Origin of the sequence: Pontimicrobium aquaticum, from assembly GCF_005047595.1 — a bacterium.
Lineage (GTDB): Bacteria > Bacteroidota > Bacteroidia > Flavobacteriales > Flavobacteriaceae > Pontimicrobium > Pontimicrobium aquaticum.
The window spans coordinates 1-57671 of record NZ_SUPL01000009.1 but is presented as its reverse complement, the minus strand read 5'-3'; the positions used below and the strand labels follow the sequence as shown (position 1 = coordinate 57671).

Genomic DNA, 57671 nt, shown 5'->3' with positions numbered 1-57671 from the left:
CGAGCAGTCCTTAGTAGTAAACGTTTGTAAGTTAGAACCAAAAGATTCTAGAGCAGTATTCAAAAACATTAATGTAGATATGCGTCAGTTTAAAAAACTACGTATGTTTATGCATGCCGAACAAGGCGCAGCCTTAGGATTGCAAGATGGCGATGCTGTTGGTTTTATTAGAATGGGTAACGATTTTACTCAAAACTATTATCAAATTGAAATTCCTTTGGCAGTTTCAACAACAGGCTCAACAATTGATACGGAAGTTTGGAAACCTGAAAACGAAATTAACCTTCCAATTGAAGTGTTGGCAAAAATAAAAGCTTTAGGAATTTCGGCAGGAACTTTAGGAGATGAAGACCCAACGTTTTATGATGTTATAGATGGTGTATTACAAGAGACTTCTATTCCAGAATTTTCATCTTATACCATAGGCCAACAACGTGTCGCTATAAAAGGGAATCCAAATTTTGGAGATATACGAACCTTAATGGTAGGGATTAAAAATTCACACGAAACAACCGTTGATGTTTGTACAGAAGTGTGGTTTAACGAATTGCGTTTATCTGATATGGATAACGAAGGTGGTTGGGCAGCCATTGCAAGTATGGACTCCAATATTGCTGACTTCATGGATATTAGTGCTACAGGAAGACGAAGTACTACAGGTTTTGGTACCATCGAGCAAGGGCCAAATCAACGAAGTAGAGAAGATGTGAAGCAATACGATGTGGTGACTAATGTTAATTTAGGACAGTTATTACCAAAAAAATGGGGTGTTCAAATTCCATTTAATTATGGACAAAGTGAAGAATTAGTGACGCCTGAATACGACCAACAATACAAAGATATTAAGTTACAGGATAGACTAGATGCAGCAACGACAAATGCTGAAAAGGAAACTATAAAAAAACAATCTGAAGATTACACAAAGCGACAAAGCATCAATTTTATAGGTGTTAGAAAACAACGAACAGGCGAAGCTAAGCCCAAGTTTTATGATGTCGAAAATCTAACACTTAATTACTCTTACAATCAAGTAGAACATAGAGATTTTGAAATTGAAAACTCCTTAAATCAAAATGTAAGAGTTGGTGCAAACTATAATTTTAGCTTTGATCCAATTAAGATTGAACCTTTTAAAAAGAATGATTCACTATTTAAAGGAAAATACTGGAAAATTTTAAAGGACTTTAATTTTAACTTATTGCCATCTAGCATTTCTGTGAATACAGATTTTATGCGTCAATTTAACAAGCAAAAATTTAGAGACCTTGATTTAGGAGGTACAAATATTGGTATTGAAGAATTATATAGAAGAAACTATACGTTCGATTTCCAATACAATATTAATTATAACCTTACAGATGCGTTAAGCTTAAATTTTTCAGCATCTAACAATAACATAGTTAGAAATTATTTTGTTGACGATAATCTAAATGGTGCCCAAGATCCATCAAAAGATGTTTGGGATGGTTTCTTTGATGTTGGTGATCCAAACAGGCAATTCCAACAATTAGGAATTAACTATGAATTGCCATTAAATAAAATTCCAGCATTAGAGTTTTTAAGAGCAACTTACGCTTACACCGGAGATTTTCTTTGGCAGAAAGGATCTGATTTATATGGAAACTTAACGATTAATGGTTCTACTTACGATTTAGGAAACACAATATCTAATGCCAGTTCACATACTTTAAATGCTAACTTAGATATGAATCGTTTGTATCGTTATTTAGGCTTGGTTAGAAAAAATAGTTCTGCGAAATCTAATACACAAAGAGGTGTGCCACCAGGAGGACAACCTAGAGGAAACCAACAGCCAACAACAACAACAAAAAAGAATGGTTTATACAATGCTGCCATAGACGTATTGACAACTGTTAAGAGAATTCAGTTTGATTATACACAACGTAACGGAACATATTTACCAGGGTATATGGAAACACCAGGGTTTATAGGAACACTAAAACCTACCTTTGGATTTACCTTTGGTAGCCAACGCGATATTAGATATTTAGCAGCGAAGAATGGGTGGTTAACGGTATTTCCAGAGTTTAATCAACAATACACTGAAGAAGAATCTAAAATATTAAACTTCTCTGCAGCCTTAGAGCCAATGCAAGATTTAAAAATCGATTTAACAGGAGGTAGGACCTACAACGAAAACCTCACAGAAAGTTTTAACACTATAGATAGTAATAACGACGGATTGAGTGATGGCTATAATCCACTTATTAGAAATGCCTTTGGAAACTTCAACATTTCAACATCTATGATTAAAACTGCTTTTGCTAGTAGTGACGAAAATGGGTCAGAAACGTTTGATAACTTTAGAGCAAACAGGTTGGAAATAGCTAGACGACTTGCTTCTAAAGCAGGAATAGATGTGAATAATCCTGCTAATTTAGATGCAGAAGGGTATCCACTAGGGTTCGGAAAAACCAATCAAGCAGTATTATTACCAGCATTTTTATCGGCATATACAGGGAAGGACGCAGGGAAAGTTTCGCTTGGAGCATTTAGAGATATTCCAATTCCTAACTGGACATTAAAATATACAGGGTTAATGAAGTTACCTTGGTTTAAAAAACACTTTAAGCGTTTTTCTGTAACTCATGGTTACAATTCAATTTACACTATTAATCAATTTAGATCTAACTTAGATTATAATGCATTTGATCCAAATGCAGATTACGCATCGCAAAACCCTAATGTTTTAGACCAATCAGGAAATTATAAAAATGAAACCCTATTTAGTGCTGTGGCTTTAACCGAAATGTTTAGTCCTCTAGTAAAAGTAGATTTCGAAATGAAAAACTCAATGAAAATTCTTGCTGAAATTAAGAAGGATCGACGCTTGTTTTTAAGTTTCGATAATAATTTATTGACAGAAATTAAAGGGAGTGAGTATGTTTTTGGGTTAGGTTACCGAATTAAAGATGTAAAAATAAACTCTAAAATGGCTGGTCCAAGAAACGTTATTAAGAGCGACCTTAACATGAAAGCAGATATCTCTATTAGAGAAAATAAAACCATTATTCGTTACCTCGATTTGGAAAATAACCAAGTAACTGCAGGACAAACCATTTGGGGACTTAAATATACTGCCGATTATGCATTTAGTAAGAACCTAACAGGAATTTTCTACTTTGATTATACATTCTCAGAATACGCTATTTCAACAGCGTTTCCACAAACATCTATTCGCTCTGGTTTAACTTTACGATATAACTTTGGAAATTAAATAAAAAACTAACATATTTACCAAAAATTATATTAATATGAATATTCCATCCGAATTAAAGTACACTAAAGACCACGAATGGGTTAGCATCGACGGAGATGTTATTACCATAGGAATTACTGATTTTGCTCAAAGCGAATTAGGAGATATTGTTTATGTTGAAGTAGAAACAGTTGACGAAACTCTTGAAGCCGAAGAAGTTTTTGGAACAGTTGAGGCCGTAAAAACAGTATCAGATTTGTTCTTACCTGTATCAGGAGAAATTATTGAATTTAACGAAACTCTTGAAGACGAACCAGAAAAGGTAAACACTGATCCTTATGGTGATGGTTGGATGATTAAAGTAAAATGCTCTGACACATCTGAGTTTGAGTCATTACTTTCAGCTGACGATTACAAAGCCTTAATAAGTGCTTAATAAGCAAACAACGTATCTTTTTTTAGCATTAGCTTTTACACTAGCACTTACAGTAATAAGTTTAGTTAGCAATGATGGATTGCCTTATTTTGGAACCAATTATGAAGATAAAATTTATCATTTACTAGCTTATGCAGTATTGTGTTTTTTGTGGTATAAAGCCTTTGTTAGCTTAAATAGTGCATACCCTATTACATTCGCTTTAATGTTATGTGTTATTTATGGTATAATTATTGAAGTACTACAAGGACAGCTCACAGTAACTAGAGATGCATCCATTATGGATATTGTAGCAAATAGTTTAGGAGCTGCTATTGTTTCTCTTATTTTAACACTAAGAAAGAAAACAATCGTTAAAAATTTATAAACCCTTGCTTTTTTAGCAAATTATTGGTTATTTTACCAATCTCGAAAAAAAAATAATTATGGAACCTAAAAAGAACCTGAATGCTGACGTAAGAAGAAACAGCCCAATTTATTTTGCTGTTGGTCTTGCTTTAATGCTCTTAATTACAAATTACTCTATTAACTATAAGACTTACGATAAAGAAGCTATTGATATAGGTCAGTTAAATATGGATGAATTAGATGATGAAGAAATTCCAATTACAGAGCAAATTCAAACACCACCACCACCACCACCACCTCCAGCAGCACCTGAAGTGATTGAGGTAGTAGAGGATGAAGAAGAAGTGGAAGAAACAGTTATTGAATCTACAGAAGTTGAAGAGGATACTGAAATTGTTGAGGTAGAAGAAGTAGAAGTAGAAGAAGTAGAAGAAGACATTGAGGTGCCTTTCGCGGTAATTGAAAATGTTCCAATTTTCCCAGGTTGTGAAAAAGGAAATAACGATACTAAAAGAGCATGTATGTCTGAAAAAATATCAAAATTTGTACAAAAGAAATTTAATACAGACTTAGCAGGAGATTTAGGTTTATCAGGAAGACAAACTATTCGCGTAATGTTTAAAATAGATAAAACTGGAAGTGTTGTAGGCGTAATGGCTAGAGCACCACACCCAAGATTAGAAAAAGAAGCGGCTCGTGTAATAAACTCACTTCCTAAAATGAAACCAGGAAAACAAAGAGGTCAAGCAGTAACTGTGCCTTATTCTTTACCAATTATTTTCCAAGTACAAGATTAAGAAACAAATACCATATATTTAAAATCCCGCTACAATTTGTAGCGGGATTTTTTTTTGGTACGCTTGTTGTGGTTTTACCATAATATTAACATTTTAAAACAATAATTATGGAAACAAAAAAACATCCACGTGCAGACGTACGTAGAAACAGCTCAATCTATTTTGCTGTTGGTTTGGTATTAATGCTCTTAGCAGCTAATTACTCAATTAATTATCGGACTTATGATAGAGTAGCTATTGTTGAACCACCAATAGAGTATGACAATCCTAATGATTTAAAGATTCCTATTACCAATCATCCAGCACCTCCTCCACCAGAAGTTAAACCACCTATAGTACCAGATGAAATAGTGGAAGTTGATGATGATACAGATATCAAGGAAACTATAATTGATACTTCTGAAGATGACACAGACGAGCCTATAGTAGATGTTGCAGATGTTGTTGTAGAAGAAGATCCTATAGAGCCTGTAGATGTGCCTTTTGTATCAGTAGAACATGTTCCAGAATTTCCAGGATGCAACAAAGGAGATAATGAGGCTAAAAGAAATTGTATGTCGAAAAAAATCACTAAACACGTTCAAAAAAAGTTTGATTCAGATTTAGCTAGCGAACTTGGGTTGTCTGGGAAACAAACGATACGTGTGGTTTTTAAGATTGACAAAACTGGCAACATTGTTGGTGTGCAATCAAGAGCACCTCACCCAAGGTTGGAAAAAGAGGCAGCTAGAGTAATTAATTTGCTGCCTAAAATGAAACCAGGAAAACAACGTGGAGAAGCCGTTACTGTATCGTACTCATTGCCAATTGTATTTCAGGTTGAAAACTAGAAATAGCAATTAAAAGTCAAATCCCGTTACTGGTGGTAACGGGATTTTTTTATGCTTTAAGTGACGCACTCATAAATATTAACATTTTAAAACAATAATTATGGACGTTAAAATCACCCAAGCACATTACAAAATTACAAAAAACAACGACGGTTGCTTTTAGTTTGTACCTAATTTAACACTAATAGCAGCCCTAAAATGTAATACTTTAAAAATATGCTTACCGTTATATCATTGCTTTTTTCACGATTAATCTTAAAAAATAGTATCTTTCACAAACCAAAAATTCATGTTGCATCAAATGAAGAAATTATTCCTACTATTCTTAATTTTCTTTTCCTTAAATGTGTTGGCTCAAGATGTAGATTATGAAAAACCTCCGGTATTTCCTAATTGTGAAACGCAAGAGATAGGTTTATTGGATAGTTGCTTTAAAAATGAATTAGTAACTTTTATTCATTCAAATTTTCAAGTGCCACAAGTTGTAACTGATGAAAATTATAAAGGAAATATCTTCTTGTTGTTTGAAATAACCAAAGAAGGAAATTTTAAGGTGCTATACATTGATGCTACCTACAGCGAACTCAAAAATGAAATAAAAAGGGTTTTTGCAAAATTGCCCAAAATACAGCCACCCACCTATAATAGCAGACCAATTTATAAGCAATATTCATATACCATTGCAGTTCCTTTAATGTCGCCACAGGCTATAAATGCTAATAATGAAGAGGAGGCTATAAGTACAGTTACTAAAATAGAACAAAAAGCAAAAACAGAATACGATAACCTAAATGCTACTATAAAGCCTTATGAAGATACGGAATATGGTAGTACACTTAATATTCCATTTTTGCATAGTTCGTATGCTAAATTTGATAGAAGCTTAAATTTAGTAGGTACCAATAGTCATACGGCAGCTAAACCATTTACCTATAGCGAAGTTGCTGATTATTATGATTTTAAAGCGGCAAAGCAAGCATTAGTAAAAGAATCAGATAACTGGTGGCAAAAAAAATTTTTCAATGAACATTTGGTTCAATTACAAGGGAAAGGGTATTGGTTTACCATTGACCCAATTTTCGACCTTCAAGTTGGAAAGGATTCTGATGCTGATTTCAATTCCACGTTTAACAACACTAGAGGGTTTTATGTTCAAGGGGGTTTAGGTAAAAAATTAAGTTTTTTCTCATCGGTTTATGAAAGTCAAGGACGTTTTGCTGATTATATAAATAGATATGCCGAGAGTTTAAGAGGGTTTGGTCCAGACCCAGCGGTTATTCCTGGGCGTGGTATTGCCAAACGTTTTAAGAAGGATGCTTACGATTATCCTGTGGCTGAAGCGTATTTATCGTATTCACCTACTGATTTTTTAAACGTTCAGTTTGGTCATGGTAAAAATTTTATTGGAGATGGTTATCGTTCGTTATTGCAAAGTGATGTAGCAAGTCCTTCACCTTTTTTAAAGCTAAGCACCAAATTCTGGAAAATTAAATACACCAATACCTGGATGTGGTTAAAAGACATTAGAACAGGTGTTGTAAGCGACAAAGCCTTCTTAACCAAATACATGGCAAATCATTATTTGAGTTGGAATGTCTCTAAACGTTTTAATCTCGGATTGTTTGAGTCGGTTTTGTGGACCAATTCTAACGATAGAGGTTTTGACATTAATTATTTAAACCCGATTATTTTTTATCGTGCTATTGAGTTTGAAACTGGACAAGGTGCAGGAAATGCTGTGTTAGGAGCCACTGCAAAGTATAAAGTAAATGATAATGTAAATATTTACAGTCAGTTTATATTAGATGAATTTTCGCTAGGCGATATTAAAGGCGGAAACAAAAGCTGGAAAAACAAGTATGGCTACCAAATAGGTGCTAAATACTACAACGCTTTTAAAGTAGATAATTTGTATTTACAATTGGAGTACAATCGCGTAAGGCCTTACACATACTCTCACAATACTATTGTGCTTAATTATGGACATAACAACCAATCTATGGCACATCTTTGGGGAGCTAATTTTAGTGAAGCTATTGTTATAGGACGCTATAACTATAAACGTTGGTTTGCCGATGCAAAATTAGTATTTGGCGCTAGAGGCTTAGATTATAATAACGGGACAGACGATTTTAGCTATGGAGGTGATATTTACAGGGATTATAATGATCGACCTTTCGACTCAGGTGTAGAAGTAGGACAAGGTATAAAAACCAAAAGCTTTCATGCCGAATTACAATCAGGATATTTAGTAAATCCAGCAACCAATTTAAAGTTGTTTGCTTATGTAAGTTATCGGGATTTTAACCCTAATGCAACCACAGCAACCACTTTTAAAAATGACACGCTCTGGTTTAGTATTGGCTTACGAACCGATTTGTTTAATTGGTATTTTGATTTTTAATCCTTCCTGCAAAGGCAGGAATCTTTTTAAGTGTGACTATTAGAGAATTAAATAATGAACTCAAAAAAAGCGGTGTTTCTGAGAACAAGTATTTTTTACATGGACTTTTCGGTTCGACTGACGACGATAATAAAGTAGCTTTGACAATTAAAAAAGGGCAAAATACGGATGAATATGAAGTCTACTATAAAGAGCTAGGTGAGAAGCACTCCTCACGAACATTTAACACTGAAGCAGAGGCATGTGAATATATATTAAACAAATTCAAGAAAAACACACGATTTTTTAATCCATAGTTGACAAACTAATATAAATAGCTCTTCTAATTTTTTCAGAAGTAATAAAATTCCAGCTATAGTTTAAGTCGTCGTACTCTTTGGTAATAGCGGTATTAGCAACGACGTCATTTTCAGTTTTACCTTTATCAATCTCAGCTTGAACATTAGCTCTTAATTTTGTGAGCATCTCTAAAAACGAGGCATATTCTGCTTTGTTAGACAGCTCACCATGTCCAGGAATAATCTTTGTGTTTTCATCAATGACCATTAAAGCCATTTTCACCGCGTCAATATAGCCATCAATACTTCCACCAGAATTCACATCAATATAAGGATAACGTTTATGAAAATAGTTATCGCCAGTGTGCAGTACGTTACTTTTGGTAAAATATAACATGGCATCACCATCGGTATGCGCATTATCAACATGAAACACTAGTACTTGCTCGCCATTTATATACACACTTAACTTATCATTAAAGGTAATTACAGGTAATCCATCGGTTTTATTTCCTTCTAATAAACGTTTGTAAACATTATCATGAGCAATGATTTTAGCACCAGCTTTTTTCATATTGGCATTGCCTCCAGTATGGTCGCCATGGAAATGTGTATTTACCACAAACTGAATAGGTTTATCGCTTAAGGCTTTAATAGCATCTAAAATTTTAGGTGTTAATTGTGCAAATTGGTCATCAATTACAAACATACCATCATCACCAACAGAGACGCCAATATTACCACCTTGACCAACTAACATATATACATTGTCAGACAACTTAGTTGTTTTAATGGTAACATTGTTTTGAGCAGACATAGTTGCTAGTGTACTTACAAGAAATAAGGATAAGAATAATTTTAGTGTTTTCATGATGCTATAGTTTTTTAAAGTCCGTTAAAGATACTAAACTTCTAGTATGGTTATTAAATATAGAATTACTTATGTTTTACATTGCTCAAAACCAATTTTAAAAGTATCTTTGCCAGCGCAAAACTTTAGCACAAACTGACCAATGTCAAAGGTTTCAAATTCTTCTATAGCTAAGCTCTCGGTGATTTCTAATTTTAAAGAGATTACAAAAATGCGCTTATCATTAAGTGTTGTGTTTTCTTCAATAGCTGGCTATTTGTTAGGTGCTGATGAGGTTAATTTTTATACATTGTTATTATTGGCTTTTGGTGGTTATTTTATGGTGGGAGCCTCTAATGCCTATAACCAAATTATTGAGCGCGATTTGGACGCTTTAATGGAACGCACCAAAAACAGACCAATTCCTTCTGGAAGTATGTCTGTGCAATCGGCATTTATTTTAGCAACTGTTTTTACGGTTTTAGGAATTACGGTACTTTATATTATAAACCCTCAAACAGCCATGTTTGGTGCCATATCTATCTTTTTATATACAAGTGCTTATACACCCTTAAAAACAAAAACGCCATTATCAGTTTTTGTGGGTGCCATTCCTGGTGCCATTCCTTTTATGTTAGGTTGGGTGGCAGCGACTGATGATTTTGGTATAGAACCAGGAACCTTGTTTATGCTTCAGTTTTTTTGGCAATTCCCTCATTTTTGGGCAATAGGGTGGTTTTTACATGATGATTACCAAAAAGCAGGGTTTAATATGTTGCCAACTGGTAAAAGAGATAAAGGTACTGCAGTACAAACAATTTTATATACGGTTTGGACGATTCTTGTTTCTATTATTCCAGTTTTCGGATTTACAGGAGAGCTAAAACTAACCATTGTTGGAGCAGTAGTTGTTTTTGCTATAGGATTGGTAATGTTGTATTATGCAATACAGCTTTTTAAGAAGAAAACAACAATAGCTGCAAGACAGTTAATGCTGGCAAGTGTACTATATATTACTTTAGTACAAATAATTTACGTTTTAGATAAGTTTATTAGATAGTTTATGGATTTAACACAAGGAACCTTAGAAGAAAAAAATAAAAGAGCGAAAAAAATGATGCTATGGTTTGGTATTATTTCTTTAGTAATGTCGTTTGGAGGTTTAACGAGTGCTTTTATAGTAAGTAGTTCAAGAGAAGATTGGTTAAAAGATTTTGTTCTACCACAAGCCTTTATAATTAGTTTAATACTTATTATAGTTAGTAGTGTTACCTTTTTTTTGGCGAAACGTTCTTTAAAATCTGATAATAGAAGAGCTACAACGGCATTTTTACTAGTTACTCTTATACTTGGTGTTGGCTTCGTTGTAAGTCAGTTTATGGGCTTTAATCAAATTATTGAAGCAGGTTACAATTTTACAGGTCCAACCAGTAATATAACCATGTCATATATTTATGTGATAGCATTTGCACATATTATGCACGTAATTGCTGGGTTGATTTGCTTATTAGTAGTAATTTATAATCATTTTAAACAACGTTATAATTCACAGAATATGCTAGGTTTAGAATTGGCGGCTACTTTCTGGCATTTTGTAGATATACTGTGGGTCTATTTGTTTTTCTTTTTATATTTCTATAGATAGAAAATTTGATTATTTTTGTGCAATTCTAAAAATAAAAAACTTTTATGGATAATACAGTTGTAAGTACTGGAACCGAAGGGAAAACTTGGGGTGGCGGAAACAAACCGTTAAAAGCAAGTTACGGTAAAATGATGATGTGGTTTTTCATCGTTTCCGATGCATTAACATTTTCAGGGTTTTTAGCAGCTTATGGGTTTTCTAGGTTTAAGTTTATAGACTCTTGGCCAATTGCTGATGAGGTTTTTACCCACGTACCTTTTTTCCATGGGAATTACCCAATGATTTACGTGGCATTCATGACCTTTGTGCTTATTATGTCGTCGGTAACTATGGTGCTTGCTGTAGATGCTGGTCATAAAATGGACAAAGCTAAGGTAACAATTTACATGTTCCTTACCATTATTGGTGGTTTAATATTCGTTGGTTCTCAAGCTTGGGAATGGGCAACGTTTATTAAAGGAGATTATGGTGCTGTGCAAACTAAAGGAGGAAATATTCTGCAATTTGTAGATAACGAAGGTCACAGAGTGGCACTTCGTGACTTTGCAGTTATAGACGAACATAAAGAGCGTGTGCAAGACCAAAGAAAAAGTGGTATTTGGTTTACAAGCGAAGGTACTTTGCCAACTTATACAGTGAGTGAAGTTTTACATGGACTTGAAGCTAACGAAAACATATTAGTTCGTACACAAATAATAAATGAGGAAGGACATAAAACAGTATTATCAAGAGAAGAATCTATAAACCAAATAAAAAACAATGGTAAAGTAGTTGTTGAAGGAGCTAATCTTCATGCAAACGAATACGGTTCACCATTATTTGCTGATTTCTTTTTCTTCATTACAGGATTTCATGGTTTTCACGTATTCTCTGGAGTTGTTATTAATATCATTATTTTCTTTAATGTAATATTAGGAACTTATGAAAGAAGAAAGAACTACGAAATGGTTGAAAAAGTTGGGCTTTATTGGCACTTTGTAGATTTAGTTTGGGTATTTGTATTTACATTCTTCTACCTTGTTTAATTTAGATAACACGATTTAAAAATGGCAGATCACGCACATAAATTAGAAATATTAAGAGGATTAATAAAATTTAAATCTAATACCCAAAAAATTTGGGGAGTATTAATTTTGCTTTCTATTGTTACAGCTGTTGAGGTAGTATTAGGTATATATAAACCTGCTGCTTTAAAAGCGCCATTCTTAGGAATGAAGCTTTTAAACTGGATATTTATTATCCTTACAATTGTAAAAGCTTATTACATTACTTGGGATTTCATGCACATGAGAGACGAAACAAAAAGTTTGCGTCGTGTAGTTGTATGGACAGCGGTATTCCTTATTTGTTATTTAATTTTTATTTTATTACAAGAAGGAGGATATGTTTTTGATGTCTATCATGATGGATTTGTAAAAACAGATTTTTAATAAAAATAGTCAACATAGTAATATGTTAAAACATATAGATAAAGGCGGTTATTAAAACCGTCTTTTTTATTTTTGTACCATGCAAAAAAAGAGCCTAAAAAAAACAATCATACTGTCAGTTTTATTTTTTCTACCAGTAATGTTTTTGTTGTTTCTGTATCCATCAAAACATAATTATAATCCGTTAGATACTGTTAAGACAAATGTTGTTGATGTTGCTAATTTTAAAGACGAAGATGGTAATATAGTTAGCTTTAAAGACAATATAACAGTAGTGGGTTTTTTAGGAAGCGAAGCCTTAAAACAAACAACCACTGCTTTAAACTTAAAAGAATTAATTTACGATAAGTTTAAAGGGTTCAAGCGTTTTCAAATATTAATATTAGTTCCTAATGGCGCGCAAGACCAAGTAACAGAATTAAGAAAAGAATTATTAAAGTATGATGAGTTAAAGTATTGGCATTTTGCTTATGGGCAACCTAAAAATGTTTTAAACGTTTTTAATAGTTTAAAGTCTACGACACAATTAGATGGAAACTACGCTACAAGCCATGTGTTTATAGTAGATAATGAATTGAATCAAAGAGGTAGGATTGACGATAGAACCGAAAACGAAGTTGAAACCAACAAGTCTATTTATAGTTTAAATTCTTATAACTGTGTTGAGGTAGCAGAATTAAAAAATAAAATGAGCGAAGATATACGCATTTTATTTACAGAATACCGACAAAAAAGAAAAGGAAATTTTGACTCTTCATCAAGAAGAGCTGATGATATTAAAATAAATGAAAAAAACTAATTATTCATACGTAGGAATTGCACTAGTAATTTTAGTGTTTGGGATTATTTTTATCCCAAGAATTGTTGATAGAATTACGAGTAATGATATTACTCGAGAGGAGAGTAGAAGTAAAAAGGCAGGAACACAAGTATCGAGTGATGAGCCATTGGCCTTTTTGGAAATAAATGGTGAAGCTAAAAAAGTTCCAGAGTTCAGTTTTACAGATCAAAACGGAAATATTATTACCAATAAAGATTATGAAGGAAAGGTTTATTTGGTAGAGTTTTTCTTTACTACATGCCCTACTATTTGCCCAAGAATGAACAGGAATCTTGTGCAAATTCAAAATAATTTTGTTGGATATGAAGATTTTGGTGTAGCATCATTCACAATAAACCCACAAAACGATACTCCGGAAGTACTAAAAGCATACGCCGAAAAATATGGTATAACTAACCCTAATTGGCATTTAATGACTGGAAGCCAACAAGACATCTATGCATTAGCAAATAAAGGTTTTAATCTTTATACTGCCGAAGATGGCGAAGCAGAAGGTGGTTTTGAGCATTCAGGAAACTTTGCCCTAATTGACAAAAATGGTTTTATAAGATCTAGAAGAGATGCTTACGGAAATGCCAAAATTTACTATAATGGAATTATTAGCGAGGAAGAAGGTTATGATGAAGATGGTGTACAAGAAGAAATAACCATGTTAAAAGAGGATATAGCTAAGCTTTTAAAAGAGTAATATGCAGGAAGATATAACTAAAGAAAAGAAATATGATAAATGGATAGTTGTGCTGTCCATAGCCATTCCATTAGTGGTTGCTGCGTTGTTTGGAGTTAAAATCGATGCTAAATTACCAGTTTTTTTACCACCAATCTATGCTTCAATAAATGCATTTACAGCATTGGTTTTAGTAACCGCTTTTTGGGCTATTGTAAATAAAAAACAAAACTTACATAAACGACTAATGCAATTGGCTATTACATTATCGGTAATGTTTTTAATAATGTATGTAGCTTACCACATGACAAGTGATTCTACAAAATATGGAGGAGAAGGTTTTGTCAAATATGTATATTATGTCATACTTATTACGCATATAGTTATGTCAGTAGCAGTTATTCCATTTGTATTAATAACCTATGTGCGAGCTATTACTAGTAACTTTGAAAGACATAAAAAAATTGCAAGAATCACTTTTCCGCTTTGGTTGTATGTTGCTGTTTCTGGAGTGATAGTATATATTTTGATTTCACCTTATTATTAAACTTTTGAAAATAAAATACAACATATTAATAATACTTATGTTATTTGTGTCTCTTAATGCAGAGGCACAATGTGCTATGTGTCGTGCAGTTCTCGAAAGTGAAGATGGAATGAAAGCTGCTGAAGGTATTAATAATGGGATTATTTACTTAATGATTATTCCATATATTTTAATTGGTGGTTTAGGCTTTGTGATTTACCGAAAGCTCAGTAAGGAAAAATAATTTTAACATAAAATTAAAGGTATTGCTGTAACAAAAAAAGACTTTTACAGTCTAATTGTTGTTATAGCATTTAAAGCTAAAAAACACTAACTATGTTAAAAATTAGTCAACTACATAAATCCTATCCTATAGGTGACTCCAGTTTACACGTTCTTAAAGGTATTGATCTAGAAGTAGAAAGTGGTGAAATGGTTGCTATTATGGGATCTTCTGGTTCAGGTAAATCAACACTTTTAAATATTATTGGAATGCTTGATGAAGCCGATTCTGGAGATTATATTTTAGATGGTGTTCCAATTAAAAACCTTACCGAAAAAAAAGCGGCTATCTATAGAAATAAATTTTTAGGGTTTATTTTTCAATCCTTTAACCTAATTAATTATAAAAATGCTCTTGAAAACGTAGCTTTACCTCTATATTATCAAGGATTAAAACGAAGAGAACGTCAAGAAAAAGGTAAGTTTCACCTTAAAAAAGTAGGGTTGTTAGACTGGGCACATCATTTACCTAGTGAACTCTCAGGTGGTCAAAAACAGCGTGTTGCCATCGCTAGAGCATTAGCTGCTGATCCTAAATTATTGTTGGCCGATGAGCCAACAGGAGCCTTAGATACAACAACATCTTATGAAATCATGGAATTTCTTCAACAGTTAAACGATGAAGGGAAAACGATTTTAATTGTAACTCACGAGGAAGACATTGCCGAAATGTGTAAACGTGTAGTACGCTTACGAGATGGTGTTATCATGGAAGATAAAAAAGTTAATCAAGTAAGAGCTTCACAGTATGTTTGATTTAGATCTTTGGCGCGAAATATTTCAAAGTATTAATAAAAATAGATTAAGAACCATACTCTCTGGGTTTACGGTTGTATTTGCTATCATGCTATTTACAATCCTATTCGGGATAACAAACGGATTAAAAAACACTTTTACAGAAGCTTTTGCTGATGATGCAAACAACTCCATTTTTATAAATTCAGGCAGAACCACTAAAGCTCATAAAGGGCTACAGGCAGGAAGACGTATTCAATTCGAAAATAAAGACTTTAACTATATAAAGGATGAAAACGGTAATAAAGTAGAGTTTATAACCGCAAGAATTTATAAAAATGTATCAGCTACATTCAGGAATGAACAAAATAATTATAGTGTAAGAGCTGTACATCCAGACCATCAGTACTTAGAAAGAACTATTATGGATGAAGGGCGATACATTAATCAAAGAGATCTTCAAGAAAAAACAAAAGTGGTCGTAATAGGGCGATTGGTTGAAGAAGATTTGTTTTTAAGAACTAAAGCTCTGGGTAAATACATAAATCTTAGTGGTATTCAATATAAAATTGTAGGTGTTTTTTCTGATGATGGAAATGATAATGAAGAACGATTAATTTATATGCCAGTAACCACAGCGCAGCAAGTGTATGGTAATAACGAATATATAGATCAAATCAACCTGACCTATAACCCTGAAATGAATTTCGACCAAGCTATTACTTTTAGTAATAGTATAGAAAAAAAGCTTAAAGAGCGTTTTTCAATAGCACCATTAGACCAAAGTGCAATTAGAGTTCGTAATATGGCAGAAGCTAAAAAGAACGTTAATCAAATGATGACAGTTTTAGGAGTTATTGTCTTTATTATTGGAATGGGAACTTTAATAGCTGGAATCGTTGGCATTAGTAATATCATGATTTTTATTGTAAAAGAAAGAACAAAAGAAATAGGTATTAGAAAGGCTTTAGGAGCTTCTCCAAAATCTATCGTATCAATAATTTTAATAGAATCTGTATTAATTACTGCCATAGCAGGATATATAGGCTTGTTAATAGGAACAGGTATTTTAAAATTAGCAGGACCAGGTTTAGAAGAATACTTTATTACTAACCCAAGTGTTAGTACACCTTTGGTAGTTTTTGCCACTATTACACTAGTTCTTGCTGGAGCATTGGCAGGATATTTACCTGCCAAAAAAGCATCCAGAATAAAACCAATTGTAGCACTTAGAAACGAATAGTATGATTAGATTTTTATTTGATAGAGATACGTGGCAAGAAGTGTACGATAGTATGAGCAAAAACAAGCTTAGAACTGTCATTACAATGATTGGTGTTTGGTGGGGAATATTATTACTTATAGGATTACTAGGTTCAGCCAGAGGAATGGAAAACTCTTTCAATAGGCTTTTTGGAAGCTTTGCAACAAACAGCGTATTTGTTTGGGGACAAAGTACTAGTAAACCATTTAAAGGGTTTCAAGAAGGTAAAAGAGTTACTTTAACATTATCTGATGCAAAAAAAGTTGAAGAAAATGTAGAAGGAATAGAGTTTGTAGTCCCAAGAAATCAAAACTCAAGTTTAGTAGTACGTAATTTCCTTTCAGGTAATTTTGGAATAGCAGGAGATTTTCCGTTACTAGACCAAGTTCAAAAAAAGAAATTGCTTCACGGACGTTTTATAAATCAAAGCGATATTGATAATAAGCGAAAAGTGGCTGTCATTTCTGAGGATGTTTATAAACAATTATTTGAAAAAGACGAATATGCCATTGGTGAGCTTATTCAAATTAATAATAGCAATTATTCAGTCATTGGAATTTTTGATGTTGGAAATGTTAACATGGGACCAAGTGATGATATTCATATCCCATTCTCAACATTTCAACAAATTTATAATCAAGGAGAAAATATTGGTTGGATAATGATAACTGGTAAGCCTGAATACGATATCAAACAGATTGAGGAAGATGCTAAGTTGATGCTAAAAAACCTAAATAGAATTCATCCAGAAGATAAGCGAGCCTTTGGAAGTTTTAATCTTGGTAATGAATTTGGGAAACTTACAGGTTTTTTAAAAGGAATGCAATTTTTAACATGGTTTGTAGGTATTGCTACACTTATAGCAGGTGTGTTTGCCATTGGTAACATATTGCTTATAACAGTTAAAGAACGAACAAAAGAAATAGGTGTGCGTCGCGCTTTAGGAGCAACGCCATTTGAAATAAAAAGACAAATAGTTGTTGAAGCAGTGTTTTTAACATTAATAGCTGGATTATTTGGCATCCTAACAGGAGGCTGGATTTTAATAGCGTTAGATTCAGCATTTGGACAAGGTCCAGATGCCACATTAGTTAATGCATCAGTTTCAATTTTAGTGGTATTTATAGCACTATTAGTATTAGTAACATTAGGAACTCTTATTGGGTTAATACCTGCATTTAAAGCTACAAGCATTAAACCTATAGAAGCCTTAAGAGAAGAATAAAAAATCAACATTATATCAATTAAAAAAATGAAAAAACCAGTAAAAATTATTTTAGGAATTGTTTTAATAATACTATTAGCATTCGTATTAAAATATTTTAAAGATTCTAATACAGCCGAAGTTGTAGATTATAAAATCGATGAGCCTTACTACACATCTATCGACTATAAAGTAGTAGCAACAGGAAAGCTAAACCCAGAAGAAGAAATTGAGTTAAAACCTCAAGTATCTGGTATTGTTGATAACATAATGGTAGAAGAAGGAGATATTGTAAAAAAAGGAGACTTAATAGCTAAAATTAGAGTCGTTCCAAACGAGCAAAGCTTAGTAAGTGCTAGAAGTAGAATTAAAACAGCCGAATTATCTAAAAATAATGCGCAAACACTATACGATAGAAACAAAGCTTTATTCGAAAAAGGCGTTATTTCTAAACAAGACTTTGAGAATAGCGAGCTATCGTTAAATCAGGCAAACGAAAGTTTAAAGCAAGCACAAAACGATTATCAAATTATAAGACAAGGATCATTGTCTGGTGGAACTTCTGCAAATACAAACATTATTGCACAAATTTCTGGAACGGTACTTCAAATTCCAATTCGTGAAGGAGATCAAGTCATACAAAGTAATAATTTTAATGCGGGAACAACCATTGCTACCATTGCCGATATGAGTAAAATGATCTTTGAAGGAAATGTAGATGAAGCCGAGGTTGGTAAAATAGAAGAAGGAAAAGACATCATTGTAGTTCTTGGTGCAATTAACGAAAAAGAATTTCCGGCAAAGTTAACCTTTGTGGCACCTAAAGGGATAGAAGAAAATGGCGCAGTACAGTTTACCATAAAAGCCGATGTTGAGGTAGAACCATCTACTAAAATTAGAGCTGGTTACAGTGCTAACGCTGAAATTGAAATTGAAAGTAAAGATAGTATCCTTTGTATAAAAGAGGCTTTATTACAGTTTAACAGAATTACAGAAAAACCATTTGTAGAAATTCAAAAAGAAGATGGGTCGTTTGAAAAAGTAGATGTTGAATTAGGACTTTCTGATGGAATTAATGTTGAAATTACAGAAGGCATTAAAGAAGGAGACAAAATAAAAGTTTGGAACAAAGCCAAGGAAGAAAACAATGATGATGATGACAATTAATAGAAAAACTATGATGCAGAATATAAAATATAAACTAGCAGCATTACTACTTTTAATTGGTTTTTCAGTAACTGCTCAAAATAATAAAGTATGGACACTCCAAGAATGTGTCACCCATGCTTTAGAAAACAATATTACCATCCAAAGAGGAGAAAATACGCTTTTAATTAATGAGCAAGATATTATAGGAGCCAAAGGAAACTTTTTGCCTTCTGTTAGTGGTAGCGTTGGACATAGTTTAGGTATTGGTACAAATAGAGTTGATATTGGTCAGCAGCAAGTGGTTGTTGATAGAACAACAAATAGCACAAACCTAAGCGTTAATGTTAATCAAAATATTTTTAATGGCTTTAGAACGACCAACCTATATAAGCAAGCGCAATTAAATTTAGAGACTAATAAATTAGAGCTTAACAGGATGAGAGATGACATTTCGTTGAATGTTGCAAATGCTTATTTAAATGTGTTGTTTAATAAAGAACGATTAGAAACTGCAAAGGCTCAATACGAATTTTCAAAAAAGCAATTACAACAAGTTAAAGACTTGGTTGATGCTGGAGTACAACCTCGTGCAAATATTTACGATGTAGAAGCAACGTTAAGTACAGACGAACAAAGTGTAACAGTTGCTAATAATAATTATACTTTAGCATTATTAAACTTGTCACAGCTCCTACAAGTACCGTTTGAAGGATTTAATGTAGAAATCATAGACATAGATACACCATCCGCCGAACTAATGTATCGAGATATTAAACCCATTTTAAACTACGCGCTGGAGAACAGAAACGAAATTAAAGTTGCTGAAAAGAATATAGAAAACGCCGAACTAAGCACCGAAATTTCTAAAAGTGGCTTTATGCCTAGTGTAAGTGCAAGTTACGGACTTGGCACAAATGCATTTTTCACAAATTTATCTCAAACTGAAGCAAGTTTTTTCCAACAATTTAAAGATCAAAAGTCTCATAGGTTTAGTTTAAATGTAAATATCCCAATCTTTTCTAGGTTTCAAAATAAAACAGCGGTCGCTAAATCAAAAATTAGAGAAGAGAACTCAAAATTAGATTTAGACCAGGCAAAATTAACCTTAGAGTCTAATATTCAAAGAGCCTTTACTGACGCCCAAGCAGCTCTTAAAGCGTATATTGCAGCTCAAAAATCATTAGAAGCTCAGCAATTATCATTTTCTAATACGCAAGAACGCTATAACTTAGGTAATATGAATGCTTTTGAATTAGAACAAGCTAGAATTAGATTAATTAATGCAGAGTCATCTTTAATAAATGCAAAGTATGATTTTGTTTTTAAGACAAAAGTTTTAGATTTTTACATCGGAAAAACCATTGTGTTATAAAGATTGAATTATATACTTAACATAGAAACATCAACAACAAACTGTTCAGTCTCTCTTTCAAATAACGGAGAGACTGTTGTTTTAAAAGAAGATTACAATAGTAACTATTCTCACGCAGAACGATTACACGTTTATATTGATGAGGTATTGAAAGAAGCAAACGTTTCTTTAGGCGACTTAAAAGCCATAGCCATTAGTAAAGGCCCAGGTTCCTATACAGGACTACGTATTGGCGTTTCGGCAGCAAAGGGGCTTTGTTTTGCCTTAGACATACCATTAATATCTATTCCTACTCTAGAAAGTTTAGCACATCAAGTTAGTGCAGAAACTGGCGTTATAATCCCAATGCTAGATGCTAGACGTATGGAAGTCTATTCGGCAGTTTTTGATGCTAACTACAATCAAATAAGAGACACTCAAGCACAAATACTTGATGATAATTCTTTTGGCATGTATTTAGATGTTGGGGAAGTGTTTTTTATAGGTAATGGCGTTAATAAAACAAAAGAGCTTATATCTCATACCAATGCCATTTTTATTGAGTCTAAACTACCTTCGGCAAATGAAATGAGCCAATTGGCTTATCAAAAGTATAAGAAAAGCGACATCGAAGATGTCGCCTATTTTGAACCTTATTACCTAAAAGATTTTATTGCTATTAAGCCTAAATCTTAGCTTTCTTTATGTATTTCTACTTGATGAGGGTAAGGGATTTCAATACCAGCGGCATCAAGAGCTTCTTTAGTTTGTTCGGTTATATCAAAATAAACAGCCCAATAATCTTCAGATTTACACCAAGGTCTTACAGCAAAATTCACAGAACTATCAGCTAATTCCGAAACATTTACAGTGGGTTGAGGATCTTTAAGCACTAAAGGATGAGATGTAAGTACTTGCATTAGCACCTCCTTGGTTTGTTTTATGTTTGAATCGTATCCAACACCAAAGGTTAAATCCACACGACGTGTACCTTCAGTAGTATAATTTATAATGTTTCCATTGGATAAAGCTCCGTTAGGAATAATTATTTCTTTGTTTGAAAGACCAGTAAGTTTAGTTGTAAAAATTTCTATCTCCTTAACTACGCCAATTTCACCTTGTGCTTCAATAAGATCTCCAATTTTTATAGGTTTAAAAATCATTAACAATACACCTCCTGCAAAATTACCTAAACTTCCTTGTAAAGCCATTCCAATTGCTAAACCAGCGGCTGCTAATATCGCTGCAAAAGAGGTTGTTTCAACACCTAACTGCCCTAAAATAGCAATTACTAAAAGGATTTTTAAAGACCAATGAATAAGGTTTAATAAAAACTTTTGAAGACTTTCATCATAATCACGTTTAGACATTACTTTTTTAATACCTCTTATTATTTTTTTGATAACCCAAGAACCAATAATCCATATTATTATGGCTCCAATGACTTTGATACCGTAAACTGATGCGAAGTCTATAAGTTTATCTAATATGTTTTCTAATTTCATTTTTACTATTGTTTTTAAGTGTTAATTAATATTATTATTAGTGCGAATAAAGCAGGAATTCCTTGAATATAAAACAAGCGAGCTTTTTGTGTGCTATACGACCCATAAATGGCGGCAATAGTCACACAAACTAGAAAGAAAACAGAAAAGTTTTTATCTCCTATAATCAGGGAATATATCAAGCCTGCTGCTAAAAACCCATTGTATAGCCCTTGATTTGCAGCTAAAACCTTTGTGTCTTCAGCAAATTCTTTAGATTTTAATCCAAAGGTTTTGATGCCTTTTGGTTTGGTCCAAAGAAACATTTCTAATATTAGAAAGTAAATATGCTCAATAGCGACGATGCTTATTAAAACTGTGATTAGAATATCCATTTTTAAGTATTATTTCATTAAATCAAATGCTTTATTAATTTCAGATACTGGAAATTGACAAGCTTTATTAACACACACATATATAAGTGTTTTATCTTCGGAGTATCTACCTTTTAATAAAGGTAAATCATTTTCTTCGTTGCTTCCTGCAATAAGCTTATTCGGGATATATGTTTTGTTTAAAGCAATTAATTTCTTTTCAGCATGTTTTCCAACAATAGCAACTTCGTAATAATTATTGGTATAATTAAGCATTAAATCCATCCAATTAGAAAACGCTGAAGGATATTTTTCTAGTTCTGGTAACATGTTATTTAACATGGTTGTGGCTATTTTTTCGTAAGAAGAATTACCAAAATAATGTGATAATTTAAACAAATTTTTAGCCATTATTGAGTTGCTTGCTGGAATAACATTGTCTCGATACTCTATAGTTCTAGACACTAAGGCAGTGTCTAGATTTGAAGTAAAAAAGAACATATTACTTTTATCATCAAAGAAATAATCTAGTGTATAGTTTAGTAAATTTCTAGCATATCTTAGCCATTTTTCATCTAAGGTGTTTTCATAAATAGATATAAAAGCATCTATGGTTGTTGCATAGTCTTCTAGGTAGCCATTAATAGTGCTTTTCCCATTTTTATAGTTGTGATTTAAACCTCCATCGTTTTTAGATTGAATACTAATAATGAATTGTGCATTTTTTAGTGCAGCTTTTAAAAACCGTTCTTCATTAAAAATACGATAGGCATCTATATAACCTTTGGTCATTAAGGCATTCCATGATGTTAGAATTTTATCATCTAATCTTGGTCTATTTCTTTTCTCTCTTTCTTTTAATAGTATGGATTTCCAGTTTTTCAGCTTTTCTTTTAGAACTTTGGTTGAGATGTTATGCTTTTTTGTAATAACTCCTTCAGATTGTTTTCTAATCAATACATAATTACCATGCTCCCAAAAGCCATAATCGTTAATAGAGTAATAATCTGAAAATAATTGAAAATCTTCATCTAATAAATTTTGCAGCTCTTTTTTAGACCAAACATAAAAAGCACCTTCTTCTAAATCTCCTTTTTTGTTGATACTATCGGCATCTAAAGAAGAGTAAAATGTACCATCATTATTAGTGAGTTCACGTCCTACAAAATCTAGAGTATCATAAACAACCTCTTTGTAAAGTGGGTTTTTAGTTGCTAAATAAGCATCGCTATATAAACTAACTAATTGGGCATTATCATAAAGCATTTTTTCAAAATGAGGCACATGCCATTTATTATCTACCGAATACCGAGAAAAACCTCCACCTATGTGATCAAAAATACCACCATAGGCAATTTTTGTAAGCGTAATATTTACATATTTTTGAAGCTCTACATGATTGTTTTGATAAGCCTCTCTCAATAAAAAATGAAGATTATTAGGCATCATAAATTTTGGGGCACGATTGGTGCCTCCTTTTTCATAGTCAAAGTTTTGAGACCAACTATTTATAGCATTGTCAATAATAGACTTTTTAAAATTTATGTCATTAGTGTTTAAGCTTACTATATCTAATGATTTTATTCCAGTTTCTAGTTTTTCAGCATATTCATGCAATTTTTCTGGATTAGTAATGTATAAATCTGCTATTTGTTCAAGTGTTTTTATCCATTGCTCTTTTTTAAAATAGGTACCACCCCAAACAGGTCTGCCATCTGGTAAAGCGACAACATTTAATGGCCAACCACCACTTCCTGTTAGTAACTGAACAGCATTCATATACACCTGGTCAATATCTGGACGTTCTTCTCTATCAACTTTAATGTTAATGTAATTGTTGTTCATTACTTGAGCGACTTCAATATTTTCAAAGCTTTCATGTTCCATAACATGACACCAATGGCAAGCTGCATAACCAACACTAATAATGATGAGCCTGTTTTTTTCTTTGGCTTCGGCTAAGGTATTATCGTTCCAAGCTTTCCAATGTATTGGGTTATGTGCATGTTGCAACAAATACGGACTCGTTTCATTAATAAGCTCGTTGGTATATTGGTGTGTCATGCTTTTGTTTTAATGGTACTATTTGAAAATTTTAAGAAGTTAATGATAGAAACAATCAAATGTATTTATTCCAAATTTACAAAAAAGGGTATAAAAAAAGCGTTTCAAAAGAAACGCTTTATAATGTATTAAGATGATTTATTTAACCATTTATAGCTTCGACAGTTTCAACCTTGCCTTGTAACATTTCTTTAAGCATATTTTCTATGCCGTTTTTTAAAGTAAAAGTAGAAGAAGGGCAGCCACTACAAGCACCTTGTAAAATAACCTTAACCTTTTTAGTTTGTGAGTCGTAAGATTTAAATTGAATATTACCACCATCACTTGCTACAGCTGGCTTTACATATTCTTCTAAGATATTTACAATTTCTTTTGAGACATCATCTAATGTTTCAAATTGTTCTTCTTTTGCTACTTCGGTATTTTGGCTCATTTCAGGAGCGTCGTCAGTCACTATTACTTTTCCGTTTTCTATGTAAGCTCTAATAAATTCTCTAAGTTCCATTGTGATATCATTCCATTCAGCAACATCATATTTAGTAATAGACACGTAGTTTTTGTCTATAAAAACACTTTTTACAAAAGGAAAATGAAATAACTCTGTAGCGAAAGGAGAAGATTTAGCTTCGTCAATAGAAGTGAATTCAAGCATGAAAGGTGCTAAATTTTTATTAGCAACAAATTTTAATACTGAAGGATTTGGTGTGCTTTCGGCATAAACAGTTACTGCTGCTTTCTTATTTTTTTCTGTTGAAGTAACAACAACACCTCCATTATTTATATAAGCTTCTATTTGCTCTTTTACTTCTTCCTTTACATCGCTCCATTCTACAATATTAAAACGTTCTATAGCTATAAAATTCCCTGAGATATAGACTTTTTTTACAAAAGGTAAATAAAACAGCTGTTGTGCAAGTGGTGAATTTTTAGCTTCATCAATGTTGTTATACTCAAAACTTTCATACTGAGTTAAGAACGAATTTGTTTCAAATTTTAATATGGTTGGATTGTTTGTTTCTTGAATTGAAACCTCAATTTTTTTCATTACAGTTATTTTTTTGCAAAAATAATAAAAGAAATGTCGAGTTATATATATATTTGAGAATCATTAACCTAAATTTAGTATTCGTTCTAAATTAATAAATAAGGTAAACGATATTGCCCTAATTGCCTTGAAATAAAATTATATGAAATTGAAAAGACTTTTTTTATGCCTCATAACGCTTGGGATGTTGCAGTTTTCGAACGCGCAAGAAGGGTTGCCAATATATTCTGATTACTTAACAGATAACTATTATTTAATCCATCCATCCATGGCTGGTGTTGCCAATTGTAATAAAGTAAGACTTACTGGTCGCCAACAATGGCTTGGGCAATCTAATGCACCAAGCTTACAAACATTGAGTGTTAATGGTAGATTTGGTGAAACGCCTTCGGCATATGGCGCCATTGCTTTTAACGACAAAAATGGATATCACTCGCAAACTGGAGCTTATTTAACTTATGCACATCATTTAATGTTTTCTAGGAATCCAATTGATTTGAATATGTTATCGTTTGGATTGAGCGCAGGAATGATTCAGTATAAATTAGATGAAACTTCTTTTTTAGCAGATGGTTTTGATCCAATTATCTCTGGAATAGAACAAAGTGCTACGAATTTTAATATTGATTTTGGATTTTCATACCATTTTTTAGATTTTTATGCACACGCCACCGTAAAGAATGTTTTAGCAAACGATGGTATTAATTTTAACGAACAAGGATTAAGCTATAATAATTTAAGAACGTATTTATTTTCTGCTGGGAATGTGTTTAGCAGATTAGGTAGTGAATGGAGTTACGAACCTTCAATTATGTTTATGCATCGTGATGCAACCAAGGAGTCTTTAATAGATTTAAATATGAAAGCTTACAAAGAAATGGAGTTTGGTAAGCTTTGGGCAGGAATATCATACAGAACCAGTTTAGATGGTGCTGAATATTTAAATGGCACTGGTGTAAGTAGTCAAAAACTACAATATTTTACACCACTAGTAGGTATCAACTATAAAAACTTTGTGTTTGCTTATACTTATTCGTATCAAGCCAATTCAGTAGTTTTTAACAATGGAGGGTTTCATCAAATTACCCTAGGTATTAACTTTGGATGCCGACGAGAAAAATATGAATGTAACTGTCCTGCTATAAATTTATAACCAAACTTTTTTCTAACGAAACACTTAAATATTTCGAATAAGCATTAACAGATTTGGGGTTTACAAGATACTTAGTAAACGTTAACAAAGTTATTGATAAGTAAAAAGGAAAAGCAGAAATCTCAAGAAAAGAAATAGTAATAACTTAAAGGAATTCTCAACAAAAATAATGTGATTCCTTTCTTCAAAGGAATTGAAATGTCAATCGTAAAACCAGTAAACGGAAAATCACCTCAAATACCTAAAAATTGTTATGTTGCAGAAAACGCAACCATTGTAGGAGAAGTTACCATGGGAAACCAATGTAGTATTTGGTTTAATGCCGTAATTCGTGGTGATGTACATTACATTAAAATGGGAAACAAAGTCAATGTGCAAGATGGCGCAGTGATTCACGCAACGTATAAAACCTCGCCAACAAACATAGGCAACAATGTAAGTATTGGTCATAATGCTATAGTACATGGTTGTACCATCAAAGATAATGTACTTATTGGCATGGGAAGCATCGTCATGGACGACTGTGTAGTGGAAAGTAACAGTATTATTGCTGCAGGAGCAGTGGTAACAAAAAACACTAGAGTGGAAGCTGGTAGTATTTATGCAGGTATTCCTGCTAAAAAAGTAAAAGATATTAGCAAAGAACTTATTTCAGGAGAGATTAACAGAATTGCTGATAATTATGTGAAATACTCTAGTTGGTTTAAGGAGTAGTTTAAAACTCCAAATACTCAACATTATAGTTGCTATCTAAAAGCTCAGTCATAACTTTAGGGTTTCCATTGGTGTAAAATTGATGTTTAGCTTTTACTTTACTAGTATTAAGTAATTGATGCTTTTCTAAAATAGCTTTGGTTTGTTTGGCCACAGCTTCCCCAGAATCAATTATTTTAACGTGTTTTGGAAGTATTTCAAGAAGTATTGGCATTAAGTAAGGGTAATGCGTACAACCAAGTACTAAGTGGTCTATATTAGCTTTAATCATGGGTTTTAAATACATGTTTAGCAACCCTTTCATTTCTTCGGAGTGTAATTTTCCAGTTTCTATAAGCTGTACAATGCCTTCTCCTTCTTGCTCAATAATTGTAATGCCGTTGCCAAAAAGGTTCGTGGTTTTATGGAATAGCTCACTAGAAAGTGTGCCTTTTGTAGCTAAAATACCAATGGCGTTGGTTTTTGTTTGTAACGCAGCTGGTTTTATGGCAGGCTCTATACCTATAAAAGGAATGTTATAGTTATCACGTATATGTTTTATGGCATTGGTAGTTGCTGTATTACAAGCAACAACAATAAGTTTGCAGTTTTCTTCTAGAAGGAATTCGACATTCTTTTCGCAGAGAGTTATTATCTGTTTCTTTCCTTTTGGACCATAAGGTGCATTTTTGCTATCAGCTAAATAAATAGTATTTTCAAATGGTAATAAGGCATGTATTTCCCTCCAAATGGAAGTGCCACCAACTCCTGAATCGAAAATGCCAATAGGTTGCTTACTCATAATACTACAAAAATAAAAAAGCTGCCTATATAAGACAGCTTTTAAAATTGTTATTTAATTAAGAAGGTTTTTAGAATCCTAATTCTTTCTTTACATCTGCTAGTAAGTCTTTACCATCGGCAAGAATCACACCTTGCCCTTGTGTAGAGTCTAATACATAATGAAACCCTTGAGCTCTGGCAACTTTTAAAATTGCTTCTTTAGCTTTTTCGGTAATAGGTTTTAATAAATCAAACTCTTTTTTCTGCATTTCTTGCTGAGCTTGTGCTTGAAATTGACGGATATTTTGCTCCATAGCAGCTACTTCTTGTACTCTTTTTTGATTTTCTTCTTGAGTTTTCGTTGAAGCTTCAGCATCATACTGCTTTACTTTCTTATCATATTCTTTACCCATGTCTTGTATTTGTACTTCATAGGTTTTACCTAATTTTTCTAATTCAGCTTGTGCTGCTTTGGTTTCAGGCATCGCAGCTATTAACTCCTGCGTGTTAATATGAGCAACTTTACTTTGCGCATTCATAAAACTGGTACTTCCAACTAAAAGTGCGATTGCTAATACTAAGGTCTTTAAGTGTTTCATTTTAAATAAATTGTGTTATAAATTGTTGTCTATTAATTATTCTAAGTTCTAATTGTTATTGTTTTTAGCCTTTTTTATACTGTCTTGTACTTTTTTGGCTTCTAATTTTGCTTTTCTGTCGGCTAATATTTTTTTTTTCTTTTCTTCAAGTGCTTTTTTACGAGCTTCTTTTGGACTTAATTTCTTTGTTGTGCTATCGGTTGGTTTTTTAGCAGCTTCTTTTTCTTTTTTTATATCATCAATTTTAGCTTGTCTATCGGCTAATATTTTCTTTTTCTTTTCTTCAAGGGTTTGTTTTCTTTTTTCAGCAGCACTTAATTTTGGTTCTTCAGCTTTTTTGGTTTCAGTTTTAGCTTCTTCATTAACTTTTTTTGCAGTATCCTCTTTTACATTATCTGTCTTTGTTTCTGCATTACTAGTATTATTGCGAGCATCTAACTTTTCCTGTCTTGCTTTAGCACGATCTTCAAGAATTTTTTGTCTTTTTTCTTCAAGAGCTTTTTTCTTTGCGTCACGATTGGCTTGCTGTTTAGCGCGCTTATCTGCAATTTCTTTTTCACGATTCGCCTTTTTGTCTGCTAATGCTTGTGCTCTAGCTTCTTGACTTTCGTTAACTTCAGGTACAATTTCTTCGGCTTCGGCAGCTCTTTTTTCTTTACGATTTTGAACCTGAGTACGTTTTGCAGTTCGGGTAATAGTACGTAGTACTTGGTCACTAATATCGTATCTATCGGCTGAGTAAAGCATGACTACATCGGCTGATTTATCAAATACAAAATCATATTTTTTATTACTAGCAATTTCCTGTACTGCTGTAAAAATTTGATCTTGAATGGGCTGCATTAATTGCTTCCGTTGTATCATTAAATCGCCATTTGGGCCAAAACGCTTTTGCTGATAATCTAAAACTTCATTTTCTTCTATGCTAATTTCTTCTTGACGTTCCTGGATTAATTCGGGTGTCAATAATACACTTTCTGAAGAGAGTTGTTTTTTCTTTTGATCTATTTCGCTTAAACGTTTTTCTATCTCATTTTTCCATTTATCAACCTTTGATTCTAATTGAGATGAAGCGCTTTGGTATTCAGGGACGTTTTGTAAAATATACTCAGTATCTATATAACCAATTCTTACACTTCGTTGTGCAAAACTAGATAGACTAATAAAGGATGTTATTGTCAGTAAAAAAAGAACTTTTGTTTTCATCCGTATATGCTTTTTATAATTGCTTTGGTTTTAATTTTTAACACTAACAGACAAATTTTTTGATTTGGTGCGAGCATTAATATTTATCAAATAAACGAAATATATTTTGAAAAATTTTACCGCACTAATTAAATCGTTAAACTGTAAAAGTTACACTGTAAATAGAAAATATCGTGCCAAACTTAAAATTGTTGTCCAATTATAAAGTGTGTTTCCCATCCATGCTTCACTGCTTGTCCTGGTAATGGGTCGAAACCATGACCAAAATCAATACCTAATAAACCAAATGCAGGCATAAACAATCTAATACCAAAACCAGCCGAACGTTTTAATGCAAATGGATTGTAATCTCTAAAATTATCATACGATGCACCAGCTTCTAAAAACGCTAAAGCATAAATTTTTGCTTGTTGCGATTTTAAAGTAATAGGGTATCTTAATTCTAAAGAAAACTTATTATAAATTGTTCCACCATCTTGCGAAGATAATGATTGGTTTGGATACCCTCGTAGTGAAATAGCTTCCCTACCATCTAAACTATAAGTTCCCATACCATCACCACCAACAAAATAGCGTTCAAAAGGAATTACTCCTCTATCGTTATTATATGCACCTAAAAAACCAAACTCCACTTTAGGTCTCAATACCATGTCGCCAATAACTCTTGCATACCACTCGCCATTAAATTTTACTTTGTAAAATTCTAACCATTTAAAACGTTCTTGATCTATTTCCGAAATTCTATCGGCAGCATCATTTCTAGTAGAGTTAGAAAGTGTTGTATTGTTTTGAATTTCTAACTGATCTGCTCTTTCTTCTTTTAATGCTTTATAATCAACCTTATTAAAGACCGAGTAAGGTAATGATAGTTTTGCAGTCACACTAAAATTTGAACCGCCTGTTGGATATATAGGATCTACATTGGTATTATTTCTACTTAGGCCAATGGTATATGCTAAATTGTTTGAAGACCCATTACCAAAGGTGAATAAACCTGTGTTATAATTTTTTAAGTCGTAATGCTGAAAACTAATGGCTTGAGATAATACAAAGTAATCATCTGGAACCGATAATCTTTTTGCTAATCCAACAGAAAGCCCTGTAATGTTAAAACGTCTGTCTTTATCAGCATTTCTTGTAGCAGGATTATATAAAAATTGCTTTGTGTGTGATAGTGATGTAGAGAAACTTACTGGTTTTTTTCCTCCAAACCAAGGTTCAGAAAATGAAAAACTATAGGTTTGGTAAAATCTACTTGCTTGAAGGCGTAATGCTAGTTTTTGACCATCTCCCATTGGAATAGGTTTGTAGGCGTCTTTTTTAAAGATATCTTTAATAGAAAAGTTATTAAACGATAAGCCTAAAGTACCAATAAAACCACCACCACCATAACCACCTTGTAGTTCTATTTGGCTTGATCCGCGCTCTACTACAGAGTATTCCATATCTAGAGTGCCATCGTTGGCATTTACATTTTTGAAATTAGGTTCAATTTGTTGAGCATCAAAAAACCCTAATTGCCCTAATTCTCGAATAGTACGAATAACATCTGCTTTGCTATATCTTTGGCCTGGACGTGTCCTGATTTCTCTGTAAATAACATGGTCGTTTGTTTTGTCGTTGCCGACAACCGATATTTTATTAAAATAAGCAGGTTTCCCTTCAATAATTCTAATTTCCATGTCAATCACATTTCCATCGGCACTCGTTTCAACAGGTGTAATGCTTGAGAATAAATAACCGCTATTTTGATACAGATTTGCTATATCATCGCCATCAGGTTTAGTTTCGTCTTGAATACGCTTTTTAAGTTCTACACCATTGTAAGTATCACCCTTGTTTATTCTAAGAATTCTATTTAATAATTCATCTGTATATACAGTGTTTCCTAAAAATTTAATATCTCCATAGGTGTATTTTTCACCTTCTTCTAAATTAATAACTAAAGAAACTGTATTGTCTGGGTTGTATATTAAAGAGTCTGAAATGATACGAGCATCTCTGTAACCGTTCTCTTTATATGTGTCAATAATGCTTACTAAATCCTCATTAAAGTCTGCTTCAATATATTTTGAACGTTTAAATATTCTAATAGGATTTTTCTTCTTAGTGTTTTTCATGGCTTTTTTTAGCTTTTTAGCCTTGAGTTTTTCTCTGCCATTAAACACTATGTCTTTCACTTTTACTTTATTTCCTTTATCTATATTAAGCTTCATGTTTACGCGTTGCTTATCAATAGAATCTGTTACTTCGGAGGTTGTAATGGTGACATTTGCTTTTAGGAACCCTTTTTTCTGGTAAGTGCTCTCCAAGTAATTTTCGGTAGTCTTTATTAGGTTCTCGGTTACTTTAACTCCAGGGCTAAGTTTGTTGTCTTTTATGATGTCATCGAACTTCGATTTTTTAACACCTTCAATTTTAACATCCTTTAGTTCTGGGAGATCTTGTAAATGAATTTCTAAATTGGCTACATTGCCTTCTATACTGCTTATATAGATATTGATGCTACTGAAAAGATCCGAATTCCAAAGTTTTTTTACAGCTTCAGCAATTTTAGATTGCGATGTTCTAGGTACCGTAATTTCTTGTCCTTTTCGTAACCCAGAATAGGTTATAACTGTTTCGGCTCCAAAGCTAGTGCTTCCTGTTACAATTATGTCTCCTATAGTATAGGTTTTAGAGTTTTGAGTATTGCCTATCTGTGCGGTTATAGACACACTACTTAGTATAAAAGCAATAAATAATAGTCTAGTAATATGTGTTCTCAATAGTTTAATATTAACTAAGTTGTTCACTCGTTTTTCCAAATCGTCTTTCTCTTTTTTGATAATTTATAATGGCCTCATACAAATGTTGTTTTGTAAAGTCTGGCCAATATACATTAGTAAAATATAGTTCGGCATAAGCAATTTGCCATAAAAGGAAATTACTTATACGTTGTTCGCCACTTGTTCTAATCAATAAATCGACGTCTGGCAAATTTTGCGTGTAAAGATGCTCATTTATTACCGATTCATCAATTTTTTCTGGCGAAATTATATTATTTTTAACTTTAATGCTTATTTCTTTGATGGTATTTATTAACTCATCTCTTGAGCCATAACTTAATGCTAATGTTAAAGTTAAGTGATTGTTAGATTTTGTTAGCTCTATAACATCCATTAACTCAGTATATACCTTATTTGGTAAGGCTTTTAGATTGCCAATGGCATTAAGTTTAATGTTGTTTTTTTGAAGTGTTTTTATCTCTTTTTTTAAAGAAGAAATTAAAAGCTTCATAAGTGTTTGAACCTCTAATCTTGGTCTGTTCCAATTTTCAGTAGAAAAAGCATATAGTGTTAAATTTTTAACACCAAGTTCGGCACAGCCTTCTACAACGCGTTTAACTGCTTTACTGCCTTTTTCATGTCCAAATACACGTAGTTTTCCTTTTTGTTTTGCCCAACGACCATTACCATCCATAATAATAGCAATGTGCTGAGGGAGTTGGTCTATATGTATTTGATTTTTTATATCCACGTTAAAAATCGCAGTAACAGGGTTTTCGTGCAAATGTATATGTTAAAGTAATACCAGTAAACATATACCAGTCATTATTGTTTAAGTTTCCAAAACTATAATTAAAAAGTGCATCATTTTTAGGGAAACTACCATCCAATTCATCCGAAAATGTGTAGCGTGCACCTATTTCGGCTGCCAGAATAATATGATCTGTTAGTGTTGTTTTATAGCCTAATGCCATTGGTATTCCTGTAGCCCAACTAGAATCGTTTTCCGAGGTTTGAATGCCATTTCTAAAATAATAGTTGTCATGCTTAGTAAATGACAAGCCTGCATATATGTATGGTGTTGCTTTATTGCCATCGTCATGAAGATTAAAATCAAAAAATGTAAATTCCATGCCTAGAGCAACTTCAAGAATATTACCATTAAATTCATAATCACGATCAATTCTTCTTGGGTCGTCTGATTTTGAATCTTTAGCATCTAAGTTAGAAGAAATTATAGACAGCCTATACGAATGCCTTGGGCTTCTATTCCATTTAAACACACCACCTATGGCTAATTGGTTAGGTGCAATATAATTTGTAGCGCCTACATCTCCAATGAGATTACTTCCACCAGCAAAAACTCCAACCTCGTAAATTTGGGCATAATTTAATTGATAGCTAAATGCACATAAAATAATAACGGTTAAATACCTCATAAATGTTTAAAAGTTTGCAAATATAATAAATAAGATGAGCCTATTATAATTTGTCGTTTAGTATTACTGATAAACATTATTTAAGCTAATTTATTGTCTTAAATCTAATTGCGCTTGTCTTCTCCCCAAAGCAATTTGTTGCGAAGTGTGCTTAAAAAGCTTTCGCTGTTAAGCTCAATCATTTTAATTTTGAAGTCGGCCAGTTTAATGATAACGGTAGAATTATTGTCTAGTGTCGCTATCCTAGAATCGAGAGACACTAAATAACTGTCTTCTCTACCGCTTACTCGTAACTTTATTTCGGTTGAATTTTGAATAACTAATGGTCTTGCATTTAAATTATGAGGTGCAATAGGTGTTAAGGTAATGCTGTCTGATTCTGGCATAATAACTGGACCTCCACAACTTAGGGAATAACCTGTTGATCCTGTTGGTGTAGATATAATAAGTCCATCAGCCCAATAAGAGGTTAAATATTCATCATTTAAACTAGTCTCAACGGTAATCATAGAGGTTGTGTTTTTTCTGCTTACAGCAATTTCGTTTAAGGCTACATTAAAATCGAATAAGGATTCATTTTCTGGTTCAGTTCGTATGGTAAGAAGGCATCTTTCAGAAATCCGGTAATTCCCTTTAGTAATATCGTCTATGGCTTTGGCAATGTTGTTCTTTTGTATGGTTGCTAAAAAGCCTAAACGACCAGTATTAATACCTATTATTGGAATATTTAAATCGCGAATATAAGTAACAGCTCTTAAAATTGTACCATCGCCTCCAATACTTATTAATAATTCAAAAGTATTATCAAGCTCATTAAAAGTCTTAAAGTCACTTGTAATTTTTTGGATGCTTTCTTCTTTGTTTATGGAATTAAAAAATGAGGTTTCTATATAAACATTAAATAACTTTTTGCTACAAACACGAAGTAAGCTCTCAATTGGAGCTAACGAGCTTTTTTGATACACTTGACCGTAAATGGCAACCTTCATAAGTTTACAGGTTTAAGTATTTGTTTAAATAATCGGAGCGGTCTTTAAGGTTTTGTATAAACGTATCCTCTTCATGACCAGAGATAATGTTGTAGCTATAGCGCCTAAAACTTTGTATAATTTCGTTAAGTCCAGAGCTACCAATTTTCAAAGTAATCTGTACCATATCACTTTCTACCTTAGAAATAAAGGCACCTAAAAGCTTTCCATTATTAGATTCAACTATTTGGCACACTTCACTAAAAGCATAATCGTTATACCCTTTTTCAACGATTAAAATACCTCCTGGTTCTGAGAAAAAAGGTGTTTGGTTGAACATGGCTATAATATCATTTAACTCATAATAACCGAGATATTCATTATTGTCACCTAAAACAGGCATAATATTCGTGTCTTTTTGAGCAAAAGCCTCTAAAACATCAAGCCAAAGCGTAGATCTCCTAACAAAAAAACCTTCTAGAGTATATAGATGATCTGATATGAGTTTATCCGAATCAAAACAGTGTGCATCAGTTTCAGAGATACAACCTATATAAACATTATCTTTTTGGATAGGAATATGCGAATAAGTTAGTTGATTAAACAAATGTTGGGCATCACCTATTTTGTTGGTGACCTTTAGTGGTTTTATATCATTAATTATATACTCGCTTAAAGGCATAATGTGGATTATTTTCTATTGCAAAATAATCAAAAATAAGTACAATAAGCCTAACTTACTTTGTATTTTTGTGTTTAAAATTTCACAGATGACAAAGTTAAGTGTAAACATAAATAAGATAGCGACATTAAGAAACTCAAGAGGTGGAAACACACCAAATGTAGTCCAGTTTGCTAAAGATGTTCAGGAGTTTGGAGCTCAAGGAGTCACTATTCATCCACGTCCAGACGAGCGCCATATTCGATACCAAGATGCTTACGATTTAAAACCTATTGTATATACAGAGTATAATATTGAAGGGAATCCAATTCCAAAATTTGTCGATATGGTTTTAGATATAAAACCAACACAAGTCACTTTAGTACCAGATGCTGAAGATGCTATAACTAGCAATGCTGGTTGGGATACCATAAAGCACAAAGATTTTTTAACAGACATTATCAAGGAATTTAAAAACAATGGTATTAGAACTTCTATTTTTTTAGATCCTGAGGTTTCACAAGTTGATGGTGCTTTAGAAACTGGAACAGATAGAATTGAGCTTTATACCGAAGCTTTTGCGCATCAATACAGTTTAGGAAATAAAAAAGCTATTGAGCCTTATGTTGCTTGCGCGCTTAGATGTAATGAAGTAGGGTTAGGTATAAATGCAGGACACGACTTGTCGCTAGAAAACATCAAATTTTTTAAAGATAACATGCCTAATCTTTTAGAAGTTTCAATTGGTCATGCGTTAATTTCCGAAAGCTTGTATCTTGGAATTGAAAATGTAGTAAATATGTATTTAAATAAACTTAAATAATGCTTTTGCACTCTAACATAATTGGCAAAGGAGAACCATTTTTAATATTGCATGGTTTTCTTGGGATGGGCGATAATTGGAAAACATTGGCTAAACAATTTAGTGAAGAAGGGTATGAAGTACATTTAGTAGATCAGCGCAATCATGGACGCAGTTTTCATGATTCTGAATTTAATTATGATATTTTAGCTGAAGACTTAAAAAAATACTGTAATCATTACAAGTTAGAGAATATTATTCTACTTGGACACTCAATGGGAGGAAAAACAGCTATGCTTTTTGCTGCTAAATATCCTGAAATAGTTAAAAAATTAGTTGTTGCTGATATTTCTCCTCGCTTTTATCCAATACATCATGATGCCATTTTAGAAGGGTTAGGGTCGCTAGATTTAAATCATATAAAATCAAGAACAGAAGCAGATAAACAGCTTTCAAAATATGTTTCGAATTTTGGAATAAGGCAATTTTTGTTAAAGAACTTGTATTGGGTAGAAAAAGGTAAATTAGGGTTAAGGATGAACTTAGATGTGTTAACAGAAAATATATCCGAAGTAGGTGAAGCATTACCAATTTATTTAAAGTTCGATGGTGATACGTTGTTTTTGCGTGGTGATCGATCGGAATATATTGTAGCTAATGATGAACACTTAATAAAAATGCAATTTCCTAAAGCATCAATTTCTACAGTAAGTAAAGCTGGACATTGGTTACATGCCGAAAATCCGAAAGAGTTTTATCAATTTGTGATGGATTTTATCAGGTAATGGTAATATTTTGTAACTTGATTCAAACAAAAAACAAGAATAATGAAACTATTAATGAAACTCGTATTAAGTGCTATTGCAGTAATTATTTTAGCAAAATTGTTGCCAGGAGTGACACTTGATGACACTTTTACAACACCTTTAATTGTTGCTTTTATATTAGCAATACTAAACGTTTTAGTTAAACCTATATTAATAATCTTAACCCTGCCAATTACCATTCTAACTTTAGGCTTGTTTTTACTAGTTGTAAATGCTTTAATTATATTATTGGCCGATAAGTTAATTGATGGTTTCCAAGTATCTAGTATATGGACTGCCATTCTTTTTAGTTTACTACTTTCGTTTTTGCAATCCATCCTGTATTCGGTATTAAAAGAAGATAAAAAATAGACTGAATTTCAGTCTATTAAAAACTTTGCTCAGTCTTAAAAATGTCGTACTTTTGCAGCCAAATTTTATTTAGGCAAAATGAATATTACAAGAGAAAATATCGATGCATTAAATGCAGTAGTAAAAGTAGATATTGAAAAAAATGATTACGCTGATAAAGTAGAGAAAATTTTATCAGACTATCGTAAAACGGCAAACATTCCAGGTTTTAGAAAAGGACATGTGCCAATGGGAATGGTTAAAAAGCAGTATGGAAAGGCAGTGTTGGTTGATGAAGTAAACAAACTACTTCAAGATGCATTACACAAATACTTAACTGAAGAGAAATTAGACGTTCTTGGTAACCCATTGCCAAAAGCTCAAGACGACCTAAATTGGGATGCTGAAAATTTTACTTTTGAATTTGAATTAGGACTAACACCAGAGTTTGAGGTGAATCTAAAAAGTAAAAAAGCTATAACACATTATAATATAATTGCTGATGATAAAATGATTGACGACCAAGTTGTTAACATCCAAAAGCAATATGGTAAGCTAGTATCTAAAAATGAGGTTGAAGAAAATGATGAAATTACTGGAACTTTCGTGAACGAAGATAAAGATATTAATAGCCAAACAACCTTAACACTAGATAAAATAAAAGGCAAAGTAAATGCTAAAAAATTTATTGGAGCTAAAGTTGGAGATGTTATTACTTTAAAAACTAAAGGACTTTTTAATGACGATCATGATTTAATGACGTACTTAAAAGTATCTCACGATGATACTCACGGATTAGACATTGAAGTAGATTTTACTATAAATGAAGTAAATACAAGAGAACTAGCCGATTTAGACCAAGAATTATTTGATAAATTATTTGGAAAAGGCAATGTTACTTCGGTAACCGAGTTAAAAGAAAAGATTAAAGAAGATGCCGAAAAGCAATTTATTCAGCAATCTGATCAAAAATTATTAAACGACGTTACTGAGTATTTAGTAGAAAATACAAAGTTTAATTTACCTGCCGAGTTTTTACAAAAATGGATTCAAACAGCAGGCGAAGAACCTTTAGACGAAGCGCAAGCTAAAGAAGAATACGAAAAGTCAGAAAAAGCAATGCGTTATCAGTTAATTGAAAGTAAATTAATTATCGATAACAATCTTCAAATTAACTTTGACGATTTAAAAGCTTACACACATGAAATGATTAAAGGTCAAATGGCTCAATTTGGGCAAATGAACCCTTCAGAAAAAGAGCTAGACGATATTTCAGCTAGAATATTATCTAATCAAGATGAAGTTAAACGTTTGTCAGAGCAATTAACAAGTCAAAAACTGTTAGCATTCTATAAAGAAAATGTAAATCTTAAAACTAAAGAAATGTCGTACGACAAATTTGTAAAAGAAGTTTACGGCTCATAGTTTTAAAAAATCACTATATTTAGGCGTTGAATTCTTTAGGGTTCAACGCTTTTTTTATTGTCAATTATATTATTAAAAATAACTATGGATTACGGAAAAGAATTCGAAAAATTCGCTATAAAAGATCAAGGAATTAGTAGTACTTATTACAACAAAATAATTAGTAGTATGTACCCAACTAATTTAACTCCAAATATTATTGAAGAACGTCAAATGAACATTGCTATTTTTGATGTGTTTTCAAGATTAATGATGGACCGAATAATTTTTATGGGAACAGGAATTAACGATCAAGTAGCAAATATTATTCAAGCGCAATTATTGTTTTTAGAGAGTACCGATGCCTCAAAAGACATACAAATATATATAAATTCACCAGGAGGAAGTGTGTATGCAGGTTTAGGAATTTATGATACCATGCAGTTAATTAAGCCAGATGTGGCTACTATTTGTACAGGGATGGCAGCTTCAATGGGAGCAGTATTATTATGTGCAGGAGAAAAAGGTAAACGAAGCGGTTTAACACACTCTCGTGTTATGATACACCAACCACTTGGTGGTGCCCAAGGTCAAGCTAGTGATATTGAAATTACTGCACGTGAAATATTAACACTTAAAGAAGAGTTGTATAAAATAATAAGTAAGCACTCAGGGCAAGATTACGACAAAGTATATACAGACAGTGATCGTGATTACTGGATGAAAGCTGATAAGGCTTTAGAATATGGAATGATTGACGAGATTTTATCTCGCAGCTAAATAAAATATTGAATTGTCAATCTGAACAAAGTGAAGAATCTCATTTTGAAGATATTTCGATAGAGATCATTTTGACATTAATTAAAAAAGGTTTTAAGTGTTAGTACAACTTTTAACTTTTTATCTTTAACTAAAGAAAATGGCGAAGGAAGAATTAGAATGCTCGTTTTGTGGTAGAAAAAAACCGGAAACCAATTTATTGATTGCAGGACTGGACGCTCACATATGTGATCGTTGTATAGAGCAAGCTCATGGAATTGTTATTGAAGAATCCAAACAAATGGATTCAGGGGATCTGTCAGCAGAACTTATGTTGCGAAAGCCTCAACAAATTAAGGCATTTTTAGACGAATATATAATTGGTCAAGAACATACTAAAAAGGTAATGTCTGTGGCTGTTTATAATCACTATAAACGTTTATTGCAATCACCAACGGATGATGATATTGAAATTCAAAAGAGTAATATCATGATGGTTGGACAAACAGGAACAGGTAAAACATTAATGGCAAAAACCATTGCTAAAATGTTAAATGTGCCTTTGGCAATTGTCGATGCTACAGTATTAACTGAAGCTGGTTATGTAGGCGAAGATGTAGAAAGTATATTAACTCGTTTACTTCAAGCAGCCGATTATAATTTAGAAAAAGCCGAAAGAGGAATTGTATTTATTGACGAAATAGATAAAATTGCTCGTAAAAGCGATAACCCATCTATCACTAGAGATGTTTCAGGTGAAGGTGTGCAGCAAGCACTTTTAAAACTTTTGGAAGGAACGGTTGTAAATGTACCACCCAAAGGAGGTAGAAAACATCCAGACCAAAAATTTATTGAAGTTAATACCGAAAATATCTTATTTATTGCTGGTGGTGCTTTTGATGGCATTGAACGACACATATCTAAGCGTTTAAATATGTCTGCTATTGGTTATAAAGCCTCACATGAAGGCGAAATTATTGATAAGGATAACATATTACAATACATCATACCAAAAGATCTTAAAGATTTTGGGCTCATACCAGAAATTATTGGTCGCCTTCCAGTGTTAACATACATGAATCCACTTGATGCTAAGACACTTAGAGCTATTTTAACTGAACCTAAAAATGCGATTATAAAACAGTATAAAAAGCTATTTGCTATGGACGAAATAGACTTGTCTATAACAGACGGAGCCTTAGATTTTATAGTAAATAAAGCTATAGAATATAAGCTGGGAGCTCGTGGCTTACGTTCGCTTTGCGAAGAAATTTTAACTGACGCTATGTTTAGTTTACCTAGTAGTGATGAGACAAAGCTAAATGTTACAAAAGCTTATGCTGAAGGGAAACTAACTAAAACAAGGCTTAAAAAATTAAAAGCAGTCTCCTAATTGTTATTGCTATAAGGACGTTTATAATAAGCTAAAACCACTCATATAAGAGTGGTTTTTTTATTGAATGTAAACAACTTATACTTGCCGAAAATATTATTAAACCTGTTATATATGAGCTTCTAAAATTATTTTTTCTAAATTTGAGAAAAAAGCACTTATGAAAAAGTTAACACGTACATTAGTATTATTACTTACAGTTTCTACAATATTTAGTTGTAGTAAAAATGAATCTGTCTCAACATCAGATCTAAGAACAGTTGAAGATATTATAGCTGACTTTCAAAACCTAGTAGTGCAACCAGGTATTAATGATTTTGCACTAGAAACGTTAGTTAACGATACGTATTGGAACTTTAGAGTTGTAGCACCAGCTGATGCCTCAGCTAATAACTTAAGACCTTTAGTTATCGATTTGCACGGAGCCTCTGGCGGCAGTCCTTCGGCACATAAAAATACCGAATGTTATGTAGAAACAGGGTTGCAAGCCTTAAATGCTTTCGTTATTAGTCCCAATGCAGGATTTGATGAGTGGTACGATTCGTCTAATCAACAACAAATTCTAGCTTTAGTGGATTTGGCAAAATCAAATTGGCATATAGACCCTAATAAGGTTATAATTACGGGTTATAGTAATGGTGGTAATGGAAGTTGGTTTTATGCCGATTATTATCCAGAATTTTTTTCGGCTGCAATTCCTATGGCAAGTTCCTACGATCCAGAAAGAGGTACTGGAGAAGTTCCTGAAATTACAGTACCTATGTATGTAATTCATGGTGAAGATGATGAGTTGTTTCCGGTAGAAACAACTGAAGCTTTTGTAAATAAATCAAGAGACGCAGGAACAAGCATAGAGTTTGTTATAGCTCCAGGTCTTGGGCATCTTGATGTTTGCGACTATGCTAGCTACTTAGCCGATGCTGTTACATGGGTGCAAACTGAAGTTTGGAATTAAATTTTACTGTACTAAGCTAAAATGGCCTTTATAGGTAACTAAGTTATTATTTATATCATTTACACTTATAGTAAACCAATAATCGCTTGAGGGCAATCTTTTTCCGTTAAAAGTGCCATCCCAACTCGAATTTGGATCTATTGTATTTAGCAGTTTTCCGTATCTGTCAAATATGTTGATATCAGAGTAAATAAAATTATCATGGTCTAATCCTTTCATTCTCCAAGTGTCATGATAACCATCACTATTTGGTGTTAAGAATTTTTGAAACCCAAACACAAAAATTCTTTGGACTATAGTGCCACAAACATTGTTGACATAGACATCGTAAGTTCCAGGAGGGACATTGTTAAAAGTGTTTTCAGGTTGGTAATTAAAATCAAAAACATCGTCAATGTTGTTTAGGCCATAAAGGTTATCGCTATTTTGTGCTGCCAATACGGTAACTTTATTTATGTCCCCAAGATCTACTGTAATACCATTTAAAACAGGTATGGTTGAGCTTAGTACCCTGAATGTTTTTTGTTTTTCACAACCCGAAAGATTATCTACCATAGTAAGCACTATTGTTTGGGGTCCAGGTAAGGATATTTGATATCCTGTGTCATTATTACTCCAGTTGTAACTGTAGTTGTTTTGTGAGTTTGCAGGAATTGGAGCAGTTAACGTTATAGGGAAAGAATTATCGCAAATAACAATAGTCTCCAATGAGTTAAACTCAGGAAAAGAGCTTATAATTAAATTAACTTGACCAGACCCATAACAGTTTCCATTTTCTTCTACTTTAAAATATAAGGTTATGGCTTCAGTTGTATAGTTGTTTCCAGAGATTACGTTGTTATTTATAGCATTCTCGAGCGAATCATATAAAGAGACTGTATAGGTTCCTAAAGGATTGAGGGAATTAATAATATTATTTTTAATAGCATTTAGGTTAAATAAAGCAGTGTCATTTCCTAAGTTGCAACCATACTCATCAGCGGCAGATAAAACAAGATTAGGAGTTGCTACCAATTCTACTTCGCTAAAGCTATAACAGTCGTTTCCTATTTCATAAACTTTTGCAATAATTACTTGATTTGCGCTTGTGTTGGAAAAAATGGGGTCTAAAGCGTTTTGATTTAAAGGGTCTGAATCAGCATCAACAGTGTTTAAATAAAAATACACATTAAATCTATGCGATTGGTTATTTGTTATATCATCAATGCTGTTTTGTAAATCGAATGTAGTTAATCCATCTTGCGAATCGTTATCAAATAAATCACATTTTTCTAATGTAACATTTGGGTTAATAGTTGGAGGTAAATTAAATGAAACATTTGCAAAGCCCTCATATTTATTATCACAATCATCATGCGAATCCACATAAAGTGAATAGGTTCCAATGGTATTTGTTCCATCACTATTCACTACTAATTGATGTGGAGGAGATGGTGTAGGAAGGTTGGTTGTTGTTGTACCATCGTTAAACGTCCAAAAATATTCAGCTCCAGGAATATTAGGACCACTCAAGGTATAAGTACTATCATAGCATATGGCGAGGTCTGCACTAGTTTCAGTAACATCCTCGTTAGGATTAACAATATTAAAATCGTTTATAATAAAAAAGGATTGAATAAATGGAGGTAATCCCTGCATTACTTGTCTGCCATTTCCAAAGTCGATATAATCTAATTCAAAATCGCAATCATCGCCTTTTAATTCTGGATTATGAATCACGTCTAAGTATTGGGTACCTACAGTATATTCTTCAGGAATTGTGACATATATTTTTAAATCAGGCCCTAATTGTAGCGCACCTCTGTAAGCCTCTTCAGAGTGTAATAGAGATCTATTTGTTCTAGGGTTTGTATCTTTTAAATCGAATTGATATAATTTATAAGTATCTACTGAATCAAAAGTAGAAGCGTATAACATATCTCCACTTGGTGAAAATTCAATACCATAAGGTGCTTCAATACCACCTGAGTTAAATATCATTTCTCCATCATTAGCAACAGCGCCTATACTGTTATCAAAACTGTATAGTAATAACCCACTAGTAGCTGAGTTTAATCCTTGGTGAGCAACTGCTAGTTTTTTTCCATTAGGAGAAATCTTTAGATACCCACGAGATTGTCTGGACATGAAATCTACTTGAGATATTACAGGTGTTGTATCTACGCCATTTTCGGTTACTTTATAAGAATAAAATAAATTATCAACCAATGAAATTACCCAATAACCATCACAATCTGCTGTTTCGACAGCAGTGATTTTTTCCGACCAAAACCCTCCAGAAGCATTACCAGACAAATCAGTTGCGTCACCAGTAATATCTCCTAAATTATTATTAAGAGAGAGGTCAACAGTGTAGTAATGATATCCTGTAGGATTAATAGTTGAGCCTACAGTAAATAAATAATATATATTGGGATATGTAGGGTTGGGAACTATAATGGCAGATTGCGTGCTTGATTCGTCTCCTAATAAATCTGTGCCATTTGGCATAGGTAGGTGTGTCCTTGTCCATGCAGTTGAACCGTCAGAATAAAACAATAGATTACCATTGGCATCAGATATTGATGCACAACCTTCTAAGGTATTTAAGCTACCTCGTTGAACTGTTGGCCTTGGCGAATTTCGGTTAAACCTTAAGCCCATGTTTTCACCGAAAAACCAGTTGTTAGCCTCGTTTTGGGAAAATACTAAGGTAGTGAATAATACAAATACTACTAAAATTTTCTTTTTCACCTACTAAATGTATGAAATTCTAAGTAAAAGTCAAGACTTATATGATGTAAGCTATTGATGTTTAGATGTAAGTTGTTAAATATAGATTAAATAAAAATTTTATAAATAAAGAAACCACTCAAAAATGAGTGGTTTTTTTATCTTGGATTATAATTAATGTTTGCAGTAAGTTTTTTATGTTTTTTTCTCAATTGCAGTTTAAAAGTAGTATTATAATTGAAAGAAAAAAAGGTGAGTCCTAATTTTTAGATGAATACGAACGTATATTCGTTTAAAGAAAAAAGAACGTCTTTTTTACCGATAAAGGGCAACGAATTTTAGTTGTTTAATTTTAATAGTTCATCTAAATAATCTCTAGAATTTGAAAGTCTAGGAATTTTATGTTGACCGCCAAGTTTGTCTTTTTCTTTTAACCAATCGTAAAACAATTGTGGTCTAGCAATGTGTATTTTTGGCACATTTAAAGTAATGTTGTTGTAGCGCTTAGCTTCGTAATCAGAGTTTAAAGATTGTAACGAAGCGTCTAGTAATTTATTAAAGCTGTTAATATCGTTAGGTGGTGTTTTAAATTCAATAAGCCATTCATGTGCTCCTTTTTCTTTTCCTTTCATAAATATTGGCGCAGCAGTATAGTCAATAATTTCGGCATTGGTTTTTTTACAAACATCTTTTAGTGCGTCTTCAGCATTTTCTATGATGAGCTCTTCTCCAAATACATTTATATGATGTTTTGTGCGTCCAGATACTTTTATACGATAAGGATTTAATGAAGTAAACCTAATAGTATCGCCAATTTTATAACGCCACAAGCCTGCATTTGTGGTAATAATAACGGCATAATTGACATTTTTTTCGACCTTATTTAATGGGATGATTTTTTCTTGAGGCGTACCGTAGGTTGACATATCAATAAACTCATAAAAAATACCATAATCGAGCATTAAAAGTAACTCACTTGAATTGTTTTGATCCTGAATTGCGAAAAAACCTTCCGACGCATTATAAATTTCATAATACTTAAAATTTTTTCTAGGTAATATTGATTTATATTGATTCATATACGGTACAAAGCTTACACCTCCATGAAAATACACTTCTAAATTTGGCCAAATATCTAAAATATTTTGTTTGCCTGTTGTTTCTAATACATTATTTAATAACACTAACATCCAGGAAGGTACACCTGCTAAGCTAGTTACATTTTCGTTAATAGTTTCATCAACAATAGCTTGCATTTTGTGCTCCCAATCACTCATTAACGATACTTTATTACTTGGGGTACTACTAAATTCTGCCCAAAAAGGCATGTTATCAATCAAAATTGCCGATAAATCTCCAAAAGCAGTACCATTTTCTTTATATAGTTCTTTGCTGCCACCCAAACGTAAACTTTTGCCCGTAAATAATTGAGAATTCTCGTTATTATTTAAATACATGCATAATAAATCTTTTCCTGCTGCATAGTGGCAATCTTCTAAAGACTCAAAGCTTACAGGAATAAATTTACTTTTAGCATTAGTGGTGCCGCTTGATTTTGCAAACCACTTTATAGGAGTTGGCCAAAAAATATTTTGCGTTCCTTGTCTTGATTTTTCAATTACATCTTGAATGTCTTCATAAGCAGAAACTGGAATTCTTTTAGAAAAAGTTTCGTAACTTTTTATAGATGCAAAGTCATATTTTTTTCCAATTTCAGTGTCCTTAGCTATGTTTAAAAGCGAGAAAAGTAATTCGTTTTGAACTTCATTAGGGTATTTTAAAAACAAGTCAATTTGATGAAACCGTTTTTTTAAAAACCATGAAGCAATAGAATTTACTAAGGGAATTGGCATATATTGGTTATCTTTACAAGGTTTAAAAATAGGAAAAATCTTTTTATGCAGTATCAAGGTGTGTTAACAAAAATGGAAACTGAATTTAGTAACCCCATTAATTATTATTTGGTGTTTGAAACAGATTTCATTAATGTAAATCAATTGTTAAATAAAACACTTAAAATCAGTTTTGTAAAATATCAATGCCTTAATTGTGGGTTAGATAAACCTATATACCGACAAGGGTTTTGTAAAAGTTGTTTTTTTGATATTCCGCAAGCAGCCGATTGGATTATGCGACCAGAATTAAGTACTGCGCATCTTGATAAAGAAGATAGAGATTTAGAATATGAGAAGAAAGTACAACTGCAACCACATATAGTATATTTAGCTAATTCTAGTAATGTTAAGGTTGGTGTTACCAGAAAAAGTCAAGTGCCAACACGTTGGATAGACCAAGGAGCTCATGAAGCTATAGAGATTGTGGAGGTGCCAAATAGGTATATAGCAGGCATTACTGAGGTTGCTTTAAAAAGCCATGTAGCTGATAAAACTAATTGGCGAAAGATGCTAAAAAATGATATTGAGGACGAAAACTTAGTGCATTGGCGTGAGAGACTAAAAGATTATATCCCTGATGAAGCTAAAGACTATTATATAGCAAATAACTCTGAAACTAATATAAATTTTCCAGTACTTAAATACCCTCAAAAACCTTCAAGTTTAAACTTATTGAAAGCAAAAGAGTTTGAAGGTAAGCTTGTAGGTATTAAAGGGCAGTATTTTATTTTTGAAGACCAAACTGTTTTTAATATTAGAGCAAATGAAGGTTTGGTGGTTTCTATAGCAATTAATTAAATAAAAAATCCCATTTAAAGCTAATTCTTAAATGGGATTCAATTATATTTTAATGACATACTAAATATCTTCTTGATCTCTCAAATTTTGTATGTATGCCGCTTTTTGAATTTCACGACGTCTTTTAACTGAAGGCTTCGTGAAAAATTGATTTTCTCTTAAATTCTGCATCACCTTAATATTTCTGTGCTTTCGTTTGTAACGTTTTAAAGCACGCTCTATATTTTCTCCTTCTTTAATAATGATTTTTAACATATATATATTTATTAATGTTTTACTTTTAGGCTTATCCTAAATATGTTTTTAATACTTTACTTTTTGATGTATGTCGCAACCTGCGAATTCCCTTTTCTTTTATTTGTCTAACACGCTCTCGTGTTAATCCAAAAGAGTCGCCTATTTCTTGAAGGCTCATAGGTTGTTTTTGATCGATACCGTAATAATGGCGCAAAACTACGGCTTCTTTTTCTGATAGCGTGTCTAAAGCACGATTTATTTCAATTGTTAATGAGTTTCTCATTAAATCGGCATCAGGTTTTGGCGATTCCTCCGATTTTACAACATCGTACAGTGTTGATGTTTCACCTTCTTTTAGAGGTGAATCCATAGATACATGTCTTCCAGAGATTTTCATGGACTGTTTTACGCTACTAACTGAAAGTTCTAGACTATTAGCAATTTCTTCAGCACTAGGTGCTCTCTCGTGTGTTTGCTCTAAATGAGAATACGCTTTATTAATTTTATTAATTGAACCAATTTTGTTTAATGGAAGTCTTACTATACGTGATTGTTCTGCCAATGCTTGTAGTATTGCCTGTCTAATCCACCATACAGCATACGATATAAACTTAAAGCCTCTAGTTTCATCAAAACGTTTGGCTGCTTTAACTAGTCCAGCATTTCCTTCGTTGATTAAATCTGGTAATGATAAGCCCTGATTTTGATATTGTTTTGAGACCGAAACCACAAAACGTAAGTTAGCAGTTGTGAGTTTGTCTAAAGCTTCTTGATCACCAGCATGTATTTTTTGTGCTAATTCTACTTCTTCATCAGCGGTAATTAATTCAATTTTGCTTATGTCTTGAAGGTATTTGTCAAGTGATTTAGATTCTCTGTTGGTAACTTGTTTAGTGATTTTTAATTGCCTCATATATAGATGTTAAGTTTAAGAATTATACATTCTTATAACATAACGTTTTTATCTAGAAATCCTAATAAATGATGCTTTTTGTTTGAAAAAAGACCAAAAAACATTAAAAAGGACAAAAAACATTAATTTGTGGTATCTTTTTTCTTTTTTCGATTTTTAAGCAAATTACCTAAAATGCTTTTTACTGCATCTTCGGTTTTAGTTTTAGTACTATCCTTTTTTATGGCTTCTGCTTTAGTACTATCTGTTTGTTTTTTCTTTTTGTTTAAGACACCATCAAGTAAATCGTTTAGCTTGTCTTTTCCAGAATTTAAAAGCTTTTGTTTTTCAATGTCTATGAGTTGTTTTGTTAAATTGGATACACCACTTGTTAAATCGGTTGATACTTGTGGACTTGCATAAGTTCCTGAAACGTTAGCTGTTACTGGAATAGTAATTTTGTTTACCTCACTATCGTTAATTCTTCCAATTAACCTATTAACCTCACTGCCTAGGTATTTAGCAGGAACATCAAGAGCTACTTTATAATTTAAAGATTTATCAAAACCATGAGAGCCTGAAACTTGGATGTCTATATCTTTATATTTTATATTGAATGGCTTTACATTTACTAAGCCATTTTCAAAAGATAGATTAGTTTTTAAATCGTCTAGGTTTAGTTTATTGAAATCCACAAAGTTTAGGTTGTCTTGTAATTTTTCAAGGACTTTCAATTTTTTCGAATTTATAGAGCTTACAAAAAGTTGTGCAAAGGAGTTTCCAGAAATTGTTGCGATATCTGGAGTAAATGACTCGTTTAAATTTCCTTTAAGGTTGATAGTTGAATTTAACTTTCCTTGTAAGGTATTGGCAATAGGAGCAAGACTTTGAAATAATTCTAAACCGCTAAAGGATTTTGCAATATCAAAATTATCTACACCTAAGTTGAGGTTGAACGTAGGCGTAGCTTCTTGAGTCGAAATATTCCCAGTAATGGCTAAAATGCCTTCAAATAGTTTTGAGGTTAATCCTTTTAAATTAGCTTGCTGGTTATTAATAGCCAACGAACCACTAACATCCTTTAAATTAAGATTGTCATAAATTACGGTATTCACATCCGCTGTGATGTTGCAATCTAAAAACTCAGGAATTTTAAGCGATGCTTTATTGGAAGTTGCTTTGTTTTCTTCGGCAGCTTCATCTTGGGCTACCATAAAATCGTTTACTGCAAAAACGTTCGACTTTACTTTAAAATCCCCTTGCAATTTATTTTTCTGCATTAAAAAACCAATCAAATTTTTAATACTTCCAGTGGCACTTATGTCGCTTTCTCCTGTTTTTGCTGCGAAATTATTTAAAGAAATAGTTCCTGGTTTAAAGGTTAAATCGGCTTTTGAAATGTGAATAGGATTGACAATATCTTCCGAAGAAAAAATAAAATCAGTAATATTAATTGAACCGTTATTTTTAATTCTATTATACGAATTGGTTTCAATGGCATTCATATCAAAAGAGGTGTTTAATTTCCCTTTTAGAATACCACTTATTTGTTTGTCTAATTCTATAGGATATGCCTTTGAAATATTGGCTAGGTTTAGTGTTCCATCAAGATTGGCATTTACTAAAGTGTTACCACCAAGATTTTTCAAGATAGCTGAAGATTTAAATATATCTTGGTCAATTTTAAAGTTGAGTGTAGTTAAATTTATGTAAGTATCATCAGGATTTCCATTGTCATTTTTCACTGTTGCATTGATGTTTATATTTTCAACACGCTTTGGAAGATCAGGATATTTAAAGGAAGCGTTATCAGATACCATTTTTATATCAATGGTTGGAATGGTAGTTTCTGAAACCAATCCTTTAATAATGCCTTCTACTTTAAAATCACCTGAAGTCTCAACATTATCCAAATTCTTTGCATAGCGTTCAGGCATTACGGCCAGAAAATCTTTAAAAGACGATTCAGGGTTTTTAAACGTAATGTCTATAAGTTGTCCTTCCTCTTTAAGCTGTACATAACCATTAAATTCCAATGGCAATTGATTGATAAATCCTTTGTTCTCTTTAAAGGTATATCTGTTTTCCTTTAAGTTTAAATCTATTAAAGCATCTAAAGTGACGTGGTTGTTTTCAAGATATGAAGCATTGTCAATACTTAAGCTTACATTGGCTTCTGATTTTGTATCTAATTCTGAAACCACATCAGTAAACAAAGCATTCCCTGAATGATTTAAATTGGTAACATAAACTGTAGTATTTGAATTTTCGTCAATATAAGTAAGCGCACTATTTGTAATATTGTAATCTTCTATATTGATTTTAAACCCAGTGCTTTCAGTTGAAGTAGCAGTAGTGTTTTTATTTGTTCCTGTTTTAAAAACATCCCAATTAGTGCTGCCAGATGTACTTTCTTTTAAGGTTATTAATGCTTCATCAATAGCTACACTAGTAATAGCAATAGGCTCATCTTCTTGGTTTTTAAATAGTTCTCTTATAGCCATTTTTAAAACAATAGATTTTGCGGTAGTAAAGGTTTCATCTTTAAAAGGTTTGTTGTTAGTAATGGTAAGATTATCAATAGTCACTTTGGCGTTTGGAAAACTACTTATCAAGCTTAAACTAACATCATCAAATTCTACTTTGGCATTGATGTTTTTATCTGCATAATTTTGAACAATAGCATCGATTTTGGACTCTAATACAAAAGGAATTGCCACTAAAATCACGACAAAAACTAATAAAATAATACCTGTAATTTTTAATACCTTCTTCATACATGTTTGTTTACATCTATATATACGATTAAAATTAGAAAATAAGTCTTAACAAACTATTAAATGAGCGAAATTTCTTCGTTCATTTTTAGTTTGAAGCGTTTTCTAAAGAGATACACACCTAAATAAAGAAAAGGTGTGTCTAATGCAGCGACCATTACTTTAAATAAAAAGCCACTAATTAATAAACCTTTAAAGCTTTCCCATGGTAGGACTTCAAATATGCATAATAAGGTAAGTACTGAAAAGGTATCAATAAACTGTGAAAACCAAGTAGAGAAGTTATTTCTAAGCCATAAATGCCTGCCTTTGGTAAGGCGTTTCCAGAAATGATAGATTTGAATATCTATAAACTGTGCAAATAAATAGGCTGTCATACTTGCAAATACAGCAATGGCTGATTGCCCAAATACTTTTGTAAAAAGAGTATTGTTTACTGGTGAATTATCTATAGCTGGAACACTATTGGCCACTAAAATAATAAGTAATGAAAATATGGATGCAAAAATTCCAGTGACTACAACTTGATTGGCTCGCTTTTTACCATAAATCTCACTAATTAAATCGGTTATTAAAAAGGTGATAGGATATGGTAAAATACCGACAGATATTTCAAATAAATTTGCTCCAAAAATTTTTATATCAAAAGGATACCAGTAAAAAAACTTCTGAAAAATTAAGTTAGAAACCACTAAAGAAGTTATAAACAAAGCTCCTAATAACATGTAAATGCGTTGTGCTAGAAGTTTATCTTTTAGTGTCATTTAAAATTGTGAATAAATAGGTTTCGTAAATATAAACTAATAAATTTTCTTTTAGTTAATTTGCTGTCGTTTATGAATCAACCACAGCAAGTTTACATATCACTAGGAAGTAATAAGGGCGATAGATTTAAAAATCTACAAGAGGCTATTGACCTTATTCACTTAAAAATTGGTATGATAAAAATTATATCGAAAGTTTATAATTCGCCAGCCTTTGGTTTTGAAGGCGATGATTTTTATAACGCTTGCCTTCATGTGGAAACGCATTTAAAGCCTAAAAAGGTGATGCAAGGACTGCTGAACATTGAAAAAAGTTTAGGCAGAATAAGAAACAATAAAAAAGAATACGAAGCACGAGTTATTGATTTAGATGTTTTACTTATTGATGATAGTATAATTGACACAAAGATACTTCAAGTGCCACACCCAGAAATGCATAAAAGACGCTTTGTGTTAAGTCCTTTAAATAATATTGCTCCAAAAATTGAGCATCCAAAATTGCATAAACCAACAAGTGTGCTTTTGGAAGAGTGTGAAGACAATAGTGTGTTAGAAAGCATTAATATTTGGTTGAAAAACCCAAGCAAAGCATTTAATTTTTCTAAATATAACTATATTGCTATTGAAGGTAATATAGGCGCAGGAAAAACAAGTTTAGCCACAAAAATGTCGCAAGATTTTAACGCTAAATTGGTTTTAGAGCGTTTTGCAGACAATGCCTTTTTGCCAAAATTCTATAAAGAGCCACAGCGTTATGCTTTTGCCTTGGAAATGTCTTTTTTAGCCGATAGATATCAACAAATTAGTGACGATTTATCACAATTAGATTTGTTTAAAGATTTTATTGTAAGCGATTACGATGTGTTTAAGTCGCTCATCTTTTCTAAAATCACATTGCCTGAAGATGAATTTATCTTGTATAGAAAGTTATTCTATTTAATGTATAAAGACATTGCCAAACCAGATTTGTATGTGTATTTATATCAAAACACTGAGCGTTTGCAGGCTAATATTAAAAAACGCGGACGTGATTACGAACAAAATATTGAAGATGATTATCTAGAGAAAATCAACGCAGGGTATTTAGAATTTTTAAAAAACCAAACAGAGATTAAGGTTAAAATTATTGATATATCAGATTTGGATTTTGTAAAAAACAGAGCAGACTATCTTTGGGTACTCAATCAAATTTGCGATGATGACGCATAGAATTATCCAATCACCTGAGATTTTAATTATTGGCATGAAAGCAAATGTGTCTTTTAACACGATTAGTGAAGACACAGGCAAATTGGCAAGACAGTTTATGCCAAGATTGAAAGCGATTAAAAACCGAGTATATAATAATACCTTGTCACTTCAAAATTATAATGATTTCGATTATAGAAAGGTGGCGCCGACGATGACTTTCGAAAAATGGATTGGTGTAGAGGTTGATGATTTTGATGAGGTTCCTGAAGGTATGGAAACCTTAACTATTAATTCAGGGAATTATATAGTAATCGACTTTAAAGGCTCCATGCAAGCGTTTGTAAAACAATGGAATTATCTACATGCTGAATGGTTACCAAATTCTGAGTATAAACTAGACAACAGACCGCATTTTGAAAAGCTGAATTTGAGTTATAGTCCTTTGAATGCTATAAATGAGGAAGAGATATGGATTCCTATCAAGTAAGTTTGCAAAACACATCCCAAATCACGACACCAACACTTACCGAAATATTTAACGAATGTTTGGTGCCATACTGCGGAATTTCAATCACAATATTGCTAGCATTTACCACCTCTTGTTGTACACCTTTTACTTCGTTGCCAAATACAATGGCGTAAGTCGTGTCAATTTCTGGTTGAAACTCATTTAGCATCGTCGCATGTTCGGCTTGTTCTATCGCTATTACTTTTATGCCTTCAGTTTTCAACGTTTCAACTAAAGAGAGTGTGTCTTTAACATATTCCCAAGCAACCGTATCTGTGCTTCCTAAAGCCGTTTTATTAATATCTTTATGTGGTGGCGTTGCCGTAATACCACACAAGTAAATTTTTTCAATCAAAAAAGCATCGCTTGTTCTAAACACGCTACCAATATTATTAAGGCTTCTAATATTGTCTAAAACCACAATCAGCCGTGTTTTGTCAGATTGTTTAAATTCTTCAATCGATAATCTATCTAGTTCGCTATTTTTTAGTTTTCGCATTAAAAGTTTATTTGTGTCATTGCGAGGACTGTCAGTCTGAGCTTGTCAAAGACAAAGGACGTGGCAATCTGTTTGTGTGAACTTAAATTAAAAAGATTACTTCAGTTGTTCCTCTTTCGTAATGACAATACTATTGTTAAAATCTCTCAATATTTGTAAATAACTTCTACTTACAAGCCTTTACAAAACATGAAATATTAATTACATTAGCATTCTTAATTTTACTTGTTTTCGATACTATTTACCAAAGGTAAATCACTCAAACTGACGTAAAATAATTAGAAATGTCAATTCGAGTATTTTGAATAACATTCAAAATGTATCGAGAATCATTTCTAATGCAAAAGTAACACATAAAAATCACTTAAAATTGGCTAAGAAAGCAAAAAAAGTAACCCCTTTAATGAAGCAATACAATACTATTAAAGTAAAGTATCCTGATGCTTTGTTACTTTTTAGAGTTGGAGATTTTTACGAAACTTTTGGCAGTGACGCTGTAAAAGCATCAAAGATATTAGACATCATTTTAACCAAACGAGGTGCTGGAAGCGATAGTGAAACAGAGTTGGCTGGATTTCCGCACCACTCTTTAAACACCTATTTGCCTAAACTGGTAAAAGCTGGTGAGCGTGTTGCTATTTGTGACCAACTGGAAGACCCAAAGCAAACTAAAACCATTGTTAAACGCGGTGTAACTGAGTTGGTGACACCTGGAGTGGCATTAAATGATGAGGTGTTAAGCTCAAAATCTAATAACTTTTTAGCATCAGTATATTTTGGTAAATATATTGGTGTGTCGTTTTTAGATGTTTCCACAGGAGAGTTTTTAACGTCACAAGGGAATGCTGAGTATATTGATAAATTGCTTCAAAATTTTAATCCAAGTGAGGTTTTAATTGAAAAGCAGAAACGCACAACGTTTTCTGAAACATTTGGCAACGATTTTCACACGTTTTATATGGAAGATTGGGTGTTTCAAGATGATTATGCCAATGAAACCTTGAATAATCACTTTCAAACAAAGTCATTAAAAGGTTTTGGAATTGAAGATTTATACGAAGGTATCGTAGCTTCTGGTGCAATCATGCATTATTTAGGCGAAACGCAACATCATAAATTGCAACATATTACGTCTATTCAACGTATTGCAGAAGATGCTTATGTGTGGATGGATAAGTTTACCATTAGAAATTTAGAATTGTATAATTCTACCAATACTAATGCTGTTACGTTATTGGAAGTGATTGACAAAACCATTTCACCAATGGGAGGTCGTATGCTCAAGCGTTGGTTGGCATTGCCACTGAAGGATGTACAAAAAATTAAGCAACGTCATGAAGTAGTAAAGCACCTGTTGAATAATGAAGTGACTTTGCAGAAGTTGCAGCATCAAATGAAGCATATTGGAGATATAGAACGTTTGATTTCTAAAGTAGCAACAGCTAAAGTAAATCCGAGAGAGGTTATTCAGTTAAAAAACTCTTTGGAAGCAATTATTCCTATTAAAGCTTTGGCAAGTAATTGTAATAATGAAGCTTTAAAAATTATTGGGGAACACATTCAGTCTTGCGATATTTTAAGAGAACGCATTAAAGAAACGTTGAATGAGGATGCGCCTGTAAATATTTTAAAAGGAAGTACCATTTCTTCTGAATTTTCTTCTGAATTAAAAGAGCTAAGAGCTTTAGCATTTTCTGGGAAAGATTATTTAGATAAAATGCTGGAACGAGAAAGTAAGCTTACAGGGATTACCTCTTTAAAAATAGCATCGAATAACGTATTTGGATATTACATAGAAGTTAGAAATACCCATAAAGATAAAGTTCCAGACACCTGGATTCGTAAACAAACTTTGGTCAATGCAGAGCGTTACATTACTGAAGAACTTAAAGAATACGAATCAAAAATCCTTGGTGCCGAAGAACGTATTTTAGCTATTGAGCAGCAATTATTTTCTGAGTTGGTTAATTGGATGAATAGCTATATTAAACCTGTACAGCAAAACGCAGCTTTAATTGGTCGTTTAGATTGCTTGTGTGGTTTTGCACAGTTAGCAAAGGACAATACTTACAATTATCCAGATATTGACGATTCGTTTGATTTAGATATTAAAAATGGCCGTCATCCAGTTATTGAAAAGCAATTACCAATAGGTGAGCCTTATATTGCTAACGATGTGTTTTTAGATAGAGCATCACAGCAAATTATTATGATTACTGGACCCAATATGTCTGGTAAATCAGCCATTTTACGTCAAACAGCTTTAATTGTATTATTGGCTCAAATAGGAAGTTTTGTGCCAGCAGATGCAGCCAGAATAGGGTTGATAGATAAAATATTTACTAGAGTAGGAGCGAGTGATAACATCTCCATGGGAGAATCAACCTTTATGGTAGAAATGAACGAAACTGCCTCTATTTTGAATAATATTTCAGAGCGTAGTTTGGTATTGTTAGATGAAATAGGTAGAGGTACAAGCACTTACGATGGAATCTCTATTGCCTGGGCTATTAGCGAGTATTTACATGAACATCCAAGTAAAGCAAAAACTTTATTTGCGACACATTACCATGAGCTTAATGAAATGACCGAAACCTTTGAGCGCATTAAAAATTTCAATGTTTCTATTAAAGAATTGAAGGACAATGTATTGTTTTTAAGAAAACTGGTTGCAGGAGGAAGTCAACATAGTTTTGGAATTCACGTAGCTAAAATGGCTGGCATGCCACAGCAAGTAATTCATAGAGCTAACAAAATATTAAAGCAATTAGAAAAATCGCATTCAAGTGAAGAGTTAACGGATAAAGTAAAGTCGCTTAATGATGAAATGCAATTAAGCTTTTTTAATTTGGATGATCCTCTTTTAGAAGAGATTAAAGACGAAATTTTACATATCGATATTAATACCTTAACCCCTGTTGAGGCGTTAATGAAACTGAATGAAATAAAGCGAATGCTCCAAAAAAAGAAAAGAGCATAAAAAATATAAAAAAGCCTTTGCTATTATTAGAATTGTTTTAAATTTGCATCCGCAATCATAGGGTTGCACGTTCATTAAAAACTGCGAAAGTAGCTCAGGGGTAGAGCATCACCTTGCCAAGGTGAGGGTCGCGGGTTCAAATCCCGTCTTTCGCTCTGATACTTTTTAAAATATACCAACGATGTGCTGAGCACAGTCGAAGCATGCTGAAGTGGTGGAATTGGTAGACACGTTGGACTTAAAATCCAATGGCCATTATGGCCGTGCGGGTTCAAGTCCCGCCTTCAGTACAAAAGCCTTTATCGAAAGATAAAGGCTTTTTTGTTTCATATGTCCCGTCCTGAAATAAGTTGACACAAAAACGACTTATTATGAAAGACAAAGAGCAATCAAGAGTTAAGCGTACTCAGCGCGATTATAATTTGGGCTTTAAATTAGCAGTAGTATCGCAAGT

General features: G+C 32.6%; 53 protein-coding genes and 2 tRNA genes (1 of these 55 running past the window's edge). 35 read left to right on the top strand and 20 right to left on the bottom strand.

All coding sequences use genetic code 11. The annotated features are described in order from the left end of the window. The 6 genes from sov to E5167_RS14300 form a co-directional block, all read left to right on the top strand. A protein-coding gene (sov, locus tag E5167_RS14325) for a T9SS outer membrane translocon Sov/SprA (protein WP_136844853.1) crosses the window boundary here: on the top strand, positions 1–3238 show its 3' end. It extends 3908 nt beyond the left edge of the window; the window shows 3238 of its 7146 coding nt (coding positions 3909–7146); the start codon falls outside the window, past its left edge; its stop codon occupies positions 3236–3238. A 37-nt stretch (positions 3239–3275) separates the two neighbouring features. Then, positions 3276–3656, top strand: a complete 381-nt coding sequence (gene gcvH, locus E5167_RS14320) for a glycine cleavage system protein GcvH (protein WP_136844852.1) — start codon at positions 3276–3278, stop codon at positions 3654–3656. Next, on the top strand, positions 3649–4023 hold the full coding sequence (locus E5167_RS14315) for a VanZ family protein (protein WP_136844851.1): 375 nt from the start codon (positions 3649–3651) through the stop codon (positions 4021–4023). Before gcvH ends, E5167_RS14315 begins: the two co-directional genes overlap by 8 nt. A gap of 58 nt (positions 4024–4081) precedes the next feature. Next, positions 4082–4801: an energy transducer TonB gene (locus tag E5167_RS14310; RefSeq protein ID WP_136844850.1), complete on the top strand. Its 720-nt coding sequence runs from the start codon at positions 4082–4084 to the stop codon at positions 4799–4801. A 107-nt stretch (positions 4802–4908) separates the two neighbouring features. Beyond that, positions 4909–5631 (top strand): energy transducer TonB, encoded by a 723-nt coding sequence (locus E5167_RS14305; RefSeq protein WP_136844849.1) that lies wholly within the window; start codon positions 4909–4911, stop codon positions 5629–5631. Between the two features lie 301 nt (positions 5632–5932). Then, positions 5933–8035 (top strand): gliding motility protein RemB, encoded by a 2103-nt coding sequence (locus tag E5167_RS14300; RefSeq protein ID WP_136844848.1) that lies wholly within the window; start codon positions 5933–5935, stop codon positions 8033–8035. 285 nt (positions 8036–8320) lie between these two features. Here E5167_RS14300 and E5167_RS14290 read toward each other — a convergent pair whose 3' ends face one another. Then, positions 8321–9184 (bottom strand): MBL fold metallo-hydrolase, encoded by an 864-nt coding sequence (locus E5167_RS14290; RefSeq protein WP_136844846.1) that lies wholly within the window; start codon positions 9182–9184, stop codon positions 8321–8323. A gap of 142 nt (positions 9185–9326) precedes the next feature. Between E5167_RS14290 and cyoE the strand changes: the two genes are divergently transcribed. From cyoE to tsaB, 14 genes are all read left to right on the top strand, one after another. Continuing rightward, positions 9327–10223 carry a heme o synthase gene (cyoE, locus tag E5167_RS14285; RefSeq protein WP_136844845.1) on the top strand — a complete coding sequence of 299 codons (897 nt, stop codon included), beginning with the start codon at positions 9327–9329 and terminating at the stop codon, positions 10221–10223. A 3-nt stretch (positions 10224–10226) separates the two neighbouring features. Continuing rightward, positions 10227–10808, top strand: a complete 582-nt coding sequence (locus tag E5167_RS14280; protein ID WP_136844844.1) for a cytochrome c oxidase subunit 3 — start codon at positions 10227–10229, stop codon at positions 10806–10808. A gap of 44 nt (positions 10809–10852) precedes the next feature. After that, complete coding sequence (locus E5167_RS14275; protein WP_136844843.1) at positions 10853–11833, top strand: cytochrome c oxidase subunit 3; 981 nt, start codon at positions 10853–10855, stop codon at positions 11831–11833. Between the two features lie 21 nt (positions 11834–11854). After that, a complete protein-coding gene (locus E5167_RS14270; protein WP_136844842.1) occupies positions 11855–12238 on the top strand; it encodes a cytochrome C oxidase subunit IV family protein in 384 nt (127 codons plus the stop codon). A gap of 79 nt (positions 12239–12317) precedes the next feature. Then, positions 12318–13037: a hypothetical protein gene (locus E5167_RS14265; protein WP_136844841.1), complete on the top strand. Its 720-nt coding sequence runs from the start codon at positions 12318–12320 to the stop codon at positions 13035–13037. Beyond that, positions 13024–13767, top strand: a complete 744-nt coding sequence (locus E5167_RS14260) for an SCO family protein (RefSeq protein WP_136844840.1) — start codon at positions 13024–13026, stop codon at positions 13765–13767. Before E5167_RS14265 ends, E5167_RS14260 begins: the two co-directional genes overlap by 14 nt. Position 13768: 1 nt before the next feature. Then, complete coding sequence (locus E5167_RS14255; RefSeq protein WP_136844839.1) at positions 13769–14293, top strand: DUF420 domain-containing protein; 525 nt, start codon at positions 13769–13771, stop codon at positions 14291–14293. A 37-nt stretch (positions 14294–14330) separates the two neighbouring features. Beyond that, complete coding sequence (locus tag E5167_RS14250) at positions 14331–14516, top strand: hypothetical protein (RefSeq protein WP_136844838.1); 186 nt, start codon at positions 14331–14333, stop codon at positions 14514–14516. 92 nt (positions 14517–14608) lie between these two features. Next, positions 14609–15310: an ABC transporter ATP-binding protein gene (locus E5167_RS14245; RefSeq protein WP_136844837.1), complete on the top strand. Its 702-nt coding sequence runs from the start codon at positions 14609–14611 to the stop codon at positions 15308–15310. After that, a complete protein-coding gene (locus E5167_RS14240; protein WP_136844836.1) occupies positions 15303–16532 on the top strand; it encodes an ABC transporter permease in 1230 nt (409 codons plus the stop codon). The genes E5167_RS14245 and E5167_RS14240 overlap by 8 nt, the downstream gene beginning before the upstream one ends. Position 16533: 1 nt before the next feature. Continuing rightward, on the top strand, positions 16534–17778 hold the full coding sequence (locus E5167_RS14235) for an ABC transporter permease (RefSeq protein WP_211242157.1): 1245 nt from the start codon (positions 16534–16536) through the stop codon (positions 17776–17778). A 27-nt stretch (positions 17779–17805) separates the two neighbouring features. Then, a complete protein-coding gene (locus E5167_RS14230) occupies positions 17806–18924 on the top strand; it encodes an efflux RND transporter periplasmic adaptor subunit (RefSeq protein WP_136844835.1) in 1119 nt (372 codons plus the stop codon). A gap of 10 nt (positions 18925–18934) precedes the next feature. After that, positions 18935–20278 carry a TolC family protein gene (locus E5167_RS14225; protein ID WP_169301439.1) on the top strand — a complete coding sequence of 448 codons (1344 nt, stop codon included), beginning with the start codon at positions 18935–18937 and terminating at the stop codon, positions 20276–20278. A gap of 3 nt (positions 20279–20281) precedes the next feature. Beyond that, positions 20282–20953, top strand: a complete 672-nt coding sequence (gene tsaB, locus E5167_RS14220; RefSeq protein WP_136844833.1) for a tRNA (adenosine(37)-N6)-threonylcarbamoyltransferase complex dimerization subunit type 1 TsaB — start codon at positions 20282–20284, stop codon at positions 20951–20953. On the opposite strand, the gene E5167_RS14215 is transcribed toward tsaB, so the two are convergent. From E5167_RS14215 to E5167_RS14200, 4 genes are all read right to left on the bottom strand, one after another. Then, positions 20950–21762 carry a mechanosensitive ion channel family protein gene (locus E5167_RS14215; RefSeq protein ID WP_136844832.1) on the bottom strand — a complete coding sequence of 271 codons (813 nt, stop codon included), beginning with the start codon at positions 21760–21762 and terminating at the stop codon, positions 20950–20952. The two genes, tsaB and E5167_RS14215, sit on opposite strands and share 4 nt — an antisense overlap. Before the next feature lie 14 nt (positions 21763–21776). Continuing rightward, on the bottom strand, positions 21777–22136 hold the full coding sequence (locus tag E5167_RS14210) for a DUF1304 domain-containing protein (RefSeq protein WP_136844831.1): 360 nt from the start codon (positions 22134–22136) through the stop codon (positions 21777–21779). Between the two features lie 9 nt (positions 22137–22145). Continuing rightward, complete coding sequence (locus E5167_RS14205) at positions 22146–24179, bottom strand: thioredoxin domain-containing protein (protein ID WP_136844830.1); 2034 nt, start codon at positions 24177–24179, stop codon at positions 22146–22148. 142 nt (positions 24180–24321) lie between these two features. Continuing rightward, positions 24322–25224 (bottom strand): NifU family protein, encoded by a 903-nt coding sequence (locus E5167_RS14200; RefSeq protein ID WP_136844829.1) that lies wholly within the window; start codon positions 25222–25224, stop codon positions 24322–24324. Positions 25225–25366: 142 nt separating this feature from the next. Here E5167_RS14200 and E5167_RS14195 point away from each other — a divergent pair, with 142 nt between their 5' ends. Continuing rightward, entirely contained in the window at positions 25367–26377 is a 1011-nt protein-coding gene (locus E5167_RS14195) for a PorP/SprF family type IX secretion system membrane protein (RefSeq protein WP_136844828.1), read from the top strand. Positions 26378–26575: 198 nt separating this feature from the next. Further along, the gene (locus E5167_RS14190; protein ID WP_136844827.1) at positions 26576–27091 is read left to right on the top strand and encodes a gamma carbonic anhydrase family protein; all 516 of its coding nucleotides are present in this window, start codon (positions 26576–26578) and stop codon (positions 27089–27091) included. Between the two features lies 1 nt (position 27092). Here the strand turns inward: E5167_RS14190 and murI are convergent, their stop codons facing one another. The 8 genes from murI to E5167_RS14150 all read right to left on the bottom strand — a co-directional run bounded on the left by murI (position 27093) and on the right by E5167_RS14150 (position 35515). Further along, on the bottom strand, positions 27093–27872 hold the full coding sequence (gene murI / locus E5167_RS14185; protein WP_136844826.1) for a glutamate racemase: 780 nt from the start codon (positions 27870–27872) through the stop codon (positions 27093–27095). 70 nt (positions 27873–27942) lie between these two features. After that, positions 27943–28452: an OmpH family outer membrane protein gene (locus E5167_RS14180; protein ID WP_136844825.1), complete on the bottom strand. Its 510-nt coding sequence runs from the start codon at positions 28450–28452 to the stop codon at positions 27943–27945. Positions 28453–28500: 48 nt separating this feature from the next. Beyond that, entirely contained in the window at positions 28501–29658 is a 1158-nt protein-coding gene (locus E5167_RS14175) for an OmpH family outer membrane protein (protein ID WP_136844824.1), read from the bottom strand. 182 nt (positions 29659–29840) lie between these two features. Further along, a complete protein-coding gene (bamA, locus tag E5167_RS14170; protein WP_239022009.1) occupies positions 29841–32426 on the bottom strand; it encodes an outer membrane protein assembly factor BamA in 2586 nt (861 codons plus the stop codon). Positions 32427–32436: 10 nt separating this feature from the next. Continuing rightward, positions 32437–33177, bottom strand: a complete 741-nt coding sequence (locus E5167_RS14165) for an isoprenyl transferase (protein ID WP_136844822.1) — start codon at positions 33175–33177, stop codon at positions 32437–32439. Position 33178: 1 nt separating this feature from the next. After that, on the bottom strand, positions 33179–33865 hold the full coding sequence (gene porG / locus E5167_RS14160) for a type IX secretion system protein PorG (protein ID WP_136844821.1): 687 nt from the start codon (positions 33863–33865) through the stop codon (positions 33179–33181). Between the two features lie 104 nt (positions 33866–33969). Continuing rightward, positions 33970–34854: an NAD kinase gene (locus E5167_RS14155; protein WP_136844820.1), complete on the bottom strand. Its 885-nt coding sequence runs from the start codon at positions 34852–34854 to the stop codon at positions 33970–33972. Between the two features lie 4 nt (positions 34855–34858). Beyond that, entirely contained in the window at positions 34859–35515 is a 657-nt protein-coding gene (locus E5167_RS14150; protein WP_136844819.1) for a CBS domain-containing protein, read from the bottom strand. An 88-nt stretch (positions 35516–35603) separates the two neighbouring features. Between E5167_RS14150 and E5167_RS14145 the strand changes: the two genes are divergently transcribed. From E5167_RS14145 to E5167_RS14115, 7 genes are all read left to right on the top strand, one after another. Then, complete coding sequence (locus E5167_RS14145) at positions 35604–36317, top strand: pyridoxine 5'-phosphate synthase (RefSeq protein ID WP_136844818.1); 714 nt, start codon at positions 35604–35606, stop codon at positions 36315–36317. Then, positions 36317–37081, top strand: a complete 765-nt coding sequence (locus tag E5167_RS14140) for an alpha/beta fold hydrolase (RefSeq protein WP_136844817.1) — start codon at positions 36317–36319, stop codon at positions 37079–37081. Before E5167_RS14145 ends, E5167_RS14140 begins: the two co-directional genes overlap by 1 nt. A gap of 42 nt (positions 37082–37123) precedes the next feature. After that, entirely contained in the window at positions 37124–37474 is a 351-nt protein-coding gene (locus E5167_RS14135) for a phage holin family protein (RefSeq protein WP_136844816.1), read from the top strand. A 78-nt stretch (positions 37475–37552) separates the two neighbouring features. Beyond that, the gene (gene tig / locus E5167_RS14130; RefSeq protein ID WP_136844815.1) at positions 37553–38878 is read left to right on the top strand and encodes a trigger factor; all 1326 of its coding nucleotides are present in this window, start codon (positions 37553–37555) and stop codon (positions 38876–38878) included. Positions 38879–38962: 84 nt separating this feature from the next. Then, the gene (gene clpP / locus E5167_RS14125; protein WP_136844814.1) at positions 38963–39637 is read left to right on the top strand and encodes an ATP-dependent Clp endopeptidase proteolytic subunit ClpP; all 675 of its coding nucleotides are present in this window, start codon (positions 38963–38965) and stop codon (positions 39635–39637) included. 139 nt (positions 39638–39776) lie between these two features. Continuing rightward, complete coding sequence (gene clpX / locus E5167_RS14120) at positions 39777–41009, top strand: ATP-dependent Clp protease ATP-binding subunit ClpX (RefSeq protein ID WP_136844813.1); 1233 nt, start codon at positions 39777–39779, stop codon at positions 41007–41009. Positions 41010–41169: 160 nt separating this feature from the next. Continuing rightward, entirely contained in the window at positions 41170–41964 is a 795-nt protein-coding gene (locus tag E5167_RS14115; protein WP_136844812.1) for a carboxylesterase family protein, read from the top strand. 3 nt (positions 41965–41967) lie between these two features. Here E5167_RS14115 and E5167_RS14110 read toward each other — a convergent pair whose 3' ends face one another. Beyond that, positions 41968–44697: a T9SS type B sorting domain-containing protein gene (locus tag E5167_RS14110; RefSeq protein ID WP_136844811.1), complete on the bottom strand. Its 2730-nt coding sequence runs from the start codon at positions 44695–44697 to the stop codon at positions 41968–41970. A gap of 317 nt (positions 44698–45014) precedes the next feature. Beyond that, complete coding sequence (locus E5167_RS14105; protein ID WP_136844810.1) at positions 45015–46529, bottom strand: GH3 auxin-responsive promoter family protein; 1515 nt, start codon at positions 46527–46529, stop codon at positions 45015–45017. A 45-nt stretch (positions 46530–46574) separates the two neighbouring features. Between E5167_RS14105 and E5167_RS14100 the strand changes: the two genes are divergently transcribed. Further along, positions 46575–47369, top strand: a complete 795-nt coding sequence (locus E5167_RS14100; RefSeq protein WP_136844809.1) for a DUF2797 domain-containing protein — start codon at positions 46575–46577, stop codon at positions 47367–47369. 60 nt (positions 47370–47429) lie between these two features. Here the strand turns inward: E5167_RS14100 and rpsU are convergent, their stop codons facing one another. The 4 genes from rpsU to E5167_RS14080 all read right to left on the bottom strand — a co-directional run bounded on the left by rpsU (position 47430) and on the right by E5167_RS14080 (position 52039). After that, complete coding sequence (rpsU, locus tag E5167_RS14095) at positions 47430–47624, bottom strand: 30S ribosomal protein S21 (protein WP_136844808.1); 195 nt, start codon at positions 47622–47624, stop codon at positions 47430–47432. Positions 47625–47655: 31 nt separating this feature from the next. Beyond that, positions 47656–48519 (bottom strand): sigma-70 family RNA polymerase sigma factor, encoded by an 864-nt coding sequence (locus tag E5167_RS14090; protein ID WP_136844807.1) that lies wholly within the window; start codon positions 48517–48519, stop codon positions 47656–47658. A gap of 122 nt (positions 48520–48641) precedes the next feature. Then, positions 48642–51275 carry an AsmA family protein gene (locus E5167_RS14085; RefSeq protein WP_136844806.1) on the bottom strand — a complete coding sequence of 878 codons (2634 nt, stop codon included), beginning with the start codon at positions 51273–51275 and terminating at the stop codon, positions 48642–48644. 59 nt (positions 51276–51334) lie between these two features. Then, positions 51335–52039 carry a queuosine precursor transporter gene (locus E5167_RS14080; RefSeq protein WP_136844805.1) on the bottom strand — a complete coding sequence of 235 codons (705 nt, stop codon included), beginning with the start codon at positions 52037–52039 and terminating at the stop codon, positions 51335–51337. Positions 52040–52111: 72 nt separating this feature from the next. On the opposite strand from E5167_RS14080, the gene folK reads away from it, so the two are divergent. After that, positions 52112–53248: a 2-amino-4-hydroxy-6-hydroxymethyldihydropteridine diphosphokinase gene (gene folK, locus E5167_RS14075; protein WP_136844804.1), complete on the top strand. Its 1137-nt coding sequence runs from the start codon at positions 52112–52114 to the stop codon at positions 53246–53248. Further along, complete coding sequence (locus E5167_RS14070; protein WP_136844803.1) at positions 53235–53717, top strand: GyrI-like domain-containing protein; 483 nt, start codon at positions 53235–53237, stop codon at positions 53715–53717. Before folK ends, E5167_RS14070 begins: the two co-directional genes overlap by 14 nt. Here E5167_RS14070 and E5167_RS14065 read toward each other — a convergent pair. Continuing rightward, the gene (locus E5167_RS14065) at positions 53710–54237 is read right to left on the bottom strand and encodes an RNA methyltransferase (protein WP_136844802.1); all 528 of its coding nucleotides are present in this window, start codon (positions 54235–54237) and stop codon (positions 53710–53712) included. The two genes, E5167_RS14070 and E5167_RS14065, sit on opposite strands and share 8 nt — an antisense overlap. Before the next feature lie 370 nt (positions 54238–54607). Between E5167_RS14065 and mutS the strand changes: the two genes are divergently transcribed. The 3 genes from mutS to E5167_RS14050 all read left to right on the top strand — a co-directional run bounded on the left by mutS (position 54608) and on the right by E5167_RS14050 (position 57507). Next, positions 54608–57217: a DNA mismatch repair protein MutS gene (gene mutS / locus E5167_RS14060; RefSeq protein ID WP_136844866.1), complete on the top strand. Its 2610-nt coding sequence runs from the start codon at positions 54608–54610 to the stop codon at positions 57215–57217. Positions 57218–57300: 83 nt separating this feature from the next. Beyond that, a tRNA-Gly gene (locus E5167_RS14055) sits at positions 57301–57372 on the top strand. 50 nt (positions 57373–57422) lie between these two features. Further along, positions 57423–57507 (top strand) — tRNA-Leu (locus tag E5167_RS14050). Positions 57508–57671: the final 164 nt, after the last annotated feature.

Bases quoted from the DNA above. Each gene is read 5' to 3' on its own strand.
- gcvH (WP_136844852.1), top strand. From the start codon at position 3,276: ATGAATATTCCATCCGAATTAAAGTACACTAAAGACCACGAATGGGTT.
- E5167_RS14310 (WP_136844850.1), top strand. From the start codon at position 4,082: ATGGAACCTAAAAAGAACCTGAATGCTGACGTAAGAAGAAACAGCCCA.
- E5167_RS14305 (WP_136844849.1), top strand. From the start codon at position 4,909: ATGGAAACAAAAAAACATCCACGTGCAGACGTACGTAGAAACAGCTCA.
- E5167_RS14300 (WP_136844848.1), top strand. From the start codon at position 5,933: ATGAAGAAATTATTCCTACTATTCTTAATTTTCTTTTCCTTAAATGTG.
- E5167_RS14290 (WP_136844846.1), bottom strand. From the start codon at position 9,184: ATGAAAACACTAAAATTATTCTTATCCTTATTTCTTGTAAGTACACTA.
- cyoE (WP_136844845.1), top strand. From the start codon at position 9,327: ATGTCAAAGGTTTCAAATTCTTCTATAGCTAAGCTCTCGGTGATTTCT.
- E5167_RS14280 (WP_136844844.1), top strand. From the start codon at position 10,227: ATGGATTTAACACAAGGAACCTTAGAAGAAAAAAATAAAAGAGCGAAA.
- E5167_RS14275 (WP_136844843.1), top strand. From the start codon at position 10,853: ATGGATAATACAGTTGTAAGTACTGGAACCGAAGGGAAAACTTGGGGT.
- E5167_RS14270 (WP_136844842.1), top strand. From the start codon at position 11,855: ATGGCAGATCACGCACATAAATTAGAAATATTAAGAGGATTAATAAAA.
- E5167_RS14265 (WP_136844841.1), top strand. From the start codon at position 12,318: ATGCAAAAAAAGAGCCTAAAAAAAACAATCATACTGTCAGTTTTATTT.
- E5167_RS14260 (WP_136844840.1), top strand. From the start codon at position 13,024: ATGAAAAAAACTAATTATTCATACGTAGGAATTGCACTAGTAATTTTA.
- E5167_RS14255 (WP_136844839.1), top strand. From the start codon at position 13,769: ATGCAGGAAGATATAACTAAAGAAAAGAAATATGATAAATGGATAGTT.
- E5167_RS14250 (WP_136844838.1), top strand. From the start codon at position 14,331: ATGTTATTTGTGTCTCTTAATGCAGAGGCACAATGTGCTATGTGTCGT.
- E5167_RS14245 (WP_136844837.1), top strand. From the start codon at position 14,609: ATGTTAAAAATTAGTCAACTACATAAATCCTATCCTATAGGTGACTCC.
- E5167_RS14240 (WP_136844836.1), top strand. From the start codon at position 15,303: ATGTTTGATTTAGATCTTTGGCGCGAAATATTTCAAAGTATTAATAAA.
- E5167_RS14235 (WP_211242157.1), top strand. From the start codon at position 16,534: ATGATTAGATTTTTATTTGATAGAGATACGTGGCAAGAAGTGTACGAT.
- E5167_RS14230 (WP_136844835.1), top strand. From the start codon at position 17,806: ATGAAAAAACCAGTAAAAATTATTTTAGGAATTGTTTTAATAATACTA.
- E5167_RS14225 (WP_169301439.1), top strand. From the start codon at position 18,935: ATGATGCAGAATATAAAATATAAACTAGCAGCATTACTACTTTTAATT.
- E5167_RS14215 (WP_136844832.1), bottom strand. From the start codon at position 21,762: ATGAAATTAGAAAACATATTAGATAAACTTATAGACTTCGCATCAGTT.
- E5167_RS14210 (WP_136844831.1), bottom strand. From the start codon at position 22,136: ATGGATATTCTAATCACAGTTTTAATAAGCATCGTCGCTATTGAGCAT.
- E5167_RS14205 (WP_136844830.1), bottom strand. From the start codon at position 24,179: ATGACACACCAATATACCAACGAGCTTATTAATGAAACGAGTCCGTAT.
- E5167_RS14200 (WP_136844829.1), bottom strand. From the start codon at position 25,224: ATGAAAAAAATTGAGGTTTCAATTCAAGAAACAAACAATCCAACCATA.
- E5167_RS14195 (WP_136844828.1), top strand. From the start codon at position 25,367: ATGAAATTGAAAAGACTTTTTTTATGCCTCATAACGCTTGGGATGTTG.
- E5167_RS14190 (WP_136844827.1), top strand. From the start codon at position 26,576: ATGTCAATCGTAAAACCAGTAAACGGAAAATCACCTCAAATACCTAAA.
- murI (WP_136844826.1), bottom strand. From the start codon at position 27,872: ATGAGTAAGCAACCTATTGGCATTTTCGATTCAGGAGTTGGTGGCACT.
- E5167_RS14180 (WP_136844825.1), bottom strand. From the start codon at position 28,452: ATGAAACACTTAAAGACCTTAGTATTAGCAATCGCACTTTTAGTTGGA.
- E5167_RS14175 (WP_136844824.1), bottom strand. From the start codon at position 29,658: ATGAAAACAAAAGTTCTTTTTTTACTGACAATAACATCCTTTATTAGT.
- porG (WP_136844821.1), bottom strand. From the start codon at position 33,865: ATGAGGTATTTAACCGTTATTATTTTATGTGCATTTAGCTATCAATTA.
- E5167_RS14155 (WP_136844820.1), bottom strand. From the start codon at position 34,854: ATGAAGGTTGCCATTTACGGTCAAGTGTATCAAAAAAGCTCGTTAGCT.
- E5167_RS14150 (WP_136844819.1), bottom strand. From the start codon at position 35,515: ATGCCTTTAAGCGAGTATATAATTAATGATATAAAACCACTAAAGGTC.
- E5167_RS14145 (WP_136844818.1), top strand. From the start codon at position 35,604: ATGACAAAGTTAAGTGTAAACATAAATAAGATAGCGACATTAAGAAAC.
- E5167_RS14140 (WP_136844817.1), top strand. From the start codon at position 36,317: ATGCTTTTGCACTCTAACATAATTGGCAAAGGAGAACCATTTTTAATA.
- E5167_RS14135 (WP_136844816.1), top strand. From the start codon at position 37,124: ATGAAACTATTAATGAAACTCGTATTAAGTGCTATTGCAGTAATTATT.
- tig (WP_136844815.1), top strand. From the start codon at position 37,553: ATGAATATTACAAGAGAAAATATCGATGCATTAAATGCAGTAGTAAAA.
- clpP (WP_136844814.1), top strand. From the start codon at position 38,963: ATGGATTACGGAAAAGAATTCGAAAAATTCGCTATAAAAGATCAAGGA.
- clpX (WP_136844813.1), top strand. From the start codon at position 39,777: ATGGCGAAGGAAGAATTAGAATGCTCGTTTTGTGGTAGAAAAAAACCG.
- E5167_RS14115 (WP_136844812.1), top strand. From the start codon at position 41,170: ATGAAAAAGTTAACACGTACATTAGTATTATTACTTACAGTTTCTACA.
- E5167_RS14105 (WP_136844810.1), bottom strand. From the start codon at position 46,529: ATGCCAATTCCCTTAGTAAATTCTATTGCTTCATGGTTTTTAAAAAAA.
- E5167_RS14100 (WP_136844809.1), top strand. From the start codon at position 46,575: ATGCAGTATCAAGGTGTGTTAACAAAAATGGAAACTGAATTTAGTAAC.
- rpsU (WP_136844808.1), bottom strand. From the start codon at position 47,624: ATGTTAAAAATCATTATTAAAGAAGGAGAAAATATAGAGCGTGCTTTA.
- E5167_RS14090 (WP_136844807.1), bottom strand. From the start codon at position 48,519: ATGAGGCAATTAAAAATCACTAAACAAGTTACCAACAGAGAATCTAAA.
- E5167_RS14085 (WP_136844806.1), bottom strand. From the start codon at position 51,275: ATGAAGAAGGTATTAAAAATTACAGGTATTATTTTATTAGTTTTTGTC.
- E5167_RS14080 (WP_136844805.1), bottom strand. From the start codon at position 52,039: ATGACACTAAAAGATAAACTTCTAGCACAACGCATTTACATGTTATTA.
- folK (WP_136844804.1), top strand. From the start codon at position 52,112: ATGAATCAACCACAGCAAGTTTACATATCACTAGGAAGTAATAAGGGC.
- E5167_RS14070 (WP_136844803.1), top strand. From the start codon at position 53,235: ATGATGACGCATAGAATTATCCAATCACCTGAGATTTTAATTATTGGC.
- E5167_RS14065 (WP_136844802.1), bottom strand. From the start codon at position 54,237: ATGCGAAAACTAAAAAATAGCGAACTAGATAGATTATCGATTGAAGAA.